The following is a 57671-nucleotide window of genomic DNA, read 5'->3' as shown; positions in this document are numbered from 1 at the left end:
ATTAGCTTACCAAGATTTAATTTTGGATGAGCTTCCAAAAAATGAATTCTTTGAAGAGTTAGGTATTAAAGACAAACTTGTTTACTACCCTACAGTAACTCGTGAACCTTTCCACACTCAAGGCCGTGTAACAACTGCAATTGAAACTGGTGCTTTATTTGAAAAAATCGGTTTACCACGTTTTAACCGTGAAACTGACCGCGCAATGCTTTGCGGTAGCCCTGCATTCTTAAAAGACGTTGCTGCGTTACTTGACCAACACGGTTTAGTTGAATCACCTCGTATGGGTGAAATGGGCGACTACGTAATTGAACGTGCGTTCGTAGAAAAATAAGATTTTTCTAATTAAAAAAACCGAGGCACAGTCCTCGGTTTTTTTATATGTGTTTTATAACTTGATTGTGCCATCAATACAGGTAACAGCCGTTCCACCCACTAAAATTTTATCCTGATGCAATTCAAGTTGAAGCTGTCCGTCACGGCCTAAAGCCTGCCCCTGTGAAGAAAGAACTGTGTCATTTTGTGCTGGTAAAATACCATAGTGACGAATGAAAGACGCCACACTGCCATTCCCACTGCCACAAACTGGATCTTCATTTATTCCAATTGAAGGAGCAAATGAGCGGACTTCTATATGTTTTTGCTCATCATTATTTTCATAAAAACCATAAACCGTCGCTCCACCAACTTTCATTTCTAAATCATGTTCTTTTAGAGCAGCAAAGTCTGGTTGGCTATCTAAAACAGCTTGGGCATTTACCGCTTGTAATACAATCCAACGTGCGCCTACATCAACCAATGTGGCGTTCCATTGAGTATTAATTTTACATTTTAAAATTTCTGCTAATTTCTCAGTGTGCATTGCATCTAATGGTGTAATTTTAGGCTTAGGGAGTTCAAATGAAATATGCCCTGAGTCACTTACGGTAAGCGTTACCAAACCCGCAGCACATTGCTGTACCAGCTTACCTTCTTTAGCTGTCACGAGGCCCGCTTCAAGCAAAGCATAGGCAGTACCAATTGTAGGATGTCCTGCAAATGGCAACTCACTTTGTGGAGTAAAAATTCGAACCTGATAATCAGCTTGCGAATCGGTCGCAGGGAGCACAAATGTCGTTTCAGAAAGATTCGTCCAATTCGCAATTTCCTGCATCTGTTCAGATGTTAAGGTACTGGCGTCCATAATGACTGCGACAGGATTACCTTTAAATGCTTGTGAAGTAAAAACATCAACTTGTTTAAATGCAACAACAGACATAGACCACTCCTACTGATTTTAAAATTAAAAATATGGCTTTTAAGTCCTTACCATTTTTTGATCTTACTGATTTATTTTTAATGGTCACAGTATCAGTTAATATGAAAAATAATAGACACAGTTTTTAAGTTTAGATTTGTGTTAAATGAACCAATCAAAAGCAATCACAATATTTGAGTTAAATAAAAGATCACGATAAAGTGTATCCATTGCTTTGGCTTTTTAATGAATTGACATGTACAAATATAAAAAAGTGAGTGATGACCTCACCTTTCAAATTCAGAATGGCAGGCAGCCTATCGGTTCACGCTTACCATCAATTCGCGACTGCGCAAATCATTATCAGGTCAGCATTAACACCGTAAAAGAAGCTTATCGTCAGCTTGAAGACCAAGGTTTAATTTCAGTTCGTCCACAGTCTGGTTACTATGTTTGTCATGCACCTTCAAACTTACTAGAACTCGAAGAGCGTTATGTCAGTGAAGAAAAAGTATCTCTTTCAGGAATTAGCTGTTTTCTTGCACAAATCGTTAAAAAGCAAATGGACCCAGCCTATATCAATTTGGCTTTAGCTTGTCCTTCTGGTGAAAATTTCTACCCAATTGAACGCTTAAAACGCTTAACTGCTCAAGTTTTACGGACGCAGCCAGACATTTTTAAAAGCTATACTTTACCGCCCGGCTCTATACGTTTACGTACACAAATTGCGAGGCGAAGTTTACAGCTTGGTATGTTTCTTTCAGCAGATGATATTGTGCTCACTCACGGCACGATGGAGGCTTTAAGTCTCGCGATTATGGCAACAACTCAAGCGGGTGACAGCATTGCACTTGAGATCCCTACATTTCACAATCTGTACCCACTCCTTCATAATTTAGGTCGAAAAATCGTAGAAGTGCCGACCTCGCCGCACACAGGTATGTGCCTGGATGCTCTTGAAGAACTCTTAAAATCTAAAAGTGTACAAGCCATATTAACTATTCCAACAGGACACAATCCTCTCGGTTTTAGCATGCCTGAAAGCAACCGCCGTCGCTTAGCAGAGCTTGCTAATCAATTTCAAGTTCCCGTCATTGAAGATGCAATGTACGCCGAATTGCAACTGACTGAACCACTCTTACCCAACATTAAGGCATTTGACCAAAATGGATGGGTTTTGGTGTGTGGTAGCTATACCAAGACTGTAGCACCTGACTATCGAATTGGTTGGTTAGAAGCTGGACGCTTCCGTAATATTGTGCAGCAGCTTAAATTTACAACCACTGTTGCCGAACCAGCTTTACTCACAGAAACGTTGGGACTTTTTTTAGAAAATGGCGGATATGATCTGCACTTAAGGCATCTTAAAAAACGCTATCAACAACAAATTGACACCATCAAATCTTATATATGTCGTTATTTTCCACTCGGTACTCGAGTCAGTCGTCCGCAAGCAGGATTTATTTTATGGTTAGAGCTCCCCGAATCCATTGATGCATTAGAACTGTTTCATCAGGCAATGGACGAAAAAATCTTATGTATGCCGGGAGTTTTGTGTTCGGCTGATAAACGTTTTAGTCATTGTTTACGCATAGCAGCGTGTTTCGAGTTAAATCCTAAAATGTTAAATGCTTTGATGCGCTTAGGAGAATTAGCAAAAAATATGCTACCCACACAAAAAGATATAGGTCAAATCCCTACTAATTCAGTAGGTTGAATCCAAAATGTGGAGTTAATAAAATAAAACCATATATTTTTTATGCCTTTTATTTTATGAAAACTGAACTCCTCTCTCCCGCAGGTTCACTAAAAAACATGCGCTATGCATTTGCCTATGGTGCAGATGCTGTATATGCCGGCCAACCACGTTACAGTTTACGTGTCCGTAATAATGCTTTTGATCATGACAACTTAAAAATTGGAATTGATGAAGCGCATGCTTTGGGTAAAAAGTTTTATGTTGTGGTGAATATCCAGCCCCATAACAGCAAATTAAAAAACTTTATTCGTGATCTTGAACCGATTATAGCGATGCAACCAGATGCTCTTATTATGTCGGACCCAGGCTTAATTATGATGGTGCGTGAGCATTTTCCAGAAGTACAAATTCATCTATCTGTTCAAGCAAACGCCATTAACTGGGCCACTGTTAAATTTTGGAAAGATTACGGTTTAAGCCGTGTGATTTTATCTCGTGAGTTGTCATTAGAAGAAATAGAAGAAATCCAGCAACATGTGCCAGACATTGAACTCGAAGTTTTTGTACATGGCGCACTATGCATGGCTTACTCAGGTCGTTGTCTACTTTCTGGATATATGAACAAACGTGATGCCAACCAAGGCGCTTGTACTAATGCTTGCCGTTGGGACTATAAGTTGCATGAGACTCAAGAAGATGCAAACGGTGATGTAATTCCAGTCACTCAGCTCAACATATCAGAGAAGTCTTGCTGCTCATCAGCACAATCAGAGACAACTTCGAATCAAACTTTGCTCGTACAACGCAATGATGAAGAAATGTTTGCTGCCGAAGAAGATGAACACGGTACTTATTTTATGAACTCCAAAGATTTACGTGCTGTACAGCATGTAGATCGTTTAACCCAAATGGGCATCGCCTCTCTGAAAATTGAAGGTCGTACTAAATCATATTTTTACTGCGCTCGTACTGCTCAAATTTATCGAAAGGCCATTGATGATGCTTTAACAGGTAAACCCTTTGACCCAAGCTTAATGACTCAGCTCGAAGGGTTGGCAAGTCGCGGTTATACCGAAGGTTTTTTAAGACGTCATGTGCATAGCGAATATCAAAATTATGCTGATGGTTCATCACATTTTGACTATCAACAATTTTGTGGAGAGGTTTTAGAACGCCACGGCGATTATATTCGCATTGAAGTTAAAAACCGTTTTGTAGTTGGTGACTCACTTGAACTCATGACGCCTCAAGGCAACATCACCTTTACCTTAACCGAAATGCGCGATTTAAAAGGTAACCCAATTACTGATGCTAAAGGTTCAGGGCATTTCGTTGAAATTCCACTCTCACAAGATGTTGATATCAGTTATGCCCTACTCGTACGCAATTTGCCGCATGCGAAAGAAAGTATTACTGCATCTACATTGGCTTATTCAGCGAGTTAAACATGGCACTTTTGATTACGAGTGACTGCATCAATTGTGATATGTGCTTACCTGAATGCCCGAACATCGCTATTTTTGAAGGGAGCAAAGTTTATGAAATTGATCCACTTCGTTGTACCGAGTGTGTAGGCTTTTACGATGCGCCTACGTGTAAGGCGGTTTGCCCTATCGATTGCATAAAACCAGACCCTGCGCATATTGAGAATAAAGAGCAACTACTAGAGAAATTTAAAGGGTTAAATTTACTCGGCGAATCTATTTCTTAAAAAGACTATCGAGGATCAGGCTAAAGTTCCGGATCCTCTTTTTATGACTATGCAGCTCAATGATTAAATAAATGAATAAATAGCTGAGAACACTTTGCTAGTGATAAAATCAATTTATCAGTTCAGTTTGATTTACTGGTCATTTTGTACCAAAAAAATTAAACAATCGTTAAAACTGCCAAACCATTTCAACATTTCATGTAGATTGATTAAAACTCATTCTGGCGCAGCTCCCCATGTCTTATCTTTATTTAGCAATTGCGATTGCTTGTGAAGTCATTGCAACTTCAGCCTTAAAAGCATCTCAAGGTTTTACTGTTCCTATTCCATCCATCGTTACAGTTGTGGGCTATGCGATTGCTTTTTATTTATTGTCACTTACGCTAAAAACGATTCCCATCGGAATTGCATATGCCATTTGGTCTGGCGCGGGTATTATTTTAATTTCTGCAATTGGCTGGATATTTTACAAACAGCATTTAGATTTGGCGGCCTGTATTGGTCTTACTTTAATGATTGCAGGTATTATCATTATTAATGTGTTTTCTAAAAATACTCATCTATAAAATATAATTTAAAAGCAACCGAGTAAGATGCGAATTCTTTTATAAAATTTCACCTTACTCGGTAGGAACAACTTATTTCAAACTGCCCGTCAAAAATTGCTTTAAACGCTCACTTTTCGGATTGTTGAGTACTTCATCAGGATGGCCCTGTTCCTCAATTTTCCCTTGATGCAAGAAAATCACTTGATTAGACACATGACGTGCAAAGCCCATTTCATGTGTTACCACAATCATGGTACGGCCTTCTTCAGCCAAACTCTGCATAACCTTGAGTACTTCACCCACCAACTCCGGATCAAGTGCACTAGTTGGTTCATCAAATAGCATCACTTCTGGTTCCATAGCCAAAGCACGAGCAATTGCTACACGTTGCTGCTGGCCACCAGATAAAAATGCTGGATATTTACTTTCAACGCTTTCAGGCAATCCAACTTTGCGTAGATATTTCCGCGCACACTCTACTGCTTCAGCACGCTTCACCCCAAGTACATGAATTGGCCCTTCAATGACATTTTCAAGCACTGTCATGTGAGACCATAAATTAAAGTGCTGAAAAACCATCATCAGTTGAGTACGCATTTTCTGTAGTTGCTTTGGGTCAACCACTTTTAAATTGCCTTTTTTATCAAAGACTGTGCGTAATTTTTCACCATTGAGTTTAATGGTGCCATTACTCGGTTGCTCTAAAAAGTTGATACAACGCAGCAAGGTACTTTTACCTGAACCGGATGAACCAATAATACTAATCACATCGCCAGCATTTGCATCAAGTGATATCCCTTTCAGTACTTCATGATCGCCAAATGTTTTGTGTAAATCACGAATCACTAGTTTTGCAACGTGTTCCATTTATGTCTCCTAATGATTCGATGGCTTTAAAAATGCCAACCAACGTTTTTCCAACTTACGAAATATCCAAATCAAAATAAATGCCAACATCGCATATAACAGCGCGGCAATCCCAAAAGCATTGAAGGTGTCATAGGTTGCCGCATTTACATCACGCGCAATTTTTAAAATATCTGGAACAGTTGCTGTAAATGCAATGGTTGTCGCATGCAACATCAAAATGACTTCGTTACCGTAAAATGGCAAAGCACGGCGTAACATCGACGGAATGATAATACGTGTGTAGAGTTTCCATTTTGACATTCCAAAAGCTTGGGCAGCTTCAATCTCGCCATGTGGAATAGAACGAATCGCTCCTGCGAAGATTTCAGTCGTATATGCACCAGTATTGAGCGCGAATGCCAAAATGGTGCAATTTATGCCCTCTCGAAAAAATGCATCGAGTGTTTGATGTTCATGGACGTAATCAAAGCTGTAAATACCTGAATAAATAATCAGCAATTGGATGTACAGTGGTGTGCCACGAAAAACGTAGGTAAACAACCAAACTGGACCACGCAACCAAAGATTTTCTGATACTCGTGCAAGTGATAAAGGCACAGCAAGCACAAAGCCAATACCAATAGAAAGCACCAATAACCAAGCAGTCATCGCGACACCGGTCATTTGTAGGCCATCGGTCCAAAGGTATGCCTGCCAATATTGTTGAAGGATTTCAATCATAATTGTCCCTTCCTCACACCAGCAGAATAACGACGTTCAAGCCACATTAAAATCAGGTTCGACACTGTGGTAATTGCTAAATAAATCGCAGCAGCCACGATGCTGAAAAAGAACAGTTGCATGGTACTTCTACCCGCATCTTGCGTAATTTTTACAATATCAGTCAGGCCAATAATAGAAACAAGTGCGGTCGCCTTAATCAAAACCTGCCAATTATTACCAATGCCTGGCAGTGCAAAACGCATCATTTGAGGGAATAAAACACGTCGAAAAACCTGCCATGGAGTCATCCCATAGGCCTTTGCTGCTTCAATTTGACCCGTTGGAACCGATTGAAATGCACCACGAAAGGTCTCGGTAAAATATGCACCATAAATGAACGCTAAAGTAATCACACCAGCCACAAAAGGATTAATATCAATTTGATCCATTTGCAGTGCTTCAGTAATTTGGTTTAGACCTAACTGCAAGCTATAAAATAACAGCAGCATAATTACCAAATCAGGCACACTACGAATGAGCGTGGTATATGCGGTCGCAATATAGCGTAAAGCTTTAATATTAGAGAGTTTTGAACTCGCACCAATTAAGCCAATAATGACAGAAAGCAAAAGTGACAACAGCGCAAGCTGTATGGTCATCCATGTTCCGCTGAGAAGGAGTGGCCCATAGCCAGATAAAAACATGACTCATCTTCTCCTTAAAAACAATATCTAATATTGATGAGATGAGAATAGATTTTAAAATGTCGGCACTAAGCCGACATTTTTCACATCATTAGTAAATGTTAAAGGAGAAATATTTTTTCTCGAGTTTCTTGTATGTGCCATCCGCAATGATTGCTGCGAGAGCTTTGTCAATATTCGCTTTCAAATCTGCATCTTCTTTGCGTAAACCGATCGCTGCACCTACACCCAGTGTTTTTGCATCAACCACATTGCTGCCGACAAAAGTAAAGTTTTTGCCTTTTGGTTGTTTTAAGAAAGCACCATCAACCATGATTGCATCTTGTAAAGTTGCATCTAAACGACCTGACATCATGTCTTGATAAATCAAATCTTGGACTGGATAAGGTACAACAGTTACACCTTTTGTTGCCCAATAGGTTTTAGCATAAGTTTCTTGAATTGTGCCCTGTTGTACCCCTACACGCTTACCTTTCAATGATGCAGCTGTTGGTAATAACGGTGAGCCTTTTTTTGCAACCATACGTGTTGGTGTGTTGTAGATTTTGCTACTAAACAAAATTTGTTTCGCACGTTCATCAGTCACCGTCATTGATGAAAGAATACCGTCAAATTTTTTCGCTTTAAGTGCTGGAATCATCCCATCAAAAGAGTTTTCAACCCAAACACATTTGGCTTTGAGTTTTGCACAAATAGCATTACCCAAATCAACGTCAAAACCAGTTAACTTGCCATCTGGTGTTTTATATTCAAATGGTGCATAAGAGGACTCAGTACCAAAACGAATCACCTTCCAATCCTTTGCTTGAACATTCGTTGCAACAGCAGCCAAAACTAAGGTTGTTGAAACGAACATTTTTTTCATAAAGCTTGCCATCTTGAAGCTTCTCCTTAAAATCCAAATAAGGTGATAAAAACTTGAGTAATTTCTAAATTACTCTTCTGCCGAAATAATTGCAATTTCTATACCAGTAAATTAAGGATTTATGAAGATGTCAAAACAGCGGATCGTATTACCTCATTAAATATTGAAAAATCACTCAAATTTTAAGTTAGTTTTTGAGTGTGTAAGCCTCTGCCATATTTTCATTTTGAACCAATGTCCGAATGGTGTATTCATGGTTGTGTTCTTTGGCACTGGCAAATTCACATTTTTGATCTAATGACATTGAGCAACCACTCAGCAATGGACAACCTGCAAATAATTCGGCTACCCAATCTACAAATACACGGACTTTAGGCGATAAATGACGGTTTTGTAGATAAACGACTGATATTGGCATAGGTGCAGGCAACCATTCAGTCAATACCTCCTTAAGCGCACCAGATTCTAAATGTTTTGCCACCATATAATATGGACATTGAATTAGACCAAAACCTTGTACTGCCAAATCAATATATGAATCACCATCATTGACAGAAACGCGCCCTTTCACGCCAACGCTGTGAATTTCCCCATCAACCATAAAATCCCAATCGATATTGCGTCCGGTACGACTATTAAAGTAATGCACGACTTGGTGTTTTTGTAGATCCTCAATAGTTTTTGGTTCGCCATGTTCCGCCAAGTAACGTGGTGCAGCAACCGTCACACACTGAATTGTTCCGATACGACGTGCCACCAAACTTGAATCTTTCAACTGACCAATACGAATGACACAATCCACCGCATCTTGCACCAGATCTACGGGGCGATCACTCATTCCAATCACCAAATCAATATCAGGATATTTGGAATGAAAATCACATAGCATCGGAATCAGAATCAACCGCCCGATTGAAGCTTTAACATCAATGCGCAGTCGTCCTCGAGGTCCACGTTCTGAATCATGAAAAGTCGATTCAACATCTTCGACATCGGCTAAAATTCGTGTAGTACGTTCATAATAAACCGCACCATCAGGTGTCAAACTGAGTTTACGGGTGGTTCGGTTTAATAAACGAACCTGTAAATGTTTTTCTAAACCCTGAATGGTTGTAGTCACAGAAGCACGCGGTAGGCCTAAACTGTCAGCCGCTAAACTGAAACTATTTGTTTCGACAACTTTGTTAAATACTTTCATGGCATGAAATAGATCCACACGCACACTCCTATCAATTAATGCATTTTTTCATTCAAACACATCAATTGTTATAAAAATACGAATAGTGTTATCGAATTTAATATATTTATTCGTAATTGACAAACTTTTATGCTCCGTTCATCCCATAAACCCTGTTTCTCCCATACGGACCATAATTAAAAGTCTGAAAACAGGTATCCAAATAAGTAGGAGCACCTCATGTCATTTTCCCGCAAACAGTTTGCGCTGTCTGCCATCTTTGTCGCCATTTTGGCAACGGGTGGCAGTTTTATGTTTTTACATGAAAATGCCGATGCAAAAGCTGCACCGACCACAGCTCAACAAGCTGCTACTGTTGATATTTCTAATGTCATCAGCAAAACCATTACCGATTGGCAAGAATATTCCGGTCGCTTAGAAGCCATTGATCAAGTCGATATTCGGCCACAGGTTTCAGGTAAACTCATTTCCGTACACTTCAAAGATGGCAGTCTGGTTAGAAAAGGCGATTTACTTTTTACCATTGATCCGCGTCCTTTCGAAGCAGAACTCAATCGTGCCCAAGCTCAACTTGCTTCAACTGAAGCACAAGTGACTTATACAGGTTCTAATCTTTCTCGTATTCAACGTTTAATTCAAAGTAATGCTGTATCTCGTCAAGAGTTAGATCTAGCTGAAAATGATGCACGCTCAGCCAGTGCCAACCTGCAAGCCGCTAGAGCAGCCGTTCAATCTGCACGTTTAAATCTTGAGTACACGCGCATTACTGCACCAGTCAGTGGTCGAATTTCTCGTGCCGAAGTGACTGTGGGCAACGTAGTTTCTGCGGGTAATGGAGCACAGGTTTTAACAAGTTTAGTGTCTGTATCCCGCCTCTACGCATCTTTCGATGTTGATGAACAAACTTACCTGAAATACATCAGTAATCAACGTAATTCAGCACAAGTTCCTGTCTATATGGGACTTGCCAATGAAACTGGGTTTTCTCGTGAAGGAGTTATCAACTCAATCGACAATAACCTAGATACGACCTCAGGTACGATTCGTGTTCGCGCGACTTTCGACAATCCAAACGGAGTTTTATTACCGGGTTTATATGCTCGAATCCGTCTGGGTGGTGGTCAACCTCGTTCAGCAATTCTGATTAGTCCAACTGCGGTCGGAGTCGACCAAGATAAACGCTTTGTTGTTGTAGTCGATGCTAAAAATCAGACCGCTTACCGTGAAGTAAAACTTGGCACACAACAAGATGGCTTGCAAATCGTAAATAGCGGATTACAAGCGGGTGACCGTATTGTGGTGAATGGTTTACAGCGAATTCGTCCGGGTGACCCTGTGACCCCACACCTCGTTCCGATGCCAAATGCGCAAATCACTGCAAGCAGCACTACTCCTCAACCTCAGCCAACAGAAAAAACATCAACTCCGGCAAAAGGTTAATCACATATGAATATTTCTAAATTTTTTATTGATCGGCCGATCTTTGCTGGGGTGTTATCAGTATTGATTCTACTTGCCGGTTTACTTTCGGTATTTAAATTACCGATTTCAGAATATCCTGAAGTTGTTCCACCATCTGTGGTGGTACGTGCTCAATATCCGGGTGCAAACCCAAAAGTCATTGCTGAAACTGTTGCTTCTCCGCTTGAAGAATCCATCAACGGCGTTGAAGACATGCTGTATATGCAATCTCAGGCAAACAGTGACGGTAACTTAACCATTACGGTGAACTTTAAGCTTGGTATTGACCCAGACAAAGCTCAGCAATTGGTTCAAAACCGTGTATCTCAGGCCATGCCTCGTTTGCCTGAAGACGTACAGCGTTTAGGTGTTACTACGTTAAAAAGCTCACCGACTTTAACCATGGTTGTGCATCTGACTTCACCAGATAATCGCTATGACATGACCTACTTGCGTAACTACGCGGTGCTCAATGTAAAAGATCGCTTGGCTCGTTTACAAGGTGTAGGTGAAGTCGGTTTATTTGGTTCGGGTGACTACGCAATGCGTGTGTGGCTCGACCCACAAAAAGTAGCGCAACGTAATCTCACAGCAACTGAAATTGTGAGTGCAATCCGCGAACAAAACATTCAAGTTGCAGCCGGTACCATTGGTGCATCGCCAACTAATTCTCCTGTACAACTTTCAGTGAATGCTCAAGGTCGTTTAACGACTGAGCAAGAATTCGCAGATATCATTTTAAAAACTGCACCAGATGGCGCTGTTACCCGCTTAGGTGATGTTGCTCGTGTTGAACTTGCAGCTTCACAATATGGCTTGCGTTCATTACTCGATAATAAACAAGCTGTAGCGATTCCAATTTTCCAAGCACCGGGTGCTAATGCTTTGCAAGTTTCTGATCAAGTGCGTAGCACGATGAAAGAACTTTCAAAAGATTTCCCATCTTCAATTAAATACGACATCGTTTACGATCCGACTCAGTTCGTACGTGCCAGTATTAAAGCGGTTGTTCATACCTTGCTTGAAGCGATTGCACTGGTTGTTGTGGTTGTGATTTTATTCTTACAAACATGGCGTGCGTCAATCATTCCATTGCTTGCAGTACCAGTTTCAATTATTGGTACATTCGCGCTCATGCTTGCTTTTGGTTACTCGATCAATGCGCTATCACTATTCGGGATGGTACTTGCCATCGGGATTGTGGTCGATGACGCTATTGTTGTCGTCGAAAATGTCGAGAGGAATATTGAAGCAGGCTTAAGCCCAAGAGATGCAACTTATCGCGCGATGCGAGAAGTGAGCGGACCGATTATTGCGATTGCTTTAACGCTAGTTGCCGTGTTCGTTCCACTTGCCTTTATGACAGGCTTAACGGGGCAATTTTATAAACAATTTGCCATGACCATCGCCATTTCAACTGTCATTTCGGCATTTAACTCACTGACGCTCTCGCCTGCTTTAGCAGCCATGCTACTGAAAGGACATGACGCTAAACCTGATGCATTAACACGTCTTATGAACCGTGTATTCGGACGTTTCTTTGCGCTGTTTAACCGCGTATTTACCAGAGCGTCAGACAACTATGGTAAAGGCGTAAGTCGTGTTATCTCCCATAAAGCATCGGCAATGGGTGTCTATGCTGCACTTTTAGGTTTAACCGTTGGGATTTCTTATATTGTTCCGGGTGGCTTTGTTCCCGCTCAAGACAAACAATATTTGATTAGCTTTGCTCAACTGCCAAACGGCGCGTCTTTAGATCGTACCGAAGCAGTGATTCGTAAAATGAGTGACACTGCTCTTAAACAGCCTGGTGTAGAAAGTGCAGTTGCCTTCCCTGGCCTATCAATTAACGGTTTTACCAACAGCTCAAGCGCTGGTATTGTCTTTGTGACCTTAAAACCATTCGATGAACGTAAGGCTAAAGACTTATCTGCAAATGCAATTGCTGGTGCTCTCAACCAGAAATATTCAGCCATTCAAGATGCCTATATTGCGGTTTTCCCACCACCACCAGTGATGGGCTTAGGCACCATGGGCGGCTTTAAACTCCAACTTGAAGACCGAGGTGCCTTAGGCTATTCAGCATTGAATGATGCTGCACAAAACTTTATGAAAGCAGCACAATCAGCCCCTGAACTGGGTCCAATGTTCTCAAGTTATCAAATTAACGTACCTCAACTGAACGTAGATCTGGACCGTGTAAAAGCCAAACAACAAGGTGTTGCTGTGACTGATGTTTTCAACACCATGCAGATTTATTTAGGTTCTCAGTACGTTAACGACTTTAACCGCTTTGGACGTGTTTATCAGGTTCGAGCACAGGCAGATGCCCCTTTCCGTGCTAATCCTGAAGATATTTTGCAGCTTAAAACCCGAAACAGTGCGGGACAAATGGTGCCTTTATCTTCATTGGTGAATGTAACTCAAACCTATGGTCCTGAAATGGTAGTTCGTTATAACGGTTACACATCAGCCGATATTAACGGTGGCCCTGCACCGGGTTATTCATCTAGCCAAGCAGAAGCTGCGGTTGAACGTATTGCTGCTCAAACTCTACCACGTGGTATTAAGTTTGAATGGACAGATTTAACTTACCAAAAAATCTTGGCTGGTAATGCAGGACTCTGGGTATTCCCAATTAGTGTATTACTGGTGTTCTTAGTTTTAGCCGCTCAATATGAAAGTCTAACTTTACCTTTAGCTGTAATCTTAATTGTACCGATGGGAATCTTGGCGGCTCTAACAGGTGTGTGGCTGACAGGTGGAGATAACAACATCTTTACCCAAATTGGTCTGATGGTGCTGGTCGGGCTGGCCTGTAAAAATGCCATCTTAATTGTCGAATTTGCACGGGAACTTGAAATGCAAGGTGCGACTGCATTCAAAGCTGCTGTTGAAGCCAGTCGCCTACGTCTACGTCCAATTTTAATGACTTCTATTGCATTCATTATGGGTGTCGTACCACTTGTTACCTCAACTGGTGCAGGTTCTGAAATGCGTCATGCCATGGGTATTGCGGTGTTCTTCGGCATGATCGGTGTAACGCTGTTTGGTTTGTTCCTGACTCCTGCCTTTTATGTCCTGATTCGCACATTGAACAGCAAACATAAATTGCATTCAGCAGCAGTTCATGAAGCACCTTTATCTACTCCACATGATCATTAAGGAGGACATTTGATGGCTACAGCAAAACAAAGCTTATTATTATCCTCACTCATGGGAAGCCTGCTGCTTGCAGGCTGCTCTTTGGCTCCTGAATATCAACCTGCAAAAGTGATAGTTCCAGTCAAATTTAAAGAGTCTGACCCAAAACTTGAAGACAATAATTGGAAAATTGCCCAACCTGCCGATCAGCAGTTTCGAGGTGAATGGTGGCGTGTTTTTAATGATGCTCAATTGAATGAGCTCGAACAACAAGCCATTTCTGGAAACCAAAGTCTTAAAGCGGCAGCGGCTAATATTCAGGCTTCACGTGCGTTACGTTCCGCAGCACAAGCTGAACGTTTGCCAAGTATTGGTGCTGGCTTTGGCCCAACTCGTCAAAAACCCTCTCCTGCTTCATTGGGTTTAGATGACAATGCCCATACATCTGCACAAACCTTATGGCGTGCTCAAGCAAATGTTTCATATGAGCTCGATTTATTTGGTCGTATCGCCAGTAGTGTCAATGCAGCAACAGCTGATGTACAGCAACAAGAAGCTTTATATCAGTCGGCACTTTTAGCCTTACAAGCAGATGTTGCCCAAGGTTACTTTCTCATTCGTCAGCTTGACGCTGAACAAGCAATTTATAATCGCACTATTAAATTGCTTGGCGAGACACGTGACTTAGTTCAAACACGTTTTAGAAATGGCTTAGTCAGTGAATTAGATGTTTCTCGCGCACAGACTGAACTTGCTACCGCTCAAACCAATGCACTTAACATTGCTCGTAACCGAGCCAATGCAGAGCATGCACTTGCAATATTGTTAGGCAAAACACCTGCTGAGTTTAGCTTAGCAATTCAACCACTAACTGCAAACAGCCTCCGTCTACCAGCAGGTTTACCTTCGACTTTACTTGAAAGACGACCTGACATTGCTGCTGCCGAACGTGCTATGGCAGCAGATAATGCACGTATTGGAATTGCACGTGCTGCTTTCTTCCCAAAACTAGACCTGACAGGTGCACTCGGTTATGAATCCTCAACTTTAGGTGATTTAGGTAAATGGTCGAGCCGTACATTCTTACTTGGTCCAGTCGCAGGTACTATTTTATCTTTGCCATTATTTGACGGCGGACAACGTAAAGCAGGTGTCGCTCAAGCGCGAGCTGCCTATGAAGAAAGCATTGCGAATTATCGCCAAACTGTATTGAATGCATTTCGCGAAGTTGAAAATGGTTTGTCAGATCAAAGAATTCTCGATCAGCAAATTCAGGCACAAAACCAAGCACTTTCTTCTTCTCGTCATGCAAATCAATTGTCTCATTTACGCTATCGAGAAGGTGCGATTAGTTATCTTGATGTGATTGATTCAGATCGGACTATTTTGCAACAAGAACAACTTTCTGCACAGCTTAACGGCACTAGAATGATGGCTAGTGTAAATTTAATCCGCGCATTAGGTGGTGGCTGGCATAATGCCGAGTCATCGGTAAAATCTAAAAGTTAATTCTTATCTAATTAACTTGATATAAAAAAAGCGCCATACGGCGCTTTTTTTATATTTACAACTTATTGTGCGTATACAGGGAATTTTGCACAAACAGTTTCAACTTTCGCTTTTACATCAGCAATAACTTTTTCGTCACCTTTGCTGTCAATCACGTCAGCGATCCAACCAGCAAGTTCGCGAACTTCAGCTTCACCGAAACCACGAGTTGTTACCGCTGGAGTACCGATACGGATACCAGAAGTCACAAATGGAGAACGTGGGTCATTTGGAACTGAGTTTTTGTTCACAGTAATGTGAGCAGCACCTAACCAAGCATCTGCATCTTTACCAGTTACATCTTGCTTGATTAAAGATAACAAGAATAAGTGGTTTTCCGTACCACCAGAAACAACGTCATAACCACGAGCGATTAACACTTCAGCCATAGCTTGAGCATTTTTCACAACTTGTTGTTGGTAAGCTTTAAACTCATCAGACATTGCTTCTTTGAAGCAGATTGCTTTAGCAGCAATCGCATGCATCAATGGACCACCTTGGTTACCAGGGAATACAGCTGATTGAAGTTTTTTCTCGATTTCTTCATTCGCTTTCGCAAGGATTAAACCAGAACGTGGACCACGAAGTGTTTTGTGAGTCGTAGTTGTAGTTACGTCAGCAATTTGAACTGGGTTTGGATATACGCCAGCAGCTACAAGACCTGCAACGTGAGCCATATCAACAAAAAGGTAAGCGCCAACTTTGTCCGCGATGTCACGGAAACGTTGCCAATCTACAACACGGCTGTAAGCAGAGAAACCAGCAACGATCATACGTGGCTTGTGCTCTAATGCTAAGCGTTCAACTTCTTCATAATCGATCTCGCCAGTTTCAGCGTTTAGACCGTATTGAACTGCATTATAAGTTTTACCAGAGAAGCTTACTTTAGCACCGTGAGTCAAGTGACCACCGTGAGCCAAGCTCATACCTAAAACAGTATCGCCTGGGTTAAGAAGTGCTAGATAAACAGCAGAGTTAGCTTGTGAGCCAGCGTGTGGTTGAACGTTTGCGTAATCTGCACCAAAAAGTTCTTTAGCACGATCAATCGCCATTTGCTCAATGATATCCACATATTCGCAACCGCCATAATAGCGTTTACCTGGATAACCTTCTGCATATTTATTCGTAAGTTTTGATCCTTGCGCTTCCATCACAGCAGGAGAGCAATAGTTTTCAGAAGCAATTAACTCGATATGTGCTTCTTGACGCTCACCTTCAGAAGCAATTGCTTGAGCTAATTCTGGATCAAATTCAGAAATGGAAATATTGGCAAACATTAGCGGGGGTCCTATAAAATTAGGGCTTTTAAGCCGTGCTAAGATTGCGACATATTGTAGCATGAACTTTATAATTAAACAGAATGAAGTTAGCTCAGTTTTAAATAAAAATGGCTCAAGTTTTATAAAAAATGAGCCATTGTTTATAAATCAATAAAAAAGCTGGTTTAAAGCTTATATTTAAAATTTTTTCCTCATTCACTTTAGCTTACAAGAAGGTTAAAAATACTTTAAATATCAATAACTCTATTGTGCTGTTAGCAAAGTCTGAACATTTCCAACAATGTTGTCTACATTACTACTCATCGCCGTATTATGGTCCCAGTTACCAGTCACATAACTATTAATTTTAGTACCTAAGGTAGTGGCATTAAATATCAATAGATCAGTTGCGTCTTTAGGTACAGTGTTATCGGCTATCCCTTGATAAATAATAATCGGTGTAGTGACTTTTGCCTGTAAGGGTTGAGAATCTTTATCTAAAAATGCTTTAACTAAAGGCACTGCCATAAAATTAGGTTGTGTACGCGTATATCCATCCAGTGTTCCACTATGATTTCCAGCATAACTTTCCATATCTGCTTCAAAAGCATCCTCTAACGGACCAGCACAAATTGTTTCTGCTTGTGCGGCAATACTTGAGACCTGTGAAGTAAATACTTGTGAATAATCAAATGTTGGCTGTGTATTTCGAAGACCCGCAGTAACCAAAGCTGTATATGTTTCAAGCTGGGCATAGGTTGCAATTTTAATGCCTAAGGGTGCATTCGCAACTTGTGCCTCTCCACCTACTAAAATATTCCCTAAATTTGAAGCTGGTGCTACCGCTACTGTACCTTTATAGTCTAGCTGCGCACGACTTGCATATTGTGCAGTGCCTAATGCTGCATGTCCACCCTGAGAGTGCCCTACCGTGACCCATTTTTTTGAAGTTAATAAATTGCGCTGTAATAAATAGTTACGCGTTGCAACCACAGCATCTGTAATTGAGAAAGCCTCACTTTTAACATTTAAAAATGGATGTATGCCTGAAGTACCTAAACCTTCATAATCTGGTGCAACAACAACATAACCAGCTGCAAGTAACTTACTAATTAAATCTTTTGTACTGTCTGTTAAAGCTGCTTTACTTGGTGCACAGGCATCTGCAACACCTGTAGTACCATGTGCCCAGACTACAATTGGCCAACCGACTGTTGGTGGTGGAGTATTTGGTGTGAATACTAAACTGGTTGCCTGCACTTCTTGGCCATTTTGGCCTAACATTTTATAGGTCAAAATACTACTTTCAGCAGCAACTGATCCTAAGTTGGTACTTGTGTAAGCATCTACTTTAACTACTGGGTTTTGAATATTATTGGCTGGAGTACCAGATGGATTAGTACTTACTGGGCTGTCATCGCTACTTCCTCCACCACATGCCGTCAACAATAAGCTTGTGCTAAGAACACTGGTCATGAACAGTTTCATTTTCATTGGTATATCTTCCCTTAAATTCCATTTTTGTTTTGCTTTAGTTTTTTAATCAACATTTTCTAATGTTTAAAAACAATTACGCCTAATCTTTATTTTTCGCAAGTTCTATTGGATGAAATTAATCTATGAAAACTTTATTTTTAATATAAATTGACGTTCTCGCTACTTTATAGCCTCACTTCATGTTTTAAAGTAAGTAGCCAACTGTTACCATTCATAGCTACTCGTGATTGTTTAAAGGGCCAGTTATGCAAACCATTATTTTAGATACAGAAACACATACACTAAATGGTTTGCCTATTGAAATTGCGTATGCCCCGATTGAAATTAATGAAGGCAAGCTCACCTTAGATAAAAGCAAATTGTTTGATCAGCTCTATCAAGTCGGTGCCCCTATTTCCTACGCCGCTATGGCAGTTCACCATATATTAGAGTCAGATTTAGAAAACCAGCCTCACTATAAAACGTTTAAATTACCAGAGAGCACGACTTATATTATTGGTCACAATATTGATTACGATATTGCCGCAATTGCGCGTTGCGGTGTAGATGTATCGAATATTAAACCGATTTGTACTTTAGCTTTAGCGCGTAAAGTTTGGCCTGAAGCAGAAGCACATAATATTTCAGCACTGATCTATATGATTTCTCAAGGCAGCAGTAAAGCTCGTGAATTACTCAAAGGTGCACACCGTGCCGATGCCGATATTATTTTGACTGCTAATATTTTGATGCATATTGTCTATCATTTAAATATTCAAGATATTGAAGAGCTATATCGAGTTTCTGAAGAAGCACGCATCCCCACGACGGTTAACTTTGGTAAGCATAAAGGCACAGCAATTGCTGAACTTCCTAAAGACTATATTCAATGGTTATTACGCCAAGATGAGCTTGATATTTACCTTCGCAAAGCATTAGAAAGTGTACTTTAATGACTTAAATAGATGATATTCATCAATTCTTCATCATATTGTCATTTTTGAGTTTTATGGTTAACCCCATTTATATTTTATTAAAAACAGCACTATTCAACTCAGAAAATTGAACAGTCTGATTTATTTTTATATTGGGGAAACATAATGGCTGGTTTTTATAGAACCAATTTAGGAAGAGTTGCACTTCAACAGCGCAATATTGTTTTAAATGCAAAACAAAGACGTTTATTACTCTTAATAGACCATGAAGAATTTCAAAACTTAAATGGTGAATTTAAAAAACGCATTGCTTCTCCAGAATTGATTCAACAACTTGTCGACTTAGAACTTATTGCCCCCGCTGCCTCTACAGAAACGTCAACTGATGAAGAAATTATTTTAAAAACATCCCCACTAAATAATAAAGTTGAAGAAAATCAAAAAAAAACTGTTGTTAGCTCTATAGCACATTCCTCGAATCATGTTGGAGAAATCCAGCTTTCCGAGCAAAAAACTTTAGATCAGTCCAGTACTACATATTTTCAACCAGTAATATCTTCTAAGGCTCTTTCTTTCGAAGAAATACAACTATTAATGATGAAAACGCTTAGCAGTTATTGTGGATTAATGACTAAACCACTTGTTCAAAAAATAGAGAAATCCACAACAATACAAGAGCTTAAACTATGCCAAATGCAATGGATTACAAATTTACAAGAATCACGCATTCCCCCTCAGGAACTTGCCACAGCTTTACGTACAATTAACTATTCAATTCAGCTTATTCAGGAAAGTATATAAAATATTAAACAACTTGCTGTTTAATTAAGCATTAAATTCAATTGGCACGTATTTCGTGCTTTACCTGCCAGTGTTTTTTTCCTATGATGTGCCCCACGCATGCGCTCGTAGCTCAGTTGGATAGAGTACAGGTTTCCGAAACCTGGGGTCGTGGGTTCGATCCCCGCCGGGCGCACCAGCTTTTATATAATAACTTCATAAATTTATCTCAATTTTATAAAATTCCGACTATTTTACTTGGTTTATTAATCATTATCGCTCAAAATATACCCCTCTTTCATAATGTGAGAATTTCATGACTGATGCTTTGGTTTTAAGAGATTTGTCCAAAACATATCGTAATGGTTTTCAGGCGTTAAAAGGTATTAACCTCACTGTGCCTGAAGGTGAATTTTATGCGTTGTTAGGCCCAAATGGTGCCGGCAAATCAACAACCATTGGTATTATCAGCTCCCTCACAAAAAAAACCTCAGGAACAGTTGAGATTTTTGGGCATAATCTTGATACCCATCCATCTCTGGCAAAACAGCAGCTTGGCGTCGTTCCTCAAGAATTTAACTTTGGACAGTTTGAAAAAACATTCGATATTTTAGTCACTCAAGCTGGCTATTACGGCATCCATAAAAAGATTGCAGAAAAACGGGCCGAACATTATTTAGAAAAGCTCGGCCTGTGGGAAAAACGTAATATACAAGCACGCATGCTGTCTGGTGGTATGAAGCGTCGTCTAATGATTGCACGTGCCATGATGCATGAGCCTAAGCTTCTTATTCTAGATGAACCTACTGCCGGTGTAGATATTGAATTACGCCGTTCTATGTGGGATTTTCTGACTGAAATGAACGAAAGCGGTACTTCTATTATTTTAACGACCCACTATTTAGAAGAAGCAGAAATGTTGTGTCGTCAAATTGCGATTATTGACCGCGGTGTAATTAAAGAAGATACCAGCATGAAGAACTTCCTTAATCAGCTCAATGAAGAATCATTTATCTTTGATTTAGCCGAACCGATTGGGCCACTTCAGTTAAATATTATTGGTGTAAAGTTTAACTTAATCGATAGCAATACATTAGAAGTAACGATGGATAGAGCGCATACGTTAAATGACCTATTCCAGCTATTAGAATCTCAAGGTATTCGTGTTCGTAGTATGCGTAATAAATCGAACCGTTTAGAAGAATTATTTGTCAAAATGGTCGAGAAAAATCTTGAAGGAGAGGCAAAATGAATTTTAGCCAACTGCAAATTGCTCTCTGGACCATCGTTCGTAAAGAAGTACGCCGTTTTCTACGCATTTGGCCACAAACCTTATTACCACCTGCAATTACAATGAGTTTGTACTTTGTCATTTTCGGTAATTTGGTGGGTTCACGCATTGGACAAATGGGTGGCGTGAGCTACATGCAATTTATTGTGCCCGGTTTAATTATGATGGCGGTTATTACCAATAGTTATGCCAACGTTTCTTCAAGTTTCTTTAGTGTGAAATTCCAAAAAAGTATTGAAGAACTCATCATGAGTCCCGTTCCACTCCATATCATTTTATGGGGCTATGTAATTGGCGGTATTTGCCGTGGTGTATTAGTAGGTGCAATTGTGACTGCAATGAGCATGTTCTTTACTGACCTTTTCATACATAACTGGTTCGTAACTATATATACAGTCTTAATTACATCGGTTCTTTTCTCATTAGGTGGTTTTATTAATGCAGTCTATGCAAAATCATTTGATGATATTTCTATTATTCCCACCTTTGTTCTTACACCCTTAACTTATTTAGGTGGTGTGTTTTATGCCATTAGTGCACTTGGTCCTTTTTGGCAAAAACTTTCTTTAATTAACCCTATTGTTTATATGGTTAATGCTTTCCGTTTCGGCATTTTAGGTCATAGTGATGTGAATGTTTCATTCTCTTTAATCATTGTGACATCATGCTGTGTTGTACTTTACGGAATTGCTTACTATTTACTTGCTCGTGGTTCAGGAATGCGTGAATGAGTGTCGAACAGTCTTTATTGGGTAAAGAAACCCAATATCCAACTAATTATCAACCTGATGTTTTATTTCCAATTGCCCGTGCTCAGTCTCGTGAAAGCTATTCACATATTGAAGGCATTACTCAAGGTAAAGATTGGTGGCATGTTTTTGAAATCTCATGGTTAAACGCTCATGGTATTCCACAAGTTGCGATTGGCAGAATTACACTGCCCGCTTCTTCACCGAATTTAATTGAGTCAAAGTCATTAAAACTTTACTTCAATAGTCTTAATTTCACTCAATTTGATTCGAAAGAGTCATTCATTGAAACGGTTGAAAAAGATCTCTCAGCTGCTGCGGGTGCAAAAATTGAATTAGCCTTATTTCAGGTTGATGATTTAGATATTTCTAAACCTCAAGGTATTTGTATTGATGACCTTGCACCAGAACGTTTAGAGCAACATCCTGATGCAACTCTTTTAAAACGAGATGAGTCTGGTGAAGAAGTTGAAATTGAGCTGTATTCTCATCTTTTGAGAAGTAACTGTCCAGTCACGGGACAGCCGGATTGGGGTACAGTTTTTATTCGTTTTAAAGGCAAAAAACCTTGTTATCGTAGTGTTTTAGCTTATATTATCTCGTACCGTCAGCATAACGGCTTTCACGAACAGTGTGTCGAACAGATCTTTGCCGATATTTGGCAAAATCTAGAGCCTGAGAAGCTGATGGTTTATGCAACTTATACTCGTCGCGGCGGACTTGATATTAACCCTTGCCGAGTATCGGATCTTTCATGGATGCCAAAACCGATTCGATTGGCACGACAATAAAACGAATAATTTGAGGATACACCATGCCGTTTTTTGGTTTTACCCCTTCTGAAGGCTTATTGAACGATATACAAACTGGAATTGCGAATAAAAATTCTAGCGAACCTTTATATCCACTTCGCGATAAGATTGCTTTACAACTTAATGAAGAGATTATTGATAATGTCTTAATTCAGTTAGTTCAGCATTTTCCTGCAAGTGAAAAGCGCGATACTGCCGAAAAACTAGCAGGCTATGTCAAATCAACTGTTGCTGTTCTTTTAAAACAATTGTTAAGCAAAGCACCAAATGATGTGGTTAAACAATCAGTAGAGTTTTCTGAAAAAAGCTTATTTAAAGACCCACAAGGCCAATATAAAGTAGGCGTAAATTTAGATGTAGGTTTAATAACTAACCTTAAGCATACCTTTACTGAACTTGAAGCAGGCAATGACATTAATAAAGCTGCTTTAGCTGAGTTATATAAACAATTCGGCGATGCTATGATTAAACACTTCATGTCTGATTTTAATAAAACATTAGACCTTGGCATGATTAAACGTAAAGCAGCCGATATTGGTGCAGCAGCTGTAACAAAAGCTGTTCACATTGCAATCGACAAATTGATTCCAAGCTTAAATCGTACTGAACTAAAAGCGATGGCTGAATATCATGATGGTTTATTCTTTAACTAATAAAAAATAGACTATCGGAAACCTAGCGAAAGCTAGGTTTTTTTATTGCAAAATATTGATATACATTGCCATTAACCAAGTTTATGTTAGCATGCGCCAAGCACTGATTGACCTTAGTTAACGCCGCATGTCTCCTAGTCCGCAATATAAATTTTTACGCCAAGCTCCTCGAGATGGTCTTAGCACTGCTATGCAACCTTCAAAGTGGCAACAACTCCATGTTGACCCTTGGCTATGCCTATTTCTGCTCTTAAATGCGCTATTAGGTTTAACCGTACTATATAGTGCTTCTGCACAAGATGTGGGGTTAGTGAGTAAACAAGCCATGAGTTTTGGTATTGGCTTTTTAGTGATGTTTGGTCTAGCCCAAATTCCGCCAAAGGTCTATCAAGCTTTTTCACCCTATTTTTATTTATTTGGCTTATTTTCACTTTTGGCAGTCATGATATTTGGTGAAGTCCGAATGGGTGCTCAGCGCTGGATTGATATTCCCGGTTTCGGAAGTGTCCAACCCAGTGAATTCATGAAAATCGGCATGCCTATGATGATTGCCTGGTTTTTAGCACGTAAACCACTTCCCCCTAGTTTTTCACAAGTTGTTTTATCATTAATGTTAATTGGTATTCCTTTTTTACTGATTGCAGAACAACCTGACTTAGGGACATCACTTTTAGTATTAGCAAGCGGTATATTTGTTTTATTTTTAAGTGGACTATCGTGGCGTATGATCGGTGCTGCGGGAGCCTGTGCCGCGGTGGTCATTCCGATTGCTTGGGAATTTCTTTTACACGACTATCAACGTCAAAGGGTTTTAACATTACTTGATCCAGAGGCAGATGCACTCGGTACCGGTTGGAATATTATTCAATCTAAAACTGCAATTGGTTCTGGTGGTTTTTCAGGTAAAGGCTTTCTTGAAGGTACCCAATCACATTTGCACTTTTTGCCTGAAGGTCATACCGACTTTATTATTGCTGCGTACTCCGAAGAGTTTGGGCTCATCGGTGTACTTATTTTAGTGATTCTTTATTTTGCTATTATTTTTAGAACATTCCAAATCGGTTTACAAAGCTTCCATAACTATGGACGTTTAGTTGCTGGCGCCTTTGGTTTGTCTTTTTTTGTTTATGTATTTGTAAATGCGGGAATGGTCAGTGGTATTTTACCTGTAGTAGGTGTTCCCTTACCTTTTATGAGTTATGGCGGAACAGCTATTATTACTTTAATGGCCACCTTTGGTTTAGTCATGTCCATTCATACACATCGATAATCTGGAATTTTAAAACGATATGTTGTCTCAACACTTAAATAAAACTTTAAAAATGCTTGCTTTATGTACTGGTTTAATCAGTACAAGTCACTTCGCTCAGGCCAACGATTTTGCAACACATCCTGATTATGTAAATTTTAAACAAAAAACGATGAGCGCTTATGGGTTAAGTGGCGATCAAGTTGATGCCGCAATGAATGGTGCAAAAAATTTACCAAACATTCTAAATATTATGACTCGTCCAGGTGAAAGCAAACCTTGGTATGACTATCGTTCTATGTTTTTGGTTGAAGGAACAATTCAACGTGGTGTGCGTTTTAAAAACCAATATGCAGATGCTTTAAACCGTGCTGAACAACAATATGGTGTATCTCAAGCTGTCATTTTGGGCATCTTGGGTGTTGAGACAGGTTATGGCACAAATAAAGGTTCATTTATTACACGTGATGCATTAGCCACACTTGCTTTTGGCTACCCTCGCCGTGCTGAATATTTTGGTGATGAACTTGCTGCTCTTATTGCATGGACTTATAAAGAAGGTTACCCAACAAGTAGTATTGTAGGTTCCTATGCAGGTGCTATTGGCTATCCACAATTTATGCCGAGTAATATTAGTAAATATGGGGTCGATTATGATGGTAATGGACACATCGATTTAAGAAACTCTGCAGAAGATGCAATCGGTTCAATCGCAAATTACTTAGCAAAACAAGGATGGCAACGCGATCAACCTATCGGGTTTATGGCACGTTACACAGGCTCAAATCCAGACAGTGTTATTGCTAAAGATTTAACTCAACCTTTTCCATATGGTGCATTAAAGACACTCGGGGTTTCACCTTTAAATCCTTTAGTTAAAATTGATGATCTGGATATGGTGAATGTTATTCAATTACAAGACTATAATGGTCCAATTTACTATTTGACTTACCCGAATTTTCAAGTGATTACGACCTATAATAAGAGCCGTATGTATGCTACTGCTGTATGGTTATTAGGCACTGAAGTGGCTAGCCGATAGGCTAGCTTTTTTATTAGTTATGTAAAAGTCAATAAATATTTTTGTCAAATAGATCACAATACGCACAAATTTAATATCTTGTTACACTTTTGATCATTTTTTAACCCAGAACTGTAAGTTTTTGCCCTTTTTGTAACTATTTCTCGTTAAAGACTAGACACTCTCCGTAAGCGATGAATATTATCCACCCCAATGTAGCAATTGCAAAAGTGAATAATAAGACATGTTCACTTTAAATTTCAGTCAATCGCTGAAAGAAAAAAGTACATGTTCTCAGGAGTTTATACAAATGCAGTTATCGCTGAAATACGTTCTTGCACTGACGGCTAGTTTAAGCATAGCCCCATTGCACGCTGAAATGGTGCAATCTTCATCATTAAATAGTGATGTAGATGGTTCTAATTTAGCAGCTCGTGTATTGAGTAAAGATACTCAAAATTTTAATTCTCGTTTTTCTAACATTAACAGTCTTTCAATCACTGAACGTTCTGGCGATCAAATCCGTCGTCAAGCTATCGCAGCAAAAATTGAAATCCCTGAAGATGAGCCTTCAGTGATTGAAAAACTTAACACAGTAGCTTCAAACACTGTTCGTAAGTTTAGCCAAACTGGCATGGCTTCATGGTATGGTCGTCAATTCCATGGTCGCAAAACAGCAAGTGGTGACACATTCGATATGAATGCCCTCACTGCTGCTCACCGTAGCCTACCGTTGAACTGTTACATTCGAGTAACGAATAAAGACAATGGCAAAAGTGTGGTTGTAAAAGTAAATGACCGTGGTCCTTTCCATGGCAATCGTGTACTTGACCTATCTTATGGTGCAGCTAAACGTCTTGGTATTACCAATGCTGGAACTGCAAAAGTAAATATTGAGCGCGTTGATGGTCCAACTTCATAAGTTATAGACTCTAGAGCTCATGTAAAAAGCCGCAATTTTTTCTGCGGCTTTTTTATGTTTTAAACTATGAAAATAATTCCTAGGTTAAGGTAAAAAAATTATCTTTTTTAACCCTTCTCCAACCCCACTTTTGATTATTTTTCGAACAAAAAATTGCATTTATTTTATCAAAGTCTATTTCGCTTCTAAATTGCGCTTAGCGCGACTTTAAAAAATTTGCGCTACCCTAGTACCATTTTTCTAAAATAAGGGCTATTTATGGCGTTTTTAGAGTAGATGAGTAGAGCTTTTTCACACAATTTTCCCACCCATCTCAAAATTACACTTTTTTTTGTGTTTTCATCATTGAGCAACACAGAAAAAATATTATGAAATATTGCACCCTTTTTTGAGTTCAAATGGACTATTTTTTCAATCATCACCATATTATTTTTTTCTTCTACCCCTCCTCAGTTTTTACTGCCAAGTTGCTATAGTTGAATAGTGTTGGTTTCTTGTCGAATTCCTCTAGAACAGGCTAAAATATATCCAGAAAAAATAAATCAAAGTTAAAACAAGGAGTGTGCCATTAATGAAATCCGTTACAGAATGGTTTGACGAATATAGCGAAAGCCATCAAAACCCAATCAATAAACAAATTCACTGGCTCTGCGTTCCTGCTATTTTATTCTCTATTATTGGAATCATTGCCCATTTCAGCACCTTGCTCACTGCTCTACTACTTGTACTCACTTTAGTATTTTATGCTCGTTTAGATCTTGTACTTGCTGTTGCAATGGCAGCTTTACTTGTTGTTATGGCATGGCTCATTTACACCCTACCTGTAGGAGTAGGATTTTATATTTCTATTTTTGTGATTGCTTGGGTCGGACAGTTCTATGGTCATAAAATTGAGGGCAAAAAGCCATCGTTCTTTAAAGATTTACAATTTTTACTCATTGGCCCCGTCTGGTGCATGGATGCTTATCTAGGAAAAATCTTACCTAAATGGAAAAGTAGACAAAAACACGCTATATCCTAATTGTTCAATTAAAGCTGGATCATCTCGATTCAGCTTTTACATTTTAGTAATTTATTAGAAAATTTATAAAATAGAAAAAAACCAAACTAGCGATAACACTTAAAAGCACCTTCTTCAGATAAAGGGCAATCACAATACAAAAGATTGCTGCATAAATATAAGGATTATCAATAATTCCTTTTAAATTATCGCCATCAAAAAAAACAACTGGAATACAAATTGCTGTTAATAAACAAGGTGCAGAATAATTAAGCATCTTATTCATAATAAGCGGCAATTTAATTTTAACAGTGGGTTCCAAAAAATAATAACGATTAAAAAAGACGATTGCTGCCAAACCTAAAATCATAAACCAAGACATATTATTGCTCCTTACCTATTTTTTCAGTTAACACTGCAACCAACATCCCGATTAATCCTGAAAGTAAAATTGCCCCTTCAACTTGATAAAATTTTAAGAAAAATCCGCTTAAACAAGTGATTAGTACACCAGCAATTACAGGCATTCCCTTACATAGCGGCACTATCATGGCAATAAAAATAGCCACAATTGAAAAATCTAAATGATAATTTAGTAAATCAGGAATCACTGTTGCCAAAAGTATTCCAACCAAACTAAAAACGACCCAGAATAAATAAAAAGACAGACCTGCACCCAACAGATATTCTGGCTGTCTTTTTTCACCGGATGCACATACCGCAAATAATTCATCCGTTAATAAAAAACCTAAACTTAACCGTTTCGAAAGAGACAAAGCAGAAATGTCATTTCTTAAAGTTAATGCATAAATAAAATGCTGAGCCGTTAAAAAGAAAATCGTCACATAAATTGTAAAAGTAGATACCCCTTCCATTACCATGCTTAAACTAACTAATTGAGCTGCTCCAGCAAAAACTATTCCAGACATCGCAAGGGCTTTATAAAAAGATAAACCCGCATGAATTGCCATAGAGCCTGCCAAGATTGCCCAAGGAATAACAGAAATTGACAAGGGTAAAATATCCATTGCACCACGTAAAAAAAGATAGGATGGCTTATTTTTTGGAAACCTCACCAACTGATGAAGCTGAATATTCATATATAAAATCCAAGATAAAAGATCTCTCTATAAAATGCGTAATGAGAGTTGATTTATATTGAATAAAATTGCTGTAAATAAATTTTTAATAATCTAGTTATTTAGGCTAGCTACATATTGAGTAGGCGTCACTCCCATTGCTTTTTTAAAGTGACGATTAAAATGACTTTGATCAGAAAAACCACATTGCTGTGCCACCATCGCAATTTGGTCACCCTGTTTTAATAATTGTCTTGCTTTTTGTAAGCGTGCTTGAACAAGCCAAGCATGAGGTGGCAAGCCCAGATATTTTTTAAATTGTCTTAAGAAATGCCATGCACTTAGACCCACCATATCAGCTAGATCTTGCAAAGAAAAATTCGTTTCAGGCATTTCTACCAGTAATTCTTTAACTCTTAATATTTTTGAATATGCCTCTGGTAACTCACAAAAAGTATGATTTGATTGACCATGTCGCTTCATTAAACAGGCTAAAGTCGATAAATACATCGTTTCTTTAAGTAAAAAATTGTCTTTTTGTTCTAATAAATCAAAGAGTAAACATAGTTGTTGAGCCAAACCCAAGTCACGAATGACAGCTTGAGGAAACCATGGCGCCCCACGTGAATTTTCAAAAAAATCTTGGCTGACTTCTGCCAACATTTCAGGTGTTGGATAAATTGCTCGATATCGCCAGCCTGACTCTACCGCAGATGAACCAGTATGAATTTCGTCAGCGTTTACTAAAATAATGTCGCCTTTAGGAGCTACATGCAGCTGGCCTGTCCTAAAAAAAGACTGTGCTCCCTCTTCAATCACACCAATACAGTACCCTTCATGAGTATGCTTCGAAAATTGTGTTTGGTGATAATGTGCTTTTAGTAACTCTAAACCGCCCAGCTCTCGCACATGCAGATAATCGGCTTGCTCCCGCTGCATAAATACGTCTCATCTATTCAATAAAAAAACCATAGCATGTTTTAAGAAACTGAATAGAATAAAATTGCTCTATAAAAACAATCTCTTTATTCGTTTATTCGGTTTTACTGGTAGATTTGCCCATCATGTTTGAGCCAACCGCTTTCATGACGATTTTGTGGATCACGATGTGTCCAGTGTAATACACCGCCTTTTGGGTTATATTCATATTCACCGTAAAACTCTACCGTGTCACCTTTTTTCAAATTAGGAATTTTAGGTGCTAAATCAATATTATGTGCGACTAAAATTGAAAGGCCATTTTTTAGTACAAGAATAAATTTCTGGTGTCTCGACCCATCATTATCATCTCTTAAAATCGCTTTTACTCGGCCACTTCCCTGCACTTGAACATTACTTTGTCTCTGCTCATAAGCAGCTTTTATTGTATCTGCCCCATTATTTGAAAGTGTAGTTTCAGTATGCTGAGCTTCGGGTATGACTGATGATGGCGATTGATTTTGCTTATGCCCAGATAAATCCAGACCAAAATATGCAGCAATCAATAAAATTATGACACCACCAATACTCAGATTTTTTTTATTTGTCATTGTCTACCCTTAATTTAACTGAGATAAAAAAAGCCCCAACGGGGCTTTTTTTATTGTGATACGAATTACTTCGCAGCAGCTTGAGCAGCAGCAACTTCTTCAGCGAAGCTCATTTCTGCTTTTTTCTCAATACCTTCACCAACTTCGAAACGTACGAAGTTAGCAACAGTAGTACCAGTTGCTTTTAATACATCAGCAACTTTTTTGTCGTTGTCGATTACGTACATTTGACGATCAAGAGCAACTTCGTTCAAGTATTTATCAACTGAACCAGTTACCATTTTCTCAACGATGTTAGCTGGTTTACCAGATTCTAACGCTTTCGCTTCAGCAATTTCTTTTTCTTTAGCGATAAGGTCAGCAGGAACAGCTTCAGCATTTACAGCTACTGGGTTAAATGCAGCAACGTGCATTGCAATACCTTTACCAGTATCAGCATCACCAGTATAAGAAACTACAACACCGATTTTTAAACCGTGTTTGTAGATAGCCAAGTTTTCGCCTTCAACGATTTTCGCACGACGAACTTGGATGTTTTCACCGATTTTTTGAACAAGCGCAATACGAGCTTCTTCAACTGTTTGACCGTCTGCTAATTTTAATTCAGCGATTTTAGCAGCATCAGTTTCACCAGCAGCTAAAGCAGCAGTAGCAACAGCTTTAGAGAAGTTAGAGAAGTTTTCGTCTTTAGCAACGAAGTCAGTTTGACAGTTAACTTCAACTAGGATTGCTTTGTTGCCTTCTTGAACGATTGTGATTGCACCGTCAGCAGCAATGTTACCAGCTTTTTTAGCAGCTTTAGCTTGACCAGATTTACGAAGGTTATCAATAGCAAGCTCGATGTCACCGTTCGCTTCTGTTAATGCTTTTTTGCATTCCATCATTGCAAGACCAGTACGGTCACGTAATTCTTTTACCATGCTTGCAGTAATTGCAGTCATGTTGATCTCCTAAAATCGGTAGAAAATAAATCTTTTCAACAAAAACGGCCCAAAGAAACTCTGGGCCGTTTGCACTCTCGACGCTTAATTTGCCACCATTACATGTCGCAAAAATGACAAGCCTGCGTCAAAACGCATTAAGCCTCAGAAGCGTCTTTCGCAGCGTCATCGCCTTTTGCTTGAGCGTTCGCTTGAGATTGAGCGTATTCTTTACCAGCAAGAATTGCGTCAGCCATAGCTGAAGCATATAGAGTTACTGCACGGATCGCATCGTCGTTACCCGGAATAACGTAATCAACGTTGTCTGGGTTAGAGTTTGTATCAACGATACCGATAACAGGAATACCTAAGTTCTTCGCTTCTTTGATTGCAATCGCTTCGTGATCAACGTCGATTACAAATAATGCGTCAGGTAAACCACCCATGTTTTTAACGCCGCCTAAAGAACGCTCAAGTTTTTCCATCTCACGAGCACGTTCTAAAGCTTCACGTTTAGTAAGCTTAGCGAAAGTACCGTCTTGAGATTGAGTTTGAAGATCTTTTAAACGGTTGATAGATTGGCGAAGTGTTTTCCAGTTCGTCAACATACCACCTAACCAACGGTGATCTACATATGGTTGACCAGCGCGTTGAGCTTGTTCACGGATGATGTTAGAAGCAGCACGTTTTGTACCAACGAACAAAACTTTGTTCTTTTTGCTTGCTAATTGGTTAGCGAAGTTCAAAGCATCATTTAACGCAGGAACAGTGTGCTCAAGGTTGATGATGTGAATTTTGTTACGCGCGCCAAAAATGTATTGACGCATTTTTGGGTTCCAGAAACGAGTTTGGTGACCAAAGTGCGCGCCTGCTTGAAGAAGGTCACGCATGCTTACGTTGTAATCTGCCATTTTCTTTACCTTAAAAGTTGGGTTAGGCCTCCATATATCCGCATTCTCCACCCTTTTACAGGCACCCAGAGTAATGTGACGATATATGTGCGGATTTTTTACTCCACCTATCAAATTTGTTCGTAAAAGATATTCACGAAAAGCATTTGATAAAATGGGCGGCTATTTATACCATAGACACTTGTAAATTACCAAAAGTTTTTAGAGATCATGAACAGTACTTATACAGCTCCACGTCGATTAATCAAAACTCCAGATGAAATTGAAAAAATGCGCATTGCAGGACGACTGGCGGCTGAAGTTCTAGAGATGATCAAGCCGTATATCAAGGCGGGTGTAAGTACACTTGAACTTGATACCATTTGCCGTAATCACATTGAAAATGTACAACATGCTATTCCTGCCTGTGTCGGCTATGGTGGCGCTCCTGGACGCCCTGCTTTTCAGCACTCTATTTGTACTTCGGTTAACCATGTTGTCTGCCATGGCATTCCTTCTGAAAATAAAACGTTAAAAAACGGCGATATTTTAAATATTGATGTGACTGTAATTAAAGATGGTTATCACGGCGATACAAACATGATGTATATCGTTGGTGGTGAGACGTCTATTTTAGCCAATCGTCTATGTAAAGTTGCTCAAGAAGCCATGTATCGAGGCATGGCAACTGTTAAAGATGGTTCATATTTAGGGGACATTGGTCATGCAATCCAAAAATATGTCGAATCAGAGCGTTTTAGTGTAGTACGTGAATATTGTGGCCACGGTATTGGTACCGTTTTCCATGATGAACCTCAAGTATTACATTATGGTCAAGCTGGAACAGGTATGCGTCTGGAAGCTGGTATGACATTTACCATTGAACCTATGGTAAATGCTGGCGTATGGCAAACTAAACTATTAGGCGACAAATGGACTGTTGTAACGAAAGACCATAAACTTTCAGCTCAATATGAACATACTATTTTAGTGACTCAAACAGGCATTGAAGTTTTAACTGCACGCCCTGAAGAGGACTTATCTCGTTTCAACTGATAGTTAAAAAAACTTAAATAAAAGGCTACTTTATGTAGCCTTTTATTATTTATTATGTATTTTTTATTAATAAATATTTCTAAATATAAACAATTATTTCAAAAAAATTACAATTATTAATTTTTAATAAACAATTATTTTAATAAAACGCGGTATGGTTGGCTCAATAAAAATCAGTAAACAAATGTTCGGACATGGAGTCCTTTTATGATGAAAAAGTCATTATTTTGTATGACAGCTGCCTTTTTTGCCCTGCCAACAATCACTAACGCCGCTTCGCCATATTTTAGTTTAAAGGATGGTGATGGTTTCAAACGTTTTTCAGTCTCTGCTGGTTGGTTACATGCAATGCCTCAAGGCTCAGGAAACCCTGTCAATATCAATACTAGCGTTGCAGAAGGTACACAATCTAAAGTTGGAGATGTATCTACAAAAGCCGTTTTAGAGGCAATCGACCAAAGCAAAACTTCAGGAAAATTCTGGTATAACACTATTGGTCTTCTTGATAAGTTTACAGATACTCTTCCCTCTTCACTTGCAGGTACAGCAGAAGTTAATGGTCTTTCTCAATGGCAACAACAAGGTTCTGGATTAGAAGCTAGTGATGTTGATACTGTTGGTCTTATGTTTAACTACAACTTTACGGACAATTTATCTTTAGAAATTAAAGGTGGTATTCCCCCTAAAGTGGATATTAATGGAAAAGGTAATATTTACGCTCCCCTTTCTGGAAAAGCGACTCCACTAAAAGATGGATCTTCAATTGGAGAAATCATAGGAGGTGGAATTTCCGGGGCGGGTGGAGATATTCCTTTAAAACAAGACCTTCATATTACTGATCTTTCTCAGGGAGGTAAGGCTGCGACCGCACGCGCGTGGTTACCAGCCGTTGAACTACATTATCAATTTGGTAAAACAGGTGTAAATAAGTTCCGTCCTTATATCGGAGCTGGCGTGATGTATGCATACTTTAATGATTTAAAAATGAATTCTGGTATTGAGGCTGATTTAATTCAAGCGGGACACATGATCCAGAATATCCATGATGGTAAAGCTGGTGCAGCACTAGATCGCAAAACATCATCAGCAAATCCTATCGTGAAACTAGAAGCGACCGATACTTTTGCACCTATTGTAACTTTAGGTGCAACTTACGACTTCAACCCAAATTGGTTTGCTGTTGGTTCAGTTTCGTATTCAAAAATGAATAGTGAAGCAAAAATCTATGTGACTGACCAAAATACAGGTAAAGAGCTAATTAAAGCGAATACCAAAATTGATATTGACCCACTCATTTCATATGTTGGTGTTGGTTACCGCTTCTAACCCCGCATAAAGCTATAAAAACTTGTATAAGTTTTTATAGCTTTCTTTCAATCTATTTCGCCTAAAAATTGCTTCTTTTTAAATCAAAATGCTAAAAAAATGAGCATTTTTTATAAAAAATACAGCTGTAGAAACCTTTTCAAATTTTTATTAATACCTTCTTATTTTTTTCCAATTTTTTATTATTTTTCTATTCACAAACTAACTCAATAAAATTAGAAAGTAATTTTTCCTTTTTAGTAAAATTCATTTTTTGGCACAAGCTTTGCTTTATTCAGAGCATGATGAATCAATGATGATTCAATGAATAAACAAAGACGGCCAACGATGTCCGTTCTGATCGGTCTGCAGATAGGCAATAAATTGCCATGCAAATTAAATTTCGTTCAGTTCAGAGGGACGGCGTATGTCTTCAAATATCCAATTAGATGCAAAAAAAGCAACTGAAATTAAATTATTCAGTTTTTCAACTCCAGCAATGCGAGCATTCCACATGACATGGCTCGCTTTCTTTGTATGTTTCTTTGCATGGTTTGCGTGTGCACCATTAATGCCCGTGATTAAAGGTGAATTTGGCTTAACAAAAGATCAAATTGCTAATATTAATATTGCTGCTGTTGCCATTACTATTTTAGTTCGGCTTATTGTCGGGCCACTCTGCGATAAATATGGCCCACGTATTACGTACACCACTCTCCTATTAATTGGCAGTATTCCAGTATTTGGAGTAGCTGCTGCCAATAGTTATGAATCTTTTCTATTCTTTCGCTTACTTATTGGTGCGATTGGCGCAAGCTTCGTCATTACTCAATACCATACAAGTGTCATGTTTGCTCCTAACGTTGTAGGAACAGCAAATGCGGCAACGGCTGGCTGGGGAAATGCTGGCGGTGGAGCAACACAAGCTTTAATGCCTTTATTGCTCGGTGCGATCGTGATGTTTGGTGTTGAACAAACTATGGGATGGCGCGTGGCATTAATCGTACCTGGCGTAATGATGGTTATTGTTGGCATTCTTTATTGGAAATTAACTCAAGATTGCCCTCAAGGAAACTTTAAAGAAGTTCGCGCGCAAGGTATTGAGGTCGGAAGTGGTAAAAAAGGTGGTACTGCCATTTTAATGCAAGCCGCTCGCAACTATCGTGTCTGGATTTTATTTTTGGCATATGGCGCAAGTTTTGGAATTGAGATTTTTATCCATAACGTTGCAGCAATGTATTATGTTGATCAATTTAAAATGGATTTAAAAACGGCTGGACTAACTGCCGGAATCTTTGGTCTTTTAGCATTATTCGCTCGAGCGCTAGGCGGTATCATTTCCGACAAAGTAGCACTCAAGAAAGGTTTAGATGGCCGCACGAAAGTGCTTGTACTCATGATTTTAGGTGAAGGTTTATTCTTAATACTCTTCTCGCAAATGAATGCTGTAGCGCTCGCTATTATTTCCATGACTATTTTTGCATTATTTACGCATATGGCATGTGGAGCAACTTACGCTCTCGTACCCTTTATCGATCGTACTGCATTAGGTGGAGTTGCAGGAATTATTGGGGCGGGTGGCAATGTTGGTGCAGTTGCAGCAGGTTTCTTACTTAAAGGCTTACTCGATGTTCAAACTTGCCTGTTTATTTTAGGCGGTCTGGTTATGGTCGCAGGCTGTAGCGTAATTTTGATTCGCTTCACAACTGAACATAAAGAAAAAGAACAAGTCCTTTTTGAGCAGGCATTACTTGAACGTAATTCAACAGCTTAATTTTTATAAGAAGCAGAGATCAAAATGATGTCTGCTTCTTCAAATTTCTTATCATAAAATATTTACACCACTCACTTTTTAATTCTTCTTAAATATTCTTGTTATCTATATCGATATTTTTCGATATATCTTCTACAATAAATGACCACATTATTATAATTTTCCATTAACGATGACTAAAACTGCTCACAACTTTTCCCAGCCACTTATCTATATGCTGATTGGTAGTGCCCTTATTTTGGCTCTTTCTTTAGGTGTTAGGCATGGTTTTGGACTTTATTTGGTCCCAATGAGCCATGAGTTTGGCTGGGGCCAACATGTTTTTAGTCTTGCAATCGCCATGCAGAACCTGATCTGGGGTGCAGTTCAACCTTTTACTGGCGCAATCGCAGATAAATATGGCAGTAAAATTGTGGTTGCTGTTGGCGGATTACTTTACGCCCTTGGCTTACTGTTAATGGCTTTTAGTTCAAGCATCTTAATCTTAAATTTAAGCCTAGGATTGATTATCGGCTTAGCTTTATCAGCCACCTCCTTTACAGTTTTACTTAGTGCAGTAGGCCGAGCTGCCCCTCCAGAAAAAAGAAGTATGGCAATGGGGATTGCAAGTGCAGCAGGCTCTTTCGGTCAGTTTATTATGCTGCCATCTACCCTTCTCTTACTCAAGAATGTTGGATGGTCAGCTGCCCTAATGGTCAGTGCGCTATTAATTGCTCTTATTATTCCGCTTGCATGGATGTTAAAAGGACCAAGCAATCAAACACCAAAAGCAATTGCACAACCTCAGCTCACATTTAAACAAGTACTGAATATTGCCAGAAAACATAAACCCTTTTGGTGGTTAGCTTTAGGTTTCTTAGTATGTGGATTCCAAGTTGTTTTCTTAGGTGTACATTTACCCGGCTATTTAATCGACCACGGCTTTGATGCAGCTACAGGAACTGTGTTTCTGGCACTAGTTGGACTATTTAATATTGTGGGGACTTATGGTGCTGGCTGGTTAGGAGATCGCTTCTCAAAACCTAAATTATTAATGGCGCTTTACGGTAGCCGTGGCATCGCGATCATTGCCTTTTTGTTATTACCTTTAAGCATTTATACGGTATATGCTTTTGGAATTATTATGGGCCTTTTATGGCTCTCTACTGTTCCGCTCACGAACGGCATTGTGGCAAATATGTTTGGCGTTAAATATCTTTCAATGCTGAGCGGCATTGTGTTTTTCACCCATCAAGTCGGTTCTTTCTTTGGCGGTTGGCTTGGTGGTGTTAATCATGACTTAACAGGTAATTACAATGCAATTTGGCTATGTTCTATAGCATTAAGTATAGTAGGTGTGATCGTACACTTCTTTGTGAATGAGGAGGCTGTTATTCATGACGCATAATGCCTTACTTTTGAAAACAATTATGACTTTTATCCTAGTCACGCTTTTGGTGCTTTCTATAATTTTATGGAAACAAACACCAGATTTATTTGAATATTTTAACCAAGCATTTTGCCCACACTAGTATGATGAAAAGCTAAAATCATCCTTTGGATTGTCATAAAAATATAAAAAACCTATGATCTAATGAAAATAAAAAAGCCCGCAAATTTGCAGGCTTTTTTATTGTAAACTTATTTAAAATCAAAACAAACGATTCATACCATTAAGTGCAGCTACACGATATGCTTCAGCCATTGTTGGATAGTTAAATGTCGTTTCAACGAAATATTTCAAGGTATTGTTTGGGCTGTGCATAACTGCTTGCCCAATGTGGATAATTTCGGCAGCGTTATTACCAAAACAGTGAATACCTAAAATTTCCATAGTGTCACGGTGGAAAAGAATTTTTAACTCACCTACTGTATCACCGGTAATTTGTGCACGAGCCAAATGACGGAAAGAAGCTTGACCCACTTCATACGGAATTTTTTCTTCCGTTAATTCCTGTTCATTTTTACCAATTGATGAGATTTCAGGAATGGTATAGATACCAGTTGGAATGTCACGTACTGGCTTCGCATCTTCACCACTCATGTTTGCGCCAGCACAGCGCCCTTGGTCATAAGCAGCAGAAGCAAGTGATGGCCAACCAATCACGTCACCAGCAGCATAGATGTTTTCAACTTCTGTTTGATATTGATCATTTACTGAAAGCTGACCGCGGTTGTTTGGAACTAGTCCAACGTTCTCAAGACCTAAGCCTTCTGTGTTACCTGAACGGCCGTTACACCAAAGAATGGCATCAGCTTTAATCTTTTTACCACTTTGTAAGTGTAAAACAACATGATCATCAAACGTTTCAAGATGATCCATTTGTTCGTTGTGACGAATTAACACACCTTGTTCACGTAAGTGATAAGACAAAGCATCAGCAATTTCATCATCTAAATAGCTTAATAGTTTTTGCTGAGTATTGATCAAGTCAACTTTATGATCTAGACCAATAAAGATTGAGGCATATTCACAGCCAATAACGCCCGCGCCGTAAATAATGATTTTCTGAATTGAATAATCAAGATCAAGAATCTTGTCTGAATCAAACACGCGAGGATGATCAAAGTCGAGACCTTGCGGATGATAAGGACGGCTACCTGTCGCAATCACGATTTGCTTACAGATAATTGTCTCTTTAATGCCTTCATGGCTAAAGACTAAGACTGTATTTTTATCTTGAATATATGCACGACCGTGGAAGACACCAATCTTGTTACGGTCATAAAAACGTGTATGTGTATCAACCTGTTGTTGAATCACTTTATGTGCATTACGCAAAACCTGTTTCATGGTGAACTGCTTCCATTCACCTACTTTTTGAAACATTGGATCACGCTGATAGCGAATAATACTAGAAACTGTTTGACGTAATGCTTTACTTGGAATCGTTCCTACGTGTGCACAGTTACCACCAAGTTGATCACGCACATCTACAATTGCAACACGCTTACCAGCTTTTGAAAGCTTCATTGCCGCGCCTTCACCCGCAGGTCCAGAACCGAGAACTACCGCATCGTATTTAACGAAATTCCCACTAACGACCTCTTTTTTACGTGGCATTGAAAGCTCCTTCCTCTCTTGAATGACCATATTTTATAATAGATTATGACTAATATGCGGTGAATTTATGTATTTCTCAACCCTATATTTCTGAATAGCCACATTTATTATATGAATAGTTATTTTCCGCTATTAACTGAAGAACTTCGCTATAATACAATGTCAATGTCTCTATAAACGAGTGGAAAAGTTAGATATGTCAGAACACCGTAAACCTGAACAGGGTGTAAAACTTCGTGGCGCAGAAAAAGTCGCAAGAATTCCTGTAAAAGTTGTACCTACGGTTGAAGTGCCGCGTAAACCTGACTGGATTCGTGTCAAGATGACGGCACCAGAAGAAGTTCAGCGTATTAAAACGACTTTACGTGCTCAAAAACTCCATACCGTTTGTGAAGAAGCTGCTTGTCCTAACCTGCCAGAATGTTTTGGTGGCGGTACGGCAACATTCATGATTATGGGCGATATTTGTACACGCCGTTGTCCTTTCTGTGATGTAGCACATGGTCGTCCAAATGCACTCGATGCTGACGAACCTCGCCACATGGCAGAAACCATTTCTAACTTGAAACTCAAGTACGCAGTAATTACTTCAGTTGACCGTGATGACTTGCTTGACGGCGGTGCGCAACACTTTGTGGACTGTATTAAAGAAGCTCGCGCGCTTAGCCCGACGACATTGCTTGAGATTTTAGTACCGGATTTCCGTGGACGTATGGATATTGCTTTACGCATTATGACTGAATGTCCGCCAGACGTATTTAACCACAACATTGAGACTGTGCCTCGTCTATATAAAGCAATGCGTCCAGGTTCAGACTATCAACACTCTTTAACCTTATTAAAAATGTTTAAAGAATACTGCCCAGATATCCCAACAAAATGTGGTTTGATGGTCGGTATTGGTGAAACTGAAGAAGAAGTTATTGCATTGCTTGATGACTTACGTGCTCACGATGTTGACTATGTGACGATTGGTCAATATTTACAGCCGTCTAAACAACATGCGCCAATCGACCGCTTTGTAACGCCAGAAGAGTTTGAACGTTATGCAGAGCATGGCCGCAAACTTGGCTTTAGAAATATTTGGTCTGCACCAATGGTTCGTTCAAGTTATTTTGCTGATCGTCAATACCATGGTGAACCAGTACCAGAAGTTCGTCGTAAAGTAGATCCAGCTAAAAAAATCGCTGTACAGGTTGTCGAAGCTTAATAAATTAAATTTCTATAAAAGCCCTCTAACACAGAGGGCTTTTTATTTGTATAAGAAAATCAATAACATTTCTTGACAAATCGATAAAACAAGCCATTACACTTTCACAGAAAAATATCTTATACCTAAAAGTACGATATATCCCTGCTCTAGCATATACATCAATTGCGATATAAAAAATTAAATTTAAACAGCATTAAAATTAGCTAGTTAAGCCTTAAATCTCTCCTCGCTTTTTCGTAACTTCTAACTTGAGGGCTTAGCTAGTAAGGAGCAAGTATGATTTTCCTACTCTTTGTTTTAAGCGTTGTCATTCAGCTTTTTGCAATATGGGCAATTTTCTTTTTTAACCTAAACCGAATCATTGGTAGTGTAATTACGATTGCGGTAGCTATATTTACTGCACTCATATTAACGCCATGGGCTCTCATTTTAGGTATTCCCCTCATTGCCCTTAGTATCATTATTTTATTTGCACCATTACGCTTTAACCTGATTACTAAACCTGCATATAAAACATTAGCAAACTCAATGCCGAGCATCAGTACGACTGAACAAGAGGCCTTAGAAGCAGGTACCAGTTGGTGGGAAAAAGAATTGTTTATGGGGGCACCCGATTGGTCCCAATTTGAAAATTATCCCTACCCAACGTTGTCAGAAGAAGAGCAAAGTTTTATAGACAATGAAGTTGAACTACTTTGTAGCATGCTCAATGAGTGGGAAATTCATCATCACTTAAAAGATCTTCCACCAGAGGTTTGGCAATTTATTAAAGACAAAGGGTTTTTAGGCCTCATTATTCCAAAATCCTTTGGCGGCAAAGAGTTTAGTTCATTTGCGCAAAGCCGTATTATGAGCAAAATTGCTTCACGCTCACTCACCACTGCAGTGAGTTGTATGGTTCCAAATTCGTTGGGACCGGGTGAGCTACTCATGCACTACGGTACCGATGCTCAAAAGCAACAATATTTACCGGGCCTTGCTAAAGGTGAGGAAATTCCATGTTTTGGTTTAACCAGTCCAGAAGCGGGTTCCGATGCTGGTGCGATTCCAGATTCGGGCGTTGTTTGCTACGGCGAACATGAAGGTGCTCAAGTTCTTGGGCTCCGTATGAATTTCTCTAAACGCTGGATTACCCTTGCGCCAATTGCCACAGTCGTAGGTCTTGCATTTAAACTATATGACCCTGAAGGGTTACTCGGCGATAAAAACAAAACAGAATACGGAATTACCTGTGCCCTCATTCCTGCCAGTCATGCAGGTGTGAAAATAGGAGCGCGTCATTTTCCAGGTTCTCCATTTATGAACGGAACCGTAGAAGGAGAAGATGTTTTTATTCCTATTGACTGGATTATTGGTGGGCAAGAAAATGCCGGCAAAGGCTGGCGAATGCTAATGGAGTGCTTAGGTGTTGGCCGTGGTATTTCCCTTCCAGCTTTAGCAACAGCAGCAGGTGAAATGAGCTATTTAACCGTTGGTGCTTTTGCGAAAATTCGTCAACAGTTCAATATTTCAGTCGGTAAATTTGAAGGCGTACAAGAAGCGACCAGTGAAATTGCCAGCGATGCCTACATGCTTGAAGCATTCCGCTATTTAGTGACATGTGGCCTCAATCAAGGTGGAACACCTGCTGTAATGACTGCCATGGCAAAATATTATGCAACTGAAACGATGCGTAAAGTCGTCAATCACGGAATGGATATTGCTGGAGGGCGCGCAATTCAACTTGGACCACGTAACTTCCTTGCCCTTACCTATCAAGCAATTCCAATTGCAATTACGGTAGAAGGCGCAAATATTTTGACCCGTTCATTGATGATTTTTGGTCAAGGCTCAATGCGTTGTCATCCTTATCTATTTGAAGAATTACAACTCCTTCAATCTGAAGATAAAGCTAATGCGGTTCAAAAATTCGATGATTTGTTATTTAAACATTTAGCCTATACCTTTAACCGTGGGGCAAAATCATTTGCTTATGGTTGGACTGGTGGTTCAAATGATGCTCCTCAATCAGTAGATCAATTTACTGCTAGTTACTATAAGACGATTAACCGTTTTAGTGCCAACTTCGCGCTTGTTTCGGATATGTCACTTGGTTTACTTGCAGGCGACTTAAAACGCAAAGAAATGTTATCAGGACGCTTGGCAGATATTCACGCGCACCTCTTTATTTCTACTGCGATTTTAAAATTTTATGAAGCTGGCCAAAAAACTGAAGCCGAACAACTTCACGCTAAATTAGCTCTACAAAAAGCGTTCTTGAATATTCAGGAAGCATTTTGGGGATTATTTGAAAACTTCCCAGCTAAACTTCCAGCGGCATTTGTAAAATGGATCTGTTTCCCTCTTGGCCGTGTTATTTCAAAACCTGACGATGAGTTAAAACAGCAAGTCGCTGAACTTATGATGCAAGAGCATCCTTTTAGAGAGCAGCTTAAACATCACGTATTTTATTCAACTAAAGCCGATGATGTGACTGGACGTTTAGAACATACATTCCAAATTCTACGAACCCTTGAGCCACTTTGGGATAAGTTTAAAAAAGCTGAATCTAAAGGCAAATTTACAGGACTTACTTTCGAAGAGAATATTCAACAAGCGATAAAAGAAGGTTTTATTACTGAAAGTGAAGCTCAACAATTATTGCAATATAATGCAATTCGATTCGATAGCATGCTTACAGATGTATTTGATGAAGATTTAAATAAGGATCTTCCTTTGTCGAACCCTCATCAAATTGTGTGACTGATGCCTCCACTAATTCACTATTGCAATCACACTTGATTCGCATTAATTAATAAACAGCCATAAAAGCGTCAATCGACGCTTTTATTTTTAGGAGAAATTAATGTCTAAGCAAGATTACGAAAATGGATTAAAAGTTCGCACAGAAGTGATGGGAGAAGCTTTTGTAAAACGCGCCCAAGAAAACACCATACCCTTTACCCAGCCTTTACAAGACTGGATTAACGAGCATGCATGGGGATCGACTTGGCAGCGTGAAGGCGTATTACCACGTAAATATCGTTCATTAATTACTTTGGCAATGTTAACTGCACTTAAGTCACCCACAGAACTCAAAGGCCATGTTCGTGGTGCACTTAACAATGGCTGTACAGTTGAAGAGATTCAAGAAACTTTATTGCACAGCCTTCCATATTGTGGCGCACCTGCTACTCAAGAAGCTTTTCGCGCTGCTTTAGAAGTGATTCAAGAATATCAACAAAAATAATTTCAATATGAGCCAGCAGACTACTGGCTCTTTTTAATCTAATTCAATTTAGTCGAATGTATCTGAAAATTACGGTCATCAATCACGATAGCCTGACGACAAATCCCTTCTACTTGACGTTGCTTTTCAAAAACTGCTGCTGACATCGGTTCAAAATTATCAAAAAAGCAGATTTCTTTTGGATCAATAGAATAGATGAGAGACTGATTTCCAACACCTTCTAAAGTATCGTAATAGACAATCACCATTTTGCCATTTTGAATTTCAGCTTGAATATCTTGATAGCTCAAGGCAGACCCTGTCGGTATTTTCAATACCTTTGCTTCTTTATAGCTCATTCGTTCACTTGGGCTAATATTAGGATCTTCATCTGAATGAAATGACACGTTAAATCCTAATTTCTTTAATGCAACGGCTAAGGCAATAGTATAGGTACCCCCTTCGTCGTGTCGGCAAACTTTAATCAACTCAGCAACATCAATTTGTAATCCATGATGTTGAAGCACCATCCAAACCGCAAAAACACCACAGTTTGCTTCGAGGTTTGCTAGAGCCTGGGGAATATTTACTGCCATAATTTGAATCTATAAGGATAATTAGGCAGATAATAAACAAAACTGGATTGGCACTAAAAGCTTTTCCAAGTACAATGTTTCGCTAGTCGAGGGATGCTGCGACAAATGATCGGCACTAAAGATCAGTTTGCCAGGCTCGACAATCGGTTAAACACTCGTTTTAACCAACAACGGCATCCGCGAACAGAACGATCCATACTATTTTTTCCCTAGGAGATCCTGATGAACGCGGTTAATGCTTCATTTACAGATTATAAAGTTGCTGACATCTCTCTTGCTGACTACGGTCGTAAAGAAATCAAACTTGCTGAAGCAGAAATGCCAGCTTTAATTGGTTTACGTAAACGTTATGCAGCGTCTAAACCACTTGCTGGTGCAAAAATCCTTGGTTGTATTCACATGACCATTCAAACAGCGGTTCTTATTGAAACGCTTGTTGAATTGGGTGCTGAAGTTCGTTGGACTTCATGTAACATTTTCTCGACTCAAGACCATGCTGCTGCTGCAATTGCTGCTCGTGGTATTCCTGTTTTTGCTTGGAAAGGCGAAACTGAAGAAGAATATGTATGGTGCCTTGAACAACAAGTGAATGTTAATGGTCAGCCTTGGGATGCCAACATGATTTTGGATGATGGCGGTGATTTAACTGCTCTTGTTCATGAAAAATACCCTGCTCTTTTAGAACGCATCCACGGTATTACTGAAGAAACTACTACAGGTGTTCAACGTCTTATCGAAATGTGGAAAGACGGTTCTTTGAAAGTACCTGCAATTAACGTAAATGACTCAGTTACTAAATCTAAAAACGACAACAAATATGGTTGCCGTCACTCATTAAATGATGCAATCAAACGTGCAACTGACATGCTTTTGTCTGGTCGTCGTGCGCTTGTGATCGGTTACGGTGACGTTGGTAAAGGTTCTGCTCAATCTTTACGTCAAGAAGGCATGATCGTTCGTGTAACTGAAGTTGATCCAATTTGTGCAATGCAAGCATGTATGGACGGCTACGAAGTTGTATCTCCATACAAAAACGGCGTACAAACAGGCAAAAAAGAAGATATTAACCAAGACTTACTTAGCAACACTGACCTTGTTGTAACGACTACTGGTAACTACCACGTATGTGATGCTGCAATGTTAGATAGCTTAAAAGCTGGTGCAGTTGTATGTAACATCGGTCACTTCGACACAGAAATCGACACAGCTTATTTACGTGGTTACAAGTGGGTTGAAGTGAAGCCACAAGTTCACCAAGTTTATCGTTCAGAAGACGAAAACAACTACCTGATTCTTCTTTCTGAAGGTCGCCTTGTAAACCTAGGTAATGCAACTGGTCACCCATCACGCGTGATGGACGGTTCTTTTGCTAACCAAGTATTAGGTCAAATTCACTTATTCCAAGAGAAATTTGCTGACCTTCCTGCAAACGAAAAAACTGCAAAAATTCGTGTAGAAGTTCTTCCTAAGAAACTTGACGAAGAAGTTGCTGCGGCAATGGTTGCAGGTTTTGGTGGTGTACTTACTCAATTAACTCAAGAGCAAGCTGGCTATTTAGGTGTTGCTGTTGAGGGACCATTCAAGTCTGACGCTTACAAATACTAAGAACTTAAGGGCAGACGGTGAACCGCCTGCCCTTTTTTCTAAAAATATTGTTTCGCTGTTTACAAGGATTTGACATGACTAAACGTATACCCATTTCTTTTGAGTTTTTCCCACCGAAAACTGATGCCGGTGCTGAAAAACTTCGTATTGTTCATCAAGAATTACAACTATTAAATCCAGATTTTTTCTCGATTACATATGGTGCTGGTGGTTCTACTCGCGAACGTACTCTTGCTGCTATTGACGATTTCAATGGTAAAGGTACACCAGTTGCACCTCACCTTTCATGCATTGGTGATGATAAAGCGCGTATTGCTGAGTTACTAGATTTATATAAAACCCAAGGCATTAACCGTATTGTCGCTTTACGCGGTGACTTACCTTCTGGTCAAGTCGGGCTTGGCGAACTTCCTTATGCTCAAGATTTAGTACGTTTTATTCGTGAGCATTCAGGTGATCATTTTCATATTGAAGTTGCAGCTTATCCTGAAATGCATCCTCAAGCTGAAAACCTTGATTCAGATATCCAACGTTTTATTGAAAAAGTACAAGCTGGCGCTAATGCAGGAATTACACAATTCTTCTTTAATCCAGACTCATACTTTTATTTTATTGAACGTCTGGAAAAAGCTGGAGTTAATATTCCGGTAGCTCCTGGCATCATGCCGATTACCAATGCCAGCAATTTAATTCGCTTTGCTGATGGTACTGGTGCAGAGATTCCTCGTTGGATCCGTAAACAATTACAAGCCTATGGCGATGACAGCGAGAGTATTAAAGCTTTTGGTCATGAAGTTGTTGTGAAGCTATGTGAACGCCTAATCGCAGGTGGTGCACCAAGCTTACATTTCTATTCAATGAATCAAGTCGAACCAACTCGTCAACTCGTTATTGATCTTGGTTTAAATTAATTTTGTAAGGCGTACCCAATGAATCGTTTTTTTATCGAAACTGAACTTACAGTTGGTTCAACTATTCAACTAACTGAATCAGTATTTCATCATTGGGTGCGTGTCTTACGCGCACAATTACAAGAACAAGCGACTCTATTTAATGGCCAAGGTGGCGAATATCTCGCGACACTGAGCGAAATTAATAAAAAAAATGCGTTTGTCACAATTAAGAATTTCAACCCTAATAACCGTAATGCCCCATTTAAAGCAGTTCTTGGTCAGGTCATGAGTAAAGGTGACCGAATGGATTATGCCATTCAGAAAGCCACTGAACTTGGTGTAAGTCAAATTCAGTTGCTTACAAGCGACCGCTGTGAAATGCGTTTAAAGTATGACCGAGATCAAAAAAAATTAGATCACTGGCAAGCTGTTGCAATTGCAGCCTGTGAGCAATGTGGCTTGAACTTAGTCCCAGAAGTATTAGCACCTATCTCTCTTAATGAATGGTTAAGTTCTTCAGAACTTCCTCAATCTAAATTTGTTTTAGCACCAGAAAAAGAACAAAAAGATGTATTAGCAGGCATACAACCTGAACTTGCCTTGTTAATTGGACCAGAAGGCGGTTTAAGCGAGAATGAAATTACTCAAGCCAATCAAGCTGGTTTTATGAACTGGTGTATTGGTGACCGTGTTTTACGTACAGAAACTGCGCCAGTTGTCGCCTTATCTATTTTAAATTATCGGTTTTTATCCACCTAAGTTCATTGAACATTGATTAAATCGCTATTTAAAGTTAATTTACTTTTATTGTATGAATAAAATTTCAAATTCTTTATCACTGATAAATCAGATTCTTTCTGTATATATGTAAAAAAATAGGATAGAAAAATCTTATGTCTGGGCTTCAGGAAGAATATTTACAGCATCAAACAAAAATTGAGCAGCTAAAACTTTCAATTCAATATATACGCTGGTATTTAGTTAGCTTAATACTGCTATGTCTCATCTCATACGCTATTTTTTCTTATTATTTTTTATCTTCAATAACAATATTTAACTGGTCCATGGGCCTCACTATTGCATCTCTTATCTGCCTATTATTTGTTCCAAATATTTTAACGCACTATCGTACTATTAATTTTATTAAAAAAGCTGATCTTATCTTACAAAGTATTTGTTTTATTTCAGGAGTTTTATTAGGGGCAACCGTTACGGTTATTCATTTTTATCTTCCTCAAGAACTAGTTACCCTACCAGATGCTCATATTTTAATTGCTTTATTTATCACTTCTGCCCATATCATTGGACTGACTTTTTTAACGCAACAACCTCGATACTTTTATCTCTTATTTATTCCCAGTACATTACCCCTATTAATCGCTCAATTTACACATACACCCATTACTCAACTGCCTTTTTATTTCGCCTATAACATCGCTTTCATAGCTACCATACTCTGTGCATACGCAACTCAACGTAACTATCAAAAAATTTCTCAACTATTATTTAGAAATAAACAGCTCATTCAAATTTCAGAACAACATACCCAGTGGGCTGAAGAGCTATGTGTACAACTTCAACAAGAAGTGAATAAATCGAAAGATATTGAAGCCCAACTCCAATTTAATAACCATTTACTAGAACAAAAGGTACGTGAACGCACATACGATCTCACTAAAATGAATGAGCAACTCGAAAGCCATCACTACAATTTAGCTTTTGCAAATGAAACGGCTGGCATTCGACCTTGGGACTGGGATATTGAAAATCAAAAATTAGAAATTACCTTTTTCGATCAACAAAAGCAGACTCAAACGACCGTTATTCATCTCAATACTATTTTAGACCGCGTACATCCAAGCGATAAGAAACTGTTTAATGAGCGTTTAAAACAACATCTGGAAGGAATTACAGATCATTTTAATATCAATTTTAGGATTTTACGTCGAGATGGTTCATGGCGATGGATTCATGATGTAGGTCGTGTCATTACCAGAGATCCCAAAACACAAAAAGCGCTTCGTATGGTTGGGATGACCCGAGATATACATCAAGAGAAAAAAGATCAAGAACACTTAAGACTATCGGCAATTGTGCTTGAACAAGCAGCAGAAGGCATATTCATTTTAGATGAACACCTGAACTATATTGATATTAACCCTTACTACGAAAAATTAACTGGATTTTCTAAATCAGAACTTCTAAATAAAGAATTATTTAGCATTGCGATTAATCAAAAAGAATTACAACAACAATTTCATACCTCAATTACCCAACAGCTCCTCGAAACTGGGGAATATATGGGTCAATTCGATGAAAAGTTTAGTTCTGGCAAAAGCGTCTATTTGTGGTTACACATCAATGTGGTCAAAGATGAGTTCCATCAAATTACAAATTATATTGGATTTGCACGTGACCTCACTGAGCAAAAACGTCAGGAACAACATCTCTCCTATTTAAAAAATTACGATAGTCTCACCCACTTGCCTAATCGTCTTTACTATTACAATCAATTACATCAATATCTCGTAAACCCTTCATATAACATTAAAAATTTAGCACTGATACGAGTAAACATTGACCGCTTTCGCGCTTTTAATGAATTTTTAAATAATGATAGTGGTGATGAACTTCTTAAACAGTTCGCGCAACGATTACGCTTAATCAATATTAATGCAATTTTGGTTGCCTATTTAAATAGTGACGATTTTGCAATTATTTATGAAATCTCTCCAATTCATCCAAATATTGAGCAATATTGCCAAAACATCCTGCAAGCGCTCAATGCACCTTTTTATATTGATAATCACGAATATTTTATTACAGCATCTATCGGTGTGGCATGCTTTCCTGAGCATGGCCGACAAATTGACCATCTTAATAACCATGCAGAACAAGCACTTTCAGAAGCAAAGCGCTTAGGGGGCAACACCATTTCTTACTATTGCAATAAAGCAGAACATCCATATAAAACTGCTGATTTAGAACAAGAGTTACGTAAAGCCATTCAAAATGATGAATTTGTCATTTATTACCAACCCAAAATTAATCTACTAGACCAATCTATTATAGGTTTTGAAGCATTAATACGTTGGCAACATCCTGAAAAAGGATTAGTCATGCCAAATATGTTTATACCTTTTGCTGAGCGTAGTAGCCTGATTTCAGATATTGGTAAAGTCGTTTTAGATAAAGTTGGAAAACAATTACAAGAATGGAAAAACGCGGGCTACACAAATGTTCAAGTCTCTGTAAATATTGTCGCTCAGCAAATACATCGTGGCTTATTACTTAATGATCTAGATGAAGTTTTGCAAAAATATAATATACAAGGTTCTGATCTTGAACTTGAAATTACTGAGTCGGCTTTATTAGACAATACAGATAACGTCAAAACGCTATTACATGCAATAAAACAACGAGATATTTCAATTGCTTTAGATGACTTCGGTACAGGTTACTCCTCTTTGGCTTACCTAACTGAATATCCAATTGATGTACTAAAAATTGACCGTGCTTTCATTTCTAAAATTGGTGATCACAAACAAGAAGCGATTGTAAATGCCATGATTGCAATGGGTAAAAGTATGGGTCTTAAATTGGTTGCCGAAGGTGTAGAAACAGAAGAACAAGTTGCCTATCTACAAAAACAGCAATGTGATTTTTTACAAGGCTATTTCTTTAGCCGCCCTATCCCAGCTGAGCAGATTATTCCTTATCTACAAACAGATTCGCATATTTATTAATTGTTCCAACTCTCTATTTTTACATATGCTGCTTTTTCCAAAAATGAGCGTTTTTGACTGTGAGAAATAAAGAAGTAGTGTTATATTCTTTAGCATTTAGCTCACTACAGGGCTATTGGCAATTCGTCTACTATTCTCTTAATTGGTAAAAATTAAAGCATAGTAAAAGAACTGAGTTGCCTCTCCCCTGAATGAGTGATTTGACTAGTTTGCTTTTTTGTATCAAATAGAGACTCAGATGGACGATCAATCTTTAAAACAGGCCGCTTTAAATTACCATGAATATCCAAACCCAGGGAAAATCAGCGTTACCCCAAGTAAGCAACTTGTCAACCAACGAGATTTGGCTTTAGCCTACTCACCCGGAGTTGCTGCGCCATGTTTAGAGATTGAACGTGATCCTTCAACTGCTGCTAAATATACCGCACGCGGAAACTTGGTTGCTGTAGTAACTAACGGTACTGCTGTTCTTGGTTTAGGTAATATTGGCCCATTGGCTTCTAAACCTGTAATGGAAGGTAAAGGCGTTCTCTTCAAAAAGTTTGCTGGTGTAGATGTATTTGACATCGAAATTGCAGAAAACGATCCAGATAAAATTGTAGATATTGTTGCCTCTCTTGAGCCAACTTTCGGTGGTATCAACCTCGAAGATATTAAAGCGCCTGAATGTTTCTATATTGAAAAGAAACTTCGTGAACGCATGAAAATTCCTGTATTCCATGACGATCAACACGGTACAAGTATTATTGTAGGTTCAGCTTTGCTCAATGCATTGCAACTTGTAAATAAGAAAATTGATGAAATTAAAATTGTAGCTTCAGGTGCAGGTGCAGCAGCTCTTTCATGTTTAGACTTGCTTTGTGCGCTTGGTGCTAAAAAAGAAAATATCATTGTTGCCGATTCTCGTGGTCTATTAACCACTTCACGTGAAGGCTTAGACGAATCTAAAAAACGTTATGTTCAAGATATTTCAGCATCTCAGCTTCATGAAGTAATGGCTGGCGCTGATATGTTCTTGGGCCTTTCTGCTGCCGGTATTCTCACCAAAGAAATGGTGAAACAGATGGCTGAGAACCCTATTATTTTTGCTTTGGCAAACCCAGATCCAGAAATTTTACCTGAACATGCACATGAAGTACGCTCTGACGTCATTATGGCAACTGGTCGTTCTGACTATCCAAACCAAGTAAATAACGCATTATGTTTCCCATACATTTTCCGTGGTGCACTTGATGTTGGCGCGACTACGATTAATGAAGACATGAAAATTGCATGTGTACATGCAATTGCGCGTATGGCTCATGTTGAAGCTGATGCAGCAACATATGGTGAAAAATCTGCTTCATTTGGCCGTGATTATTTAATTCCACGCCCACTTGATCAACGTTTAATTTTAGAAATTGCACCAGCAGTTGCTAAAGCTGCAATGGACTCAGGTGTAGCAACTCGTCCTATCGAAGATTTCGCTGTATATCGTCAAAAATTGTCTGAGTTTGTATATAACTCTGCATTCTTGATGAAACCAATTTTTGCTCAAGCAAAAGCTGATCCAAAGCGTATTGCATATGCGGAAGGTGAAGACGAGCGCGTATTACGTGCAGTACAAATTGCTGTTGATGAAGATTTAGCTAAACCAATTTTAGTAGGTCGTACTGCTGTAATTGAAGCGAATATCAAAAAATTAGGCCTACGTTTACAACATGGCGTAAATATTGAGATTGTTGATCAAGAACAAAACCCGATGTATGAAGAGTTTTGGAAAGATTACTATCAAACAATGCAACGCAAAGGCATCACTGTTGAATATGCTCAACGTGAAGCTCGCCGCCGTTCAACGTTAATTGCATCTCTACTGGTTAAATTCGGTAAAGCAGACGGTATGTTATGTGGTACTTACAGTAGCTATAACATTCACCTTGACTTTGTACGCAATGTTATCGGTCTTAAAGAAGGCATGAATAACTTCTTCACATTAAATGCATTAATGCTTGAAGATCGTAATTTGTTCATTGCAGATACCTATGTAAACACTAATCCTACTGCTGAACAACTTGCTGAAATGACTATTTTGGCAGCTGAAGAAGTACGTCGCTTTGGTATTACTCCACGTGTAGCACTTCTTTCTCATTCAAGTTTTGGTAGTGACCAAACTGATTCAAGTGCTCAAAAAATGCGTGAAGTTTATCGTATTTTATCTGAGCAAGCTCCTGAGCTTGAAGTTGAAGGTGAAATGCATGGTGATGCAGCATTAGACGAAAATATTCGTCAATTTGCATTCCCTGGTTCACGTTTTAAAGGTTCTGCAAACTTGCTCATTATGCCAAACCTAGATGCAGCAAATATTTCATTTAACTTGTTGAAAGCGACTTCTGGTAACAACGTTACTATTGGTCCAATTTTGTTAGGTGCTGCAAAACCTGTTCATATTTTGACACCGACAGCAACGACTCGTCGTCTTATCAATATGACTGCTTTAACTGTTGCGGAAATCCAACAACAAGAAAAGTAATTTAGAAAGAGCTTTTTACGAAAAGCCTGTCTAATGACTTGAGAAAACCTCTATTCTGTAGCATGATTGCTTGAAGAATAGAGGTTTTTTCATGCAAGTGTATTTAGTAGGTGGTGCCGTCCGAGATTCTCTACTTGGGCATCCCTATCAAGAAAAAGACTATGTTGTGGTCGGAGCAACACCTGAACATATGCTCGCCCAAGGTTTTCAACCTGTAGGCAAAGATTTTCCTGTGTTTCTTCATCCTGAAACGAAAGAAGAATATGCACTTGCACGTACTGAGCGAAAGTCCGGTAAGGGCTATCACGGTTTTCAATTTTTTACTGATACCACAGTAAGTTTAGAAGAAGATTTAATTCGCCGTGATTTAACCATCAATGCCATAGCAATGGATCAAGATGGCAAATTATATGACCCCTATGGCGGTCAGACTGATTTAGAAAATAAAACCTTACGACATGTTTCAGAAGCTTTTGCTGAAGATCCTTTACGTGTTTTACGTGTCGCACGCTTTGCAGCTCGATATTCTGCATATGGTTTTCATATTGCACCTGAAACCTTACAACTCATGCAAACGATGGCTGAATCAGGTGAACTTGATGCATTAACACCAGAACGTGTGTGGAAAGAAACTTCGCGTGCGCTTTTAGAAGATCATGCAGATATTTATTTTCAGACATTACGCGATTGCGGTGCGTTAAAACATCTTTTTCCTGAAATTGACGCATTGTTTGGTGTACCACAACGTCCTGAATATCATCCTGAAGTAGACTGCGGCATACATACCCTAATGTCTTTACAACAAGCGTGTAAGTCAAACTACTCGCTTGATGTTCGATTTGCTGTTTTAGTACATGATTTGGGTAAAGCATTAACGCCAGTTAACGAACTTCCGCGCCATATCATGCATGAAGAGCGTGGCGTGAAACCAGTTACCGAACTATGCGAACGTTTAAAAGTTCCAACTCAAACTCGACAGTTGGCATTATCGGTGTGTAAAGAGCATTTAAAATGTCATCAGATTATGTCTTTAAAACCAGGAACAGTATGGCGTTTATTACAACGCCTTGATGTATTACGCCGTCCTGAAAGAGTCGAGGCTTTTGTACAGGCATGTGAGTGCGATGCTAGAGGAAGACTAGGTCTAGAAGATCGCCCCTATCCTCAAGCTCAATATATGTTAGATGCAATGCAAGTGGTTCGTTCTATTAAAGTTCAGGATTTACCTGAAAACATTAAAGGTGCTGAAATTGGCGAAATGTTAATTCAATATCGCATTGATGCTTTAACTGAGTTCAAACATCAACATCAGACACCGACACATTCTTAATTTAAGCCAATAAAAAAGCCTCATGATGAGGCTTTTTTTTATTTTACTGTTTAGGTAACGGTATAAATTGAGATTGACTATTTTGGTTTTTTCTTTCGCCAACTGTTACCACAAAGTTTTCTTGCTTCCCAGCTCGCTCAACCACTACATTAATCTCGCTATTAGGCGCTTGTAATGCAACGTAATTAATCAAATGAGATGCCGATGTGATTGGTTCATTATTTACTTGAACAATCTTATCGCCAACTTTTATACCTGCTGAAGCTGCTGGACCACTTTTTAATACATCAGCAACAACTACACCAATTTGCTGTTTTGGTGCCAATACGTCGTCTTGTGTAGGCGGTACTAAACTAATGCCTAACCATCCACGAACTACACGACCATCTTTCAAAATCGAGTTTAATACTTGTTGGCAAATTTTAGCTGGAATTGCGAAGCCAATGCCTAAAGAGCCACCCGACTGAGAGAAAATAGCAGTGTTTACCCCAATTAAGTTACCAGCAACATCAATTAATGCACCACCTGAGTTACCTGGATTAATTGCGGCATCGGTTTGGATAAAGTCTTCATAGGTATTAATGCCTAAATCAGAGCGTTCAGTCGCAGAAATAATACCTTGAGTTACCGTTTGCCCTACGCCAAATGGGTTACCAATTGCCAAGACAACATCACCCACTTCATTACCGCTGAGCTTAAATGGCAACACAGGTAATTTATCTAAATCGATTTTAATGACTGCTAAATCTGTGTCAGGGTCTGTTCCAACAATCGTTGCTTCCGCACGACGCCCGTCACGTAATGCCACTACAATTTGATCAGCTTGAGCAATCACATGATTATTGGTAAGAATATAACCATCAGCACGTACAATAACCCCAGAACCTAAACTATTTTCATTTTGCTGTTGTTGTTCAGGAACCTGATTTCCAAAAAATTCACGGAATACTGGATCACTTAACAATGGATGATTTTGTTTAACTTTCTGGGTCGTAAAAATATTAACAACTGCCGGCGCTGCAACTTTTACCGCAGCACTATAAGACACCACCCCGCCCGTTCGTGAAGTATCAACCAATGGCTCAACTTTCTCGGCAGGCATTTGTACCCCATCAACTGCAACAGTTGGTTTCGGTTGATGGTATTTTTGCCATGCAATAAAACTGGCAATTACAATAATAAGTAACACCCAAGGTAACCATGTAAAGGTGCGGCGCACGTTTATATCCTCTACGAAAAGAAGTTTTTAATTAAATTAATATATTGAACAAAAAGAGTTTTCAGTTAAGCATTTTAAATTAAATATGTCGATATACACAAAAAACTCAAAAAAGATTTGTCTAGCTTTAGTTACACAACAAAATATGTTTCTATAGCTTTAGCAATTATTTACTACTCAATTCAGGAAATATCATGGCGAATTTGCATGAAATTATTCAGTGGTGCGACCAAACCTTAAAAGCAGCAGAATTTAAAGATTACGCACCAAATGGCCTGCAAATTGAAGGTTCAACTGAAGTAAAACGTATCGTTTGTGCGGTTACTGCTTCCGAAGATGCGATTGATGCAGCAATTGCTCAAAATGCGGATCTATTACTTGTACATCATGGTTATTTTTGGAAAGGTGAACCGTACCCAATTACAGGAATGCGCGGTAACCGCATTAAAAAACTCATTCAAAATAATATTTCATTAGTCGCTTACCATCTGCCGTTAGATGCCCACCCAACTTTGGGCAACAATGTAGCCATTGCAGAGAAATTAAATTTACAGAATTTAGAACCACTCGATTTAACCGAGAAACATCCGATTGGTAATATTGGATATTTAGAGCAAGCACTTTCTGTGGATGAATTTAAAGCAAAACTACAAAACAGTTTTGATTTTAAGGTGATTCATTTACCCGCTGGAAAACAAAGCATTCAAAAAGTAGGTTTCTGTACAGGCGGCGCTCAAGATTTTATTGCTAAAGCAGCTATGCAAAATTGTGATGCTTATATTTCAGGCGAAGTCAGTGAACGAACTTTCTATGAAGCAAAAGAATTAGGTGTTCACTATTTTGCTTGTGGTCATCATGCAACTGAACGTTATGGAGTTCAGCGATTGGCACAAGCAATTTCACAGCAGTTCGCTATTGAAAGTGAATATTTTGAATTGAATAATCCGATTTAATTAAGTCTTTTTTTCAATCTGTGTTATGCGTATTAATTAGATCTTTATTGTGTATAGTTCTTTAAAACGATGCCCTATTGTGAACAGAATCATTTACAATAGAGCCACTTAATATTGTATAACCCAGCAAATGCAAGGAATAGGAACATGACAACCATTACTTTACCTGCACTTCCATATGGCTATGATGATTTAGCGCCACATATCAGTAAAGAAACTTTAGAATACCATCACGATAAACACCACAATACCTATGTTGTTAACTTAAACAACTTAATCAAAGGAACTGACCTTGAAGGTAAAACTTTAGAAGAAATCATCAAAGCAACTGCTGGTGATGCATCTAAAGCTGGTATTTTCAACAACGCTGCTCAAGTTTGGAACCATACATTCTACTGGAATTCTATGAAGCCAAATGGTGGTGGTAAACCTACTGGCGCAATCGCTGCTAAAATTGAAGAAGCTTTTGGTAGCTACGAAAAATTTGCAGAAGAATTTGCTGCTGCGGCAACAACTCAATTCGGTTCAGGTTGGGCTTGGTTAGTTGCTGACGAAGTAAACGGTAAATTATCTATTACTAAAACTTCTAATGCAGACACTCCACTTGCACATGGTCAAATTGCTGTATTAACAATTGACGTATGGGAACATGCTTACTACATCGATTTCCGTAACTTACGTCCTAAATACATCGCAACTTTCTTAGAAAGCCTAGTGAACTGGGACTATGCAAATGCAAAACTTGCAGGCCAACCAGCAGGCGTAGAGAAATAATTTTATTTCTTTATAAAAACCACCCTATTTTGGGTGGTTTTTTTATTTTTAATACAACAAAAGCATATTAATCAAGCAAACGATTCATTTTCTTTAATATTCTTATTGACGCTTTTAGATTTCATCCATAAAATGCGCATCAGATTCTCCAATAGCTCAGTCGGTAGAGCGACGGACTGTTAATCCGCAGGTCCC

General features: G+C 39.0%; 50 protein-coding genes, 1 tRNA gene and 1 pseudogene (1 of these 52 running past the window's edge). 35 read left to right on the top strand and 17 right to left on the bottom strand.

What is annotated here, in order from left to right; translation table 11 throughout:
- Positions 1-334: the final stretch of a ferredoxin--NADP reductase gene (locus tag ODQ17_RS03920; protein ID WP_005307052.1), read on the top strand. It extends 446 nt beyond the left edge of the window; the window shows 334 of its 780 coding nt (coding positions 447-780); its start codon lies beyond the left edge, outside the window; the stop codon is at positions 332-334.
- Positions 335-388: 54 nt separating this feature from the next.
- Here the strand turns inward: ODQ17_RS03920 and ODQ17_RS03915 are convergent, their stop codons facing one another.
- Positions 389-1258, bottom strand: coding sequence for a PhzF family phenazine biosynthesis protein (locus ODQ17_RS03915; RefSeq protein ID WP_250375383.1), 870 nt, complete (start codon positions 1256-1258; stop codon positions 389-391).
- 229 nt (positions 1259-1487) lie between these two features.
- Here ODQ17_RS03915 and ODQ17_RS03910 point away from each other — a divergent pair, with 229 nt between their 5' ends.
- From ODQ17_RS03910 to abeS, 4 genes are all read left to right on the top strand, one after another.
- Entirely contained in the window at positions 1488-2954 is a 1467-nt protein-coding gene (locus tag ODQ17_RS03910; protein WP_322902109.1) for an aminotransferase-like domain-containing protein, read from the top strand.
- Between the two features lie 56 nt (positions 2955-3010).
- Positions 3011-4381: a prephenate-dependent tRNA uridine(34) hydroxylase TrhP gene (gene trhP / locus ODQ17_RS03905; RefSeq protein ID WP_322901826.1), complete on the top strand. Its 1371-nt coding sequence runs from the start codon at positions 3011-3013 to the stop codon at positions 4379-4381.
- Between the two features lie 2 nt (positions 4382-4383).
- Positions 4384-4647, top strand: coding sequence for a YfhL family 4Fe-4S dicluster ferredoxin (locus ODQ17_RS03900; protein WP_174744659.1), 264 nt, complete (start codon positions 4384-4386; stop codon positions 4645-4647).
- A gap of 236 nt (positions 4648-4883) precedes the next feature.
- Positions 4884-5213, top strand: a complete 330-nt coding sequence (gene abeS / locus ODQ17_RS03895) for a multidrug efflux SMR transporter AbeS (RefSeq protein WP_004700493.1) — start codon at positions 4884-4886, stop codon at positions 5211-5213.
- Positions 5214-5285: 72 nt separating this feature from the next.
- Here the strand turns inward: abeS and ODQ17_RS03890 are convergent, their stop codons facing one another.
- From ODQ17_RS03890 to ODQ17_RS03870, 5 genes are all read right to left on the bottom strand, one after another.
- Positions 5286-6062: an ABC transporter ATP-binding protein gene (locus tag ODQ17_RS03890; RefSeq protein WP_322901825.1), complete on the bottom strand. Its 777-nt coding sequence runs from the start codon at positions 6060-6062 to the stop codon at positions 5286-5288.
- 9 nt (positions 6063-6071) lie between these two features.
- Positions 6072-6785, bottom strand: coding sequence for an ABC transporter permease (locus tag ODQ17_RS03885; RefSeq protein ID WP_322901824.1), 714 nt, complete (start codon positions 6783-6785; stop codon positions 6072-6074).
- Positions 6782-7471, bottom strand: a complete 690-nt coding sequence (locus ODQ17_RS03880) for an ABC transporter permease (RefSeq protein WP_087399935.1) — start codon at positions 7469-7471, stop codon at positions 6782-6784. Before ODQ17_RS03880 ends, ODQ17_RS03885 begins: the two co-directional genes overlap by 4 nt.
- A 91-nt stretch (positions 7472-7562) precedes the next feature.
- Entirely contained in the window at positions 7563-8348 is a 786-nt protein-coding gene (locus ODQ17_RS03875; protein WP_005307073.1) for an ABC transporter substrate-binding protein, read from the bottom strand.
- 175 nt (positions 8349-8523) lie between these two features.
- Positions 8524-9552, bottom strand: a complete 1029-nt coding sequence (locus ODQ17_RS03870; RefSeq protein ID WP_322901823.1) for a LysR family transcriptional regulator — start codon at positions 9550-9552, stop codon at positions 8524-8526.
- A 201-nt stretch (positions 9553-9753) separates the two neighbouring features.
- Here ODQ17_RS03870 and adeF point away from each other — a divergent pair, with 201 nt between their 5' ends.
- The 3 genes from adeF to ODQ17_RS03855 are packed head-to-tail and all read left to right on the top strand — an operon-like array spanning position 9754 to position 15648.
- The gene (adeF, locus tag ODQ17_RS03865; RefSeq protein WP_322901822.1) at positions 9754-10974 is read left to right on the top strand and encodes a multidrug efflux RND transporter periplasmic adaptor subunit AdeF; all 1221 of its coding nucleotides are present in this window, start codon (positions 9754-9756) and stop codon (positions 10972-10974) included.
- A 6-nt stretch (positions 10975-10980) separates the two neighbouring features.
- A complete protein-coding gene (gene adeG / locus ODQ17_RS03860) occupies positions 10981-14160 on the top strand; it encodes a multidrug efflux RND transporter permease subunit AdeG (protein WP_049837112.1) in 3180 nt (1059 codons plus the stop codon).
- A gap of 12 nt (positions 14161-14172) precedes the next feature.
- Positions 14173-15648 carry an efflux transporter outer membrane subunit gene (locus ODQ17_RS03855; RefSeq protein ID WP_322901821.1) on the top strand — a complete coding sequence of 492 codons (1476 nt, stop codon included), beginning with the start codon at positions 14173-14175 and terminating at the stop codon, positions 15646-15648.
- A 62-nt stretch (positions 15649-15710) separates the two neighbouring features.
- Here ODQ17_RS03855 and glyA read toward each other — a convergent pair whose 3' ends face one another.
- Positions 15711-16964 carry a serine hydroxymethyltransferase gene (glyA, locus tag ODQ17_RS03850; protein ID WP_032052288.1) on the bottom strand — a complete coding sequence of 418 codons (1254 nt, stop codon included), beginning with the start codon at positions 16962-16964 and terminating at the stop codon, positions 15711-15713.
- Between the two features lie 61 nt (positions 16965-17025).
- On the opposite strand from glyA, the pseudogene ODQ17_RS03845 reads away from it, so the two are divergent.
- Positions 17026-17148, top strand: a pseudogene (locus ODQ17_RS03845) (hypothetical protein).
- 62 nt (positions 17149-17210) lie between these two features.
- On the opposite strand, the gene ODQ17_RS03840 reads toward ODQ17_RS03845, so the two are convergent.
- On the bottom strand, positions 17211-18440 hold the full coding sequence (locus tag ODQ17_RS03840) for an alpha/beta hydrolase (protein WP_322901820.1): 1230 nt from the start codon (positions 18438-18440) through the stop codon (positions 17211-17213).
- Positions 18441-18688: 248 nt separating this feature from the next.
- On the opposite strand from ODQ17_RS03840, the gene ODQ17_RS03835 reads away from it, so the two are divergent.
- From ODQ17_RS03835 to ODQ17_RS03785, 11 genes are all read left to right on the top strand, one after another.
- Positions 18689-19375: a 3'-5' exonuclease gene (locus ODQ17_RS03835; protein ID WP_005307096.1), complete on the top strand. Its 687-nt coding sequence runs from the start codon at positions 18689-18691 to the stop codon at positions 19373-19375.
- 147 nt (positions 19376-19522) lie between these two features.
- Positions 19523-20158: a hypothetical protein gene (locus ODQ17_RS03830; RefSeq protein WP_322901819.1), complete on the top strand. Its 636-nt coding sequence runs from the start codon at positions 19523-19525 to the stop codon at positions 20156-20158.
- A gap of 101 nt (positions 20159-20259) precedes the next feature.
- Positions 20260-20336, top strand: a tRNA-Arg gene (locus ODQ17_RS03825).
- A gap of 117 nt (positions 20337-20453) precedes the next feature.
- Positions 20454-21389 carry an ABC transporter ATP-binding protein gene (locus ODQ17_RS03820; RefSeq protein ID WP_005307103.1) on the top strand — a complete coding sequence of 312 codons (936 nt, stop codon included), beginning with the start codon at positions 20454-20456 and terminating at the stop codon, positions 21387-21389.
- The gene (locus tag ODQ17_RS03815; RefSeq protein WP_004791025.1) at positions 21386-22159 is read left to right on the top strand and encodes an ABC transporter permease; all 774 of its coding nucleotides are present in this window, start codon (positions 21386-21388) and stop codon (positions 22157-22159) included. The genes ODQ17_RS03820 and ODQ17_RS03815 overlap by 4 nt, the downstream gene beginning before the upstream one ends.
- A complete protein-coding gene (queF, locus tag ODQ17_RS03810) occupies positions 22156-22968 on the top strand; it encodes an NADPH-dependent 7-cyano-7-deazaguanine reductase QueF (RefSeq protein WP_322901818.1) in 813 nt (270 codons plus the stop codon). Before ODQ17_RS03815 ends, queF begins: the two co-directional genes overlap by 4 nt.
- A 23-nt stretch (positions 22969-22991) precedes the next feature.
- Complete coding sequence (locus ODQ17_RS03805; protein WP_322901817.1) at positions 22992-23642, top strand: hypothetical protein; 651 nt, start codon at positions 22992-22994, stop codon at positions 23640-23642.
- Positions 23643-23769: 127 nt separating this feature from the next.
- Complete coding sequence (gene rodA, locus ODQ17_RS03800; protein ID WP_005307110.1) at positions 23770-24912, top strand: rod shape-determining protein RodA; 1143 nt, start codon at positions 23770-23772, stop codon at positions 24910-24912.
- Positions 24913-24931: 19 nt separating this feature from the next.
- Positions 24932-25933: a lytic murein transglycosylase B gene (gene mltB, locus ODQ17_RS03795; protein WP_322901816.1), complete on the top strand. Its 1002-nt coding sequence runs from the start codon at positions 24932-24934 to the stop codon at positions 25931-25933.
- A 289-nt stretch (positions 25934-26222) separates the two neighbouring features.
- A complete protein-coding gene (locus ODQ17_RS03790) occupies positions 26223-26834 on the top strand; it encodes a septal ring lytic transglycosylase RlpA family protein (RefSeq protein WP_004791014.1) in 612 nt (203 codons plus the stop codon).
- A gap of 571 nt (positions 26835-27405) precedes the next feature.
- Positions 27406-27855 (top strand): Mpo1 family 2-hydroxy fatty acid dioxygenase, encoded by a 450-nt coding sequence (locus tag ODQ17_RS03785; protein WP_322901815.1) that lies wholly within the window; start codon positions 27406-27408, stop codon positions 27853-27855.
- Between the two features lie 43 nt (positions 27856-27898).
- Here ODQ17_RS03785 and ODQ17_RS03780 read toward each other — a convergent pair whose 3' ends face one another.
- The 6 genes from ODQ17_RS03780 to rpsB form a co-directional block, all read right to left on the bottom strand.
- Positions 27899-28216, bottom strand: coding sequence for an AzlD domain-containing protein (locus tag ODQ17_RS03780; protein ID WP_013197213.1), 318 nt, complete (start codon positions 28214-28216; stop codon positions 27899-27901).
- 1 nt (position 28217) lies between these two features.
- Positions 28218-28934 carry an AzlC family ABC transporter permease gene (locus ODQ17_RS03775; RefSeq protein WP_322901814.1) on the bottom strand — a complete coding sequence of 239 codons (717 nt, stop codon included), beginning with the start codon at positions 28932-28934 and terminating at the stop codon, positions 28218-28220.
- Between the two features lie 93 nt (positions 28935-29027).
- Positions 29028-29852 (bottom strand): AraC family transcriptional regulator, encoded by an 825-nt coding sequence (locus ODQ17_RS03770; RefSeq protein WP_322901813.1) that lies wholly within the window; start codon positions 29850-29852, stop codon positions 29028-29030.
- A gap of 104 nt (positions 29853-29956) precedes the next feature.
- Entirely contained in the window at positions 29957-30442 is a 486-nt protein-coding gene (locus ODQ17_RS03765) for a DUF3465 domain-containing protein (protein ID WP_322901812.1), read from the bottom strand.
- A gap of 65 nt (positions 30443-30507) precedes the next feature.
- Complete coding sequence (gene tsf, locus ODQ17_RS03760; RefSeq protein WP_004791001.1) at positions 30508-31383, bottom strand: translation elongation factor Ts; 876 nt, start codon at positions 31381-31383, stop codon at positions 30508-30510.
- A gap of 137 nt (positions 31384-31520) precedes the next feature.
- Positions 31521-32273: a 30S ribosomal protein S2 gene (gene rpsB / locus ODQ17_RS03755; RefSeq protein ID WP_002118204.1), complete on the bottom strand. Its 753-nt coding sequence runs from the start codon at positions 32271-32273 to the stop codon at positions 31521-31523.
- Positions 32274-32483: 210 nt separating this feature from the next.
- Here rpsB and map point away from each other — a divergent pair, with 210 nt between their 5' ends.
- From map to ODQ17_RS03735, 4 genes are all read left to right on the top strand, one after another.
- Entirely contained in the window at positions 32484-33308 is an 825-nt protein-coding gene (gene map, locus ODQ17_RS03750; protein WP_004790999.1) for a type I methionyl aminopeptidase, read from the top strand.
- Between the two features lie 207 nt (positions 33309-33515).
- Positions 33516-34634: an OmpW/AlkL family protein gene (locus ODQ17_RS03745; RefSeq protein WP_322901811.1), complete on the top strand. Its 1119-nt coding sequence runs from the start codon at positions 33516-33518 to the stop codon at positions 34632-34634.
- A gap of 406 nt (positions 34635-35040) precedes the next feature.
- Positions 35041-36387, top strand: coding sequence for an MFS transporter (locus ODQ17_RS03740; RefSeq protein WP_199986714.1), 1347 nt, complete (start codon positions 35041-35043; stop codon positions 36385-36387).
- Positions 36388-36559: 172 nt separating this feature from the next.
- Entirely contained in the window at positions 36560-37774 is a 1215-nt protein-coding gene (locus ODQ17_RS03735; protein ID WP_174729285.1) for an MFS transporter, read from the top strand.
- Between the two features lie 243 nt (positions 37775-38017).
- Here the strand turns inward: ODQ17_RS03735 and sthA are convergent, their stop codons facing one another.
- Positions 38018-39430 (bottom strand): Si-specific NAD(P)(+) transhydrogenase, encoded by a 1413-nt coding sequence (sthA, locus tag ODQ17_RS03730; RefSeq protein ID WP_004790990.1) that lies wholly within the window; start codon positions 39428-39430, stop codon positions 38018-38020.
- A gap of 196 nt (positions 39431-39626) precedes the next feature.
- Between sthA and lipA the strand changes: the two genes are divergently transcribed.
- The 3 genes from lipA to ODQ17_RS03715 all read left to right on the top strand — a co-directional run bounded on the left by lipA (position 39627) and on the right by ODQ17_RS03715 (position 43872).
- Complete coding sequence (lipA, locus tag ODQ17_RS03725; protein WP_003650609.1) at positions 39627-40640, top strand: lipoyl synthase; 1014 nt, start codon at positions 39627-39629, stop codon at positions 40638-40640.
- 279 nt (positions 40641-40919) lie between these two features.
- Positions 40920-43385, top strand: a complete 2466-nt coding sequence (locus ODQ17_RS03720) for an acyl-CoA dehydrogenase (RefSeq protein WP_322901810.1) — start codon at positions 40920-40922, stop codon at positions 43383-43385.
- Positions 43386-43488: 103 nt separating this feature from the next.
- Positions 43489-43872, top strand: a complete 384-nt coding sequence (locus tag ODQ17_RS03715; protein ID WP_250375370.1) for a carboxymuconolactone decarboxylase family protein — start codon at positions 43489-43491, stop codon at positions 43870-43872.
- 38 nt (positions 43873-43910) lie between these two features.
- On the opposite strand, the gene ODQ17_RS03710 is transcribed toward ODQ17_RS03715, so the two are convergent.
- A complete protein-coding gene (locus ODQ17_RS03710; RefSeq protein ID WP_322901809.1) occupies positions 43911-44447 on the bottom strand; it encodes a cysteine peptidase family C39 domain-containing protein in 537 nt (178 codons plus the stop codon).
- Positions 44448-44669: 222 nt separating this feature from the next.
- Here ODQ17_RS03710 and ahcY point away from each other — a divergent pair, with 222 nt between their 5' ends.
- The 6 genes from ahcY (at position 44670) to ODQ17_RS03680 (ending at position 54530) form a co-directional block, all read left to right on the top strand.
- The gene (gene ahcY, locus ODQ17_RS03705) at positions 44670-46052 is read left to right on the top strand and encodes an adenosylhomocysteinase (RefSeq protein WP_322901808.1); all 1383 of its coding nucleotides are present in this window, start codon (positions 44670-44672) and stop codon (positions 46050-46052) included.
- 74 nt (positions 46053-46126) lie between these two features.
- On the top strand, positions 46127-46963 hold the full coding sequence (gene metF, locus ODQ17_RS03700; protein ID WP_322901807.1) for a methylenetetrahydrofolate reductase [NAD(P)H]: 837 nt from the start codon (positions 46127-46129) through the stop codon (positions 46961-46963).
- Positions 46964-46981: 18 nt separating this feature from the next.
- The gene (locus ODQ17_RS03695; RefSeq protein WP_322901805.1) at positions 46982-47704 is read left to right on the top strand and encodes a 16S rRNA (uracil(1498)-N(3))-methyltransferase; all 723 of its coding nucleotides are present in this window, start codon (positions 46982-46984) and stop codon (positions 47702-47704) included.
- A gap of 134 nt (positions 47705-47838) precedes the next feature.
- On the top strand, positions 47839-50691 hold the full coding sequence (locus ODQ17_RS03690) for an EAL domain-containing protein (RefSeq protein WP_322901803.1): 2853 nt from the start codon (positions 47839-47841) through the stop codon (positions 50689-50691).
- Positions 50692-50929: 238 nt separating this feature from the next.
- A complete protein-coding gene (locus ODQ17_RS03685; RefSeq protein ID WP_107882723.1) occupies positions 50930-53200 on the top strand; it encodes an NADP-dependent malic enzyme in 2271 nt (756 codons plus the stop codon).
- A 91-nt stretch (positions 53201-53291) separates the two neighbouring features.
- Positions 53292-54530, top strand: a complete 1239-nt coding sequence (locus ODQ17_RS03680) for a multifunctional CCA addition/repair protein (RefSeq protein ID WP_005307166.1) — start codon at positions 53292-53294, stop codon at positions 54528-54530.
- Between the two features lie 43 nt (positions 54531-54573).
- Here the strand turns inward: ODQ17_RS03680 and ODQ17_RS03675 are convergent, their stop codons facing one another.
- On the bottom strand, positions 54574-55749 hold the full coding sequence (locus tag ODQ17_RS03675; RefSeq protein ID WP_004790970.1) for a S1C family serine protease: 1176 nt from the start codon (positions 55747-55749) through the stop codon (positions 54574-54576).
- Between the two features lie 194 nt (positions 55750-55943).
- Between ODQ17_RS03675 and ODQ17_RS03670 the strand changes: the two genes are divergently transcribed.
- Together ODQ17_RS03670 and ODQ17_RS03665 are read left to right on the top strand one after the other, a co-directional pair.
- Positions 55944-56702 carry a Nif3-like dinuclear metal center hexameric protein gene (locus ODQ17_RS03670; RefSeq protein ID WP_151827038.1) on the top strand — a complete coding sequence of 253 codons (759 nt, stop codon included), beginning with the start codon at positions 55944-55946 and terminating at the stop codon, positions 56700-56702.
- A gap of 147 nt (positions 56703-56849) precedes the next feature.
- A complete protein-coding gene (locus ODQ17_RS03665; protein WP_003650584.1) occupies positions 56850-57476 on the top strand; it encodes a superoxide dismutase in 627 nt (208 codons plus the stop codon).
- Positions 57477-57671: the final 195 nt, after the last annotated feature.

It is taken from the genome of Acinetobacter sp. IRS14, from assembly GCF_034650275.1.
GTDB classification, from domain to species: Bacteria; Pseudomonadota; Gammaproteobacteria; order Pseudomonadales; family Moraxellaceae; genus Acinetobacter; species Acinetobacter oleivorans.
This window is presented reverse-complemented; position numbering and strand designations above follow the sequence as displayed.

Excerpts from the sequence above, each read along its gene's own strand:
- ODQ17_RS03915 (WP_250375383.1), bottom strand. The coding sequence starts at position 1,258 with ATGTCTGTTGTTGCATTTAAACAAGTTGATGTTTTTACTTCACAAGCA.
- trhP (WP_322901826.1), top strand. The coding sequence starts at position 3,011 with ATGAAAACTGAACTCCTCTCTCCCGCAGGTTCACTAAAAAACATGCGC.
- ODQ17_RS03900 (WP_174744659.1), top strand. The coding sequence starts at position 4,384 with ATGGCACTTTTGATTACGAGTGACTGCATCAATTGTGATATGTGCTTA.
- abeS (WP_004700493.1), top strand. The coding sequence starts at position 4,884 with ATGTCTTATCTTTATTTAGCAATTGCGATTGCTTGTGAAGTCATTGCA.
- ODQ17_RS03890 (WP_322901825.1), bottom strand. The coding sequence starts at position 6,062 with ATGGAACACGTTGCAAAACTAGTGATTCGTGATTTACACAAAACATTT.
- ODQ17_RS03885 (WP_322901824.1), bottom strand. The coding sequence starts at position 6,785 with ATGATTGAAATCCTTCAACAATATTGGCAGGCATACCTTTGGACCGAT.
- ODQ17_RS03880 (WP_087399935.1), bottom strand. The coding sequence starts at position 7,471 with ATGTTTTTATCTGGCTATGGGCCACTCCTTCTCAGCGGAACATGGATG.
- ODQ17_RS03875 (WP_005307073.1), bottom strand. The coding sequence starts at position 8,348 with ATGGCAAGCTTTATGAAAAAAATGTTCGTTTCAACAACCTTAGTTTTG.
- adeF (WP_322901822.1), top strand. The coding sequence starts at position 9,754 with ATGTCATTTTCCCGCAAACAGTTTGCGCTGTCTGCCATCTTTGTCGCC.
- adeG (WP_049837112.1), top strand. The coding sequence starts at position 10,981 with ATGAATATTTCTAAATTTTTTATTGATCGGCCGATCTTTGCTGGGGTG.
- ODQ17_RS03855 (WP_322901821.1), top strand. The coding sequence starts at position 14,173 with ATGGCTACAGCAAAACAAAGCTTATTATTATCCTCACTCATGGGAAGC.
- glyA (WP_032052288.1), bottom strand. The coding sequence starts at position 16,964 with ATGTTTGCCAATATTTCCATTTCTGAATTTGATCCAGAATTAGCTCAA.
- ODQ17_RS03840 (WP_322901820.1), bottom strand. The coding sequence starts at position 18,440 with ATGAAAATGAAACTGTTCATGACCAGTGTTCTTAGCACAAGCTTATTG.
- ODQ17_RS03835 (WP_005307096.1), top strand. The coding sequence starts at position 18,689 with ATGCAAACCATTATTTTAGATACAGAAACACATACACTAAATGGTTTG.
- ODQ17_RS03830 (WP_322901819.1), top strand. The coding sequence starts at position 19,523 with ATGGCTGGTTTTTATAGAACCAATTTAGGAAGAGTTGCACTTCAACAG.
- ODQ17_RS03820 (WP_005307103.1), top strand. The coding sequence starts at position 20,454 with ATGACTGATGCTTTGGTTTTAAGAGATTTGTCCAAAACATATCGTAAT.
- ODQ17_RS03815 (WP_004791025.1), top strand. The coding sequence starts at position 21,386 with ATGAATTTTAGCCAACTGCAAATTGCTCTCTGGACCATCGTTCGTAAA.
- queF (WP_322901818.1), top strand. The coding sequence starts at position 22,156 with ATGAGTGTCGAACAGTCTTTATTGGGTAAAGAAACCCAATATCCAACT.
- ODQ17_RS03805 (WP_322901817.1), top strand. The coding sequence starts at position 22,992 with ATGCCGTTTTTTGGTTTTACCCCTTCTGAAGGCTTATTGAACGATATA.
- rodA (WP_005307110.1), top strand. The coding sequence starts at position 23,770 with ATGTCTCCTAGTCCGCAATATAAATTTTTACGCCAAGCTCCTCGAGAT.
- mltB (WP_322901816.1), top strand. The coding sequence starts at position 24,932 with ATGTTGTCTCAACACTTAAATAAAACTTTAAAAATGCTTGCTTTATGT.
- ODQ17_RS03790 (WP_004791014.1), top strand. The coding sequence starts at position 26,223 with ATGCAGTTATCGCTGAAATACGTTCTTGCACTGACGGCTAGTTTAAGC.
- ODQ17_RS03785 (WP_322901815.1), top strand. The coding sequence starts at position 27,406 with ATGAAATCCGTTACAGAATGGTTTGACGAATATAGCGAAAGCCATCAA.
- ODQ17_RS03780 (WP_013197213.1), bottom strand. The coding sequence starts at position 28,216 with ATGTCTTGGTTTATGATTTTAGGTTTGGCAGCAATCGTCTTTTTTAAT.
- ODQ17_RS03775 (WP_322901814.1), bottom strand. The coding sequence starts at position 28,934 with ATGAATATTCAGCTTCATCAGTTGGTGAGGTTTCCAAAAAATAAGCCA.
- ODQ17_RS03770 (WP_322901813.1), bottom strand. The coding sequence starts at position 29,852 with ATGCAGCGGGAGCAAGCCGATTATCTGCATGTGCGAGAGCTGGGCGGT.
- ODQ17_RS03765 (WP_322901812.1), bottom strand. The coding sequence starts at position 30,442 with ATGACAAATAAAAAAAATCTGAGTATTGGTGGTGTCATAATTTTATTG.
- tsf (WP_004791001.1), bottom strand. The coding sequence starts at position 31,383 with ATGACTGCAATTACTGCAAGCATGGTAAAAGAATTACGTGACCGTACT.
- rpsB (WP_002118204.1), bottom strand. The coding sequence starts at position 32,273 with ATGGCAGATTACAACGTAAGCATGCGTGACCTTCTTCAAGCAGGCGCG.
- map (WP_004790999.1), top strand. The coding sequence starts at position 32,484 with ATGAACAGTACTTATACAGCTCCACGTCGATTAATCAAAACTCCAGAT.
- ODQ17_RS03745 (WP_322901811.1), top strand. The coding sequence starts at position 33,516 with ATGATGAAAAAGTCATTATTTTGTATGACAGCTGCCTTTTTTGCCCTG.
- ODQ17_RS03740 (WP_199986714.1), top strand. The coding sequence starts at position 35,041 with ATGTCTTCAAATATCCAATTAGATGCAAAAAAAGCAACTGAAATTAAA.
- ODQ17_RS03735 (WP_174729285.1), top strand. The coding sequence starts at position 36,560 with ATGACTAAAACTGCTCACAACTTTTCCCAGCCACTTATCTATATGCTG.
- sthA (WP_004790990.1), bottom strand. The coding sequence starts at position 39,430 with ATGCCACGTAAAAAAGAGGTCGTTAGTGGGAATTTCGTTAAATACGAT.
- lipA (WP_003650609.1), top strand. The coding sequence starts at position 39,627 with ATGTCAGAACACCGTAAACCTGAACAGGGTGTAAAACTTCGTGGCGCA.
- ODQ17_RS03720 (WP_322901810.1), top strand. The coding sequence starts at position 40,920 with ATGATTTTCCTACTCTTTGTTTTAAGCGTTGTCATTCAGCTTTTTGCA.
- ODQ17_RS03715 (WP_250375370.1), top strand. The coding sequence starts at position 43,489 with ATGTCTAAGCAAGATTACGAAAATGGATTAAAAGTTCGCACAGAAGTG.
- ODQ17_RS03710 (WP_322901809.1), bottom strand. The coding sequence starts at position 44,447 with ATGGCAGTAAATATTCCCCAGGCTCTAGCAAACCTCGAAGCAAACTGT.
- ahcY (WP_322901808.1), top strand. The coding sequence starts at position 44,670 with ATGAACGCGGTTAATGCTTCATTTACAGATTATAAAGTTGCTGACATC.
- metF (WP_322901807.1), top strand. The coding sequence starts at position 46,127 with ATGACTAAACGTATACCCATTTCTTTTGAGTTTTTCCCACCGAAAACT.
- ODQ17_RS03695 (WP_322901805.1), top strand. The coding sequence starts at position 46,982 with ATGAATCGTTTTTTTATCGAAACTGAACTTACAGTTGGTTCAACTATT.
- ODQ17_RS03690 (WP_322901803.1), top strand. The coding sequence starts at position 47,839 with ATGTCTGGGCTTCAGGAAGAATATTTACAGCATCAAACAAAAATTGAG.
- ODQ17_RS03685 (WP_107882723.1), top strand. The coding sequence starts at position 50,930 with ATGGACGATCAATCTTTAAAACAGGCCGCTTTAAATTACCATGAATAT.
- ODQ17_RS03680 (WP_005307166.1), top strand. The coding sequence starts at position 53,292 with ATGCAAGTGTATTTAGTAGGTGGTGCCGTCCGAGATTCTCTACTTGGG.
- ODQ17_RS03670 (WP_151827038.1), top strand. The coding sequence starts at position 55,944 with ATGGCGAATTTGCATGAAATTATTCAGTGGTGCGACCAAACCTTAAAA.
- ODQ17_RS03665 (WP_003650584.1), top strand. The coding sequence starts at position 56,850 with ATGACAACCATTACTTTACCTGCACTTCCATATGGCTATGATGATTTA.